General features: G+C 65.0%; 53 protein-coding genes. 24 read left to right on the top strand and 29 right to left on the bottom strand.

Features of this window, described 5'->3' with window-relative positions; translation table 11 throughout:
- Positions 1-237: 237 nt before the first annotated feature.
- Positions 238-780: a recombinase family protein gene (locus tag GVL61_RS21025; protein ID WP_159982611.1), complete on the top strand. Its 543-nt coding sequence runs from the start codon at positions 238-240 to the stop codon at positions 778-780.
- Between the two features lie 32 nt (positions 781-812).
- Positions 813-1,082, top strand: coding sequence for a hypothetical protein (locus tag GVL61_RS21030; protein ID WP_159982612.1), 270 nt, complete (start codon positions 813-815; stop codon positions 1,080-1,082).
- Positions 1,083-1,085: 3 nt separating this feature from the next.
- On the opposite strand, the gene GVL61_RS21035 is transcribed toward GVL61_RS21030, so the two are convergent.
- Positions 1,086-1,349, bottom strand: coding sequence for a hypothetical protein (locus tag GVL61_RS21035; RefSeq protein WP_159982613.1), 264 nt, complete (start codon positions 1,347-1,349; stop codon positions 1,086-1,088).
- Positions 1,350-1,912: 563 nt separating this feature from the next.
- Here GVL61_RS21035 and GVL61_RS21040 point away from each other — a divergent pair.
- The 6 genes from GVL61_RS21040 to msrB all read left to right on the top strand — a co-directional run bounded on the left by GVL61_RS21040 (position 1,913) and on the right by msrB (position 5,324).
- Positions 1,913-2,203 (top strand): hypothetical protein, encoded by a 291-nt coding sequence (locus GVL61_RS21040; RefSeq protein ID WP_159982614.1) that lies wholly within the window; start codon positions 1,913-1,915, stop codon positions 2,201-2,203.
- Between the two features lie 5 nt (positions 2,204-2,208).
- Positions 2,209-2,661, top strand: coding sequence for a tRNA (cytidine(34)-2'-O)-methyltransferase (locus GVL61_RS21045; RefSeq protein ID WP_159982615.1), 453 nt, complete (start codon positions 2,209-2,211; stop codon positions 2,659-2,661).
- A 157-nt stretch (positions 2,662-2,818) separates the two neighbouring features.
- Complete coding sequence (locus tag GVL61_RS21050) at positions 2,819-3,394, top strand: sigma-70 family RNA polymerase sigma factor (RefSeq protein WP_159982616.1); 576 nt, start codon at positions 2,819-2,821, stop codon at positions 3,392-3,394.
- Positions 3,387-4,097, top strand: a complete 711-nt coding sequence (locus GVL61_RS21055) for an anti-sigma factor (protein ID WP_159982617.1) — start codon at positions 3,387-3,389, stop codon at positions 4,095-4,097. The genes GVL61_RS21050 and GVL61_RS21055 overlap by 8 nt, the downstream gene beginning before the upstream one ends.
- An 85-nt stretch (positions 4,098-4,182) precedes the next feature.
- Positions 4,183-4,746, top strand: a complete 564-nt coding sequence (locus GVL61_RS21060) for a fasciclin domain-containing protein (protein ID WP_159982618.1) — start codon at positions 4,183-4,185, stop codon at positions 4,744-4,746.
- Between the two features lie 77 nt (positions 4,747-4,823).
- A complete protein-coding gene (gene msrB / locus GVL61_RS21065) occupies positions 4,824-5,324 on the top strand; it encodes a peptide-methionine (R)-S-oxide reductase MsrB (RefSeq protein WP_159982619.1) in 501 nt (166 codons plus the stop codon).
- Positions 5,325-5,339: 15 nt separating this feature from the next.
- Here the strand turns inward: msrB and GVL61_RS21070 are convergent, their stop codons facing one another.
- The 5 genes from GVL61_RS21070 to GVL61_RS21090 form a co-directional block, all read right to left on the bottom strand.
- Positions 5,340-6,092 (bottom strand): DNA-binding domain-containing protein, encoded by a 753-nt coding sequence (locus GVL61_RS21070; protein WP_159982620.1) that lies wholly within the window; start codon positions 6,090-6,092, stop codon positions 5,340-5,342.
- Positions 6,089-6,931, bottom strand: a complete 843-nt coding sequence (locus GVL61_RS21075; RefSeq protein WP_159982621.1) for a DUF692 domain-containing protein — start codon at positions 6,929-6,931, stop codon at positions 6,089-6,091. Before GVL61_RS21075 ends, GVL61_RS21070 begins: the two co-directional genes overlap by 4 nt.
- 63 nt (positions 6,932-6,994) lie before the next feature.
- Complete coding sequence (locus tag GVL61_RS21080) at positions 6,995-7,264, bottom strand: hypothetical protein (protein ID WP_159982622.1); 270 nt, start codon at positions 7,262-7,264, stop codon at positions 6,995-6,997.
- An 86-nt stretch (positions 7,265-7,350) separates the two neighbouring features.
- Positions 7,351-8,001 (bottom strand): DUF1109 domain-containing protein, encoded by a 651-nt coding sequence (locus tag GVL61_RS21085; protein WP_159982623.1) that lies wholly within the window; start codon positions 7,999-8,001, stop codon positions 7,351-7,353.
- Positions 7,998-8,537 carry a sigma-70 family RNA polymerase sigma factor gene (locus tag GVL61_RS21090; RefSeq protein ID WP_159982624.1) on the bottom strand — a complete coding sequence of 180 codons (540 nt, stop codon included), beginning with the start codon at positions 8,535-8,537 and terminating at the stop codon, positions 7,998-8,000. Before GVL61_RS21090 ends, GVL61_RS21085 begins: the two co-directional genes overlap by 4 nt.
- A 157-nt stretch (positions 8,538-8,694) precedes the next feature.
- Here GVL61_RS21090 and GVL61_RS21095 point away from each other — a divergent pair, with 157 nt between their 5' ends.
- Together GVL61_RS21095 and GVL61_RS21100 are read left to right on the top strand one after the other, a co-directional pair.
- Positions 8,695-8,961: a DUF2282 domain-containing protein gene (locus GVL61_RS21095; RefSeq protein ID WP_159982625.1), complete on the top strand. Its 267-nt coding sequence runs from the start codon at positions 8,695-8,697 to the stop codon at positions 8,959-8,961.
- An 88-nt stretch (positions 8,962-9,049) separates the two neighbouring features.
- Positions 9,050-9,556 (top strand): DoxX family protein, encoded by a 507-nt coding sequence (locus tag GVL61_RS21100; protein WP_159982626.1) that lies wholly within the window; start codon positions 9,050-9,052, stop codon positions 9,554-9,556.
- Positions 9,557-9,636: 80 nt separating this feature from the next.
- On the opposite strand, the gene GVL61_RS21105 is transcribed toward GVL61_RS21100, so the two are convergent.
- From GVL61_RS21105 to GVL61_RS21115, 3 genes are all read right to left on the bottom strand, one after another.
- Positions 9,637-9,897: a hypothetical protein gene (locus GVL61_RS21105; RefSeq protein ID WP_159982627.1), complete on the bottom strand. Its 261-nt coding sequence runs from the start codon at positions 9,895-9,897 to the stop codon at positions 9,637-9,639.
- Between the two features lie 129 nt (positions 9,898-10,026).
- Positions 10,027-11,463, bottom strand: coding sequence for an SRPBCC family protein (locus GVL61_RS21110; protein WP_159982628.1), 1,437 nt, complete (start codon positions 11,461-11,463; stop codon positions 10,027-10,029).
- Between the two features lie 228 nt (positions 11,464-11,691).
- Positions 11,692-13,944, bottom strand: coding sequence for an ATP-dependent helicase (locus tag GVL61_RS21115; protein ID WP_159982629.1), 2,253 nt, complete (start codon positions 13,942-13,944; stop codon positions 11,692-11,694).
- 163 nt (positions 13,945-14,107) lie between these two features.
- Between GVL61_RS21115 and GVL61_RS21120 the strand changes: the two genes are divergently transcribed.
- Positions 14,108-14,737, top strand: a complete 630-nt coding sequence (locus GVL61_RS21120) for a hypothetical protein (RefSeq protein WP_159982630.1) — start codon at positions 14,108-14,110, stop codon at positions 14,735-14,737.
- 50 nt (positions 14,738-14,787) lie between these two features.
- Here the strand turns inward: GVL61_RS21120 and rsmD are convergent, their stop codons facing one another.
- Together rsmD and GVL61_RS21130 are read right to left on the bottom strand one after the other, a co-directional pair.
- Positions 14,788-15,345: a 16S rRNA (guanine(966)-N(2))-methyltransferase RsmD gene (rsmD, locus tag GVL61_RS21125; RefSeq protein ID WP_159982631.1), complete on the bottom strand. Its 558-nt coding sequence runs from the start codon at positions 15,343-15,345 to the stop codon at positions 14,788-14,790.
- Complete coding sequence (locus tag GVL61_RS21130; RefSeq protein WP_159982632.1) at positions 15,342-17,117, bottom strand: pseudouridine synthase; 1,776 nt, start codon at positions 17,115-17,117, stop codon at positions 15,342-15,344. The genes rsmD and GVL61_RS21130 overlap by 4 nt, the downstream gene beginning before the upstream one ends.
- A gap of 116 nt (positions 17,118-17,233) precedes the next feature.
- Between GVL61_RS21130 and GVL61_RS21135 the strand changes: the two genes are divergently transcribed.
- A complete protein-coding gene (locus GVL61_RS21135; RefSeq protein ID WP_159982633.1) occupies positions 17,234-18,565 on the top strand; it encodes an MFS transporter in 1,332 nt (443 codons plus the stop codon).
- Positions 18,566-18,621: 56 nt separating this feature from the next.
- On the opposite strand, the gene GVL61_RS21140 is transcribed toward GVL61_RS21135, so the two are convergent.
- The 4 genes from GVL61_RS21140 to trpB are packed head-to-tail and all read right to left on the bottom strand — an operon-like array spanning position 18,622 to position 22,206.
- The gene (locus tag GVL61_RS21140; protein WP_159982634.1) at positions 18,622-19,938 is read right to left on the bottom strand and encodes a folylpolyglutamate synthase/dihydrofolate synthase family protein; all 1,317 of its coding nucleotides are present in this window, start codon (positions 19,936-19,938) and stop codon (positions 18,622-18,624) included.
- Positions 19,939-19,940: 2 nt separating this feature from the next.
- The gene (gene trpA, locus GVL61_RS21145) at positions 19,941-20,717 is read right to left on the bottom strand and encodes a tryptophan synthase subunit alpha (RefSeq protein WP_159982636.1); all 777 of its coding nucleotides are present in this window, start codon (positions 20,715-20,717) and stop codon (positions 19,941-19,943) included.
- The gene (locus GVL61_RS21150; RefSeq protein WP_159982638.1) at positions 20,717-20,968 is read right to left on the bottom strand and encodes a hypothetical protein; all 252 of its coding nucleotides are present in this window, start codon (positions 20,966-20,968) and stop codon (positions 20,717-20,719) included. Before GVL61_RS21150 ends, trpA begins: the two co-directional genes overlap by 1 nt.
- On the bottom strand, positions 20,965-22,206 hold the full coding sequence (gene trpB / locus GVL61_RS21155; protein ID WP_159982640.1) for a tryptophan synthase subunit beta: 1,242 nt from the start codon (positions 22,204-22,206) through the stop codon (positions 20,965-20,967). Before trpB ends, GVL61_RS21150 begins: the two co-directional genes overlap by 4 nt.
- A gap of 293 nt (positions 22,207-22,499) precedes the next feature.
- Here trpB and GVL61_RS21160 point away from each other — a divergent pair, with 293 nt between their 5' ends.
- Positions 22,500-22,967 (top strand): outer membrane protein, encoded by a 468-nt coding sequence (locus tag GVL61_RS21160; protein ID WP_159982642.1) that lies wholly within the window; start codon positions 22,500-22,502, stop codon positions 22,965-22,967.
- A gap of 146 nt (positions 22,968-23,113) precedes the next feature.
- Here the strand turns inward: GVL61_RS21160 and GVL61_RS21165 are convergent, their stop codons facing one another.
- Entirely contained in the window at positions 23,114-23,758 is a 645-nt protein-coding gene (locus tag GVL61_RS21165) for a phosphoribosylanthranilate isomerase (protein ID WP_159982644.1), read from the bottom strand.
- A 136-nt stretch (positions 23,759-23,894) separates the two neighbouring features.
- Here GVL61_RS21165 and GVL61_RS21170 point away from each other — a divergent pair, with 136 nt between their 5' ends.
- Entirely contained in the window at positions 23,895-24,317 is a 423-nt protein-coding gene (locus tag GVL61_RS21170; protein ID WP_159982646.1) for a DUF4019 domain-containing protein, read from the top strand.
- Between the two features lie 142 nt (positions 24,318-24,459).
- On the opposite strand, the gene GVL61_RS21175 is transcribed toward GVL61_RS21170, so the two are convergent.
- The 4 genes from GVL61_RS21175 to purB form a co-directional block, all read right to left on the bottom strand.
- Positions 24,460-25,209 carry an SIMPL domain-containing protein gene (locus GVL61_RS21175; RefSeq protein WP_159982648.1) on the bottom strand — a complete coding sequence of 250 codons (750 nt, stop codon included), beginning with the start codon at positions 25,207-25,209 and terminating at the stop codon, positions 24,460-24,462.
- Between the two features lie 237 nt (positions 25,210-25,446).
- Positions 25,447-26,124 carry an orotidine-5'-phosphate decarboxylase gene (pyrF, locus tag GVL61_RS21180; RefSeq protein WP_159982650.1) on the bottom strand — a complete coding sequence of 226 codons (678 nt, stop codon included), beginning with the start codon at positions 26,122-26,124 and terminating at the stop codon, positions 25,447-25,449.
- Positions 26,121-26,453 carry a LapA family protein gene (locus GVL61_RS21185; RefSeq protein ID WP_159982652.1) on the bottom strand — a complete coding sequence of 111 codons (333 nt, stop codon included), beginning with the start codon at positions 26,451-26,453 and terminating at the stop codon, positions 26,121-26,123. The genes pyrF and GVL61_RS21185 overlap by 4 nt, the downstream gene beginning before the upstream one ends.
- Before the next feature lie 188 nt (positions 26,454-26,641).
- The gene (purB, locus tag GVL61_RS21190; RefSeq protein ID WP_159982654.1) at positions 26,642-27,952 is read right to left on the bottom strand and encodes an adenylosuccinate lyase; all 1,311 of its coding nucleotides are present in this window, start codon (positions 27,950-27,952) and stop codon (positions 26,642-26,644) included.
- Between the two features lie 223 nt (positions 27,953-28,175).
- Here purB and GVL61_RS21195 point away from each other — a divergent pair, with 223 nt between their 5' ends.
- Positions 28,176-29,924, top strand: a complete 1,749-nt coding sequence (locus GVL61_RS21195) for a sensor domain-containing diguanylate cyclase (RefSeq protein ID WP_255456519.1) — start codon at positions 28,176-28,178, stop codon at positions 29,922-29,924.
- 1 nt (position 29,925) lies between these two features.
- On the opposite strand, the gene GVL61_RS21200 is transcribed toward GVL61_RS21195, so the two are convergent.
- Both GVL61_RS21200 and radC read right to left on the bottom strand, forming a co-directional pair.
- Complete coding sequence (locus GVL61_RS21200) at positions 29,926-30,687, bottom strand: NRDE family protein (RefSeq protein ID WP_159982666.1); 762 nt, start codon at positions 30,685-30,687, stop codon at positions 29,926-29,928.
- A 1-nt stretch (position 30,688) separates the two neighbouring features.
- Entirely contained in the window at positions 30,689-31,438 is a 750-nt protein-coding gene (gene radC / locus GVL61_RS21205; protein ID WP_159982694.1) for a DNA repair protein RadC, read from the bottom strand.
- 53 nt (positions 31,439-31,491) lie between these two features.
- Between radC and GVL61_RS21210 the strand changes: the two genes are divergently transcribed.
- From GVL61_RS21210 to GVL61_RS21250, 9 genes are all read left to right on the top strand, one after another.
- Positions 31,492-34,785: a YdbH domain-containing protein gene (locus GVL61_RS21210; protein WP_159982668.1), complete on the top strand. Its 3,294-nt coding sequence runs from the start codon at positions 31,492-31,494 to the stop codon at positions 34,783-34,785.
- A gap of 47 nt (positions 34,786-34,832) precedes the next feature.
- Positions 34,833-35,084, top strand: coding sequence for a YnbE family lipoprotein (locus GVL61_RS21215; protein ID WP_235037823.1), 252 nt, complete (start codon positions 34,833-34,835; stop codon positions 35,082-35,084).
- Positions 35,084-35,467: a YdbL family protein gene (locus GVL61_RS21220; protein WP_159982672.1), complete on the top strand. Its 384-nt coding sequence runs from the start codon at positions 35,084-35,086 to the stop codon at positions 35,465-35,467. Before GVL61_RS21215 ends, GVL61_RS21220 begins: the two co-directional genes overlap by 1 nt.
- Positions 35,468-35,803: 336 nt before the next feature.
- Entirely contained in the window at positions 35,804-36,124 is a 321-nt protein-coding gene (locus tag GVL61_RS21225) for an AtpZ/AtpI family protein (RefSeq protein WP_059150633.1), read from the top strand.
- Positions 36,125-36,180: 56 nt separating this feature from the next.
- Positions 36,181-36,963, top strand: coding sequence for a F0F1 ATP synthase subunit A (locus GVL61_RS21230; RefSeq protein ID WP_159982674.1), 783 nt, complete (start codon positions 36,181-36,183; stop codon positions 36,961-36,963).
- A 42-nt stretch (positions 36,964-37,005) separates the two neighbouring features.
- Positions 37,006-37,230 carry a F0F1 ATP synthase subunit C gene (locus GVL61_RS21235; protein ID WP_007678253.1) on the top strand — a complete coding sequence of 75 codons (225 nt, stop codon included), beginning with the start codon at positions 37,006-37,008 and terminating at the stop codon, positions 37,228-37,230.
- A 110-nt stretch (positions 37,231-37,340) separates the two neighbouring features.
- A complete protein-coding gene (locus GVL61_RS21240; protein WP_159982676.1) occupies positions 37,341-37,835 on the top strand; it encodes an ATPase in 495 nt (164 codons plus the stop codon).
- Positions 37,828-38,430: a hypothetical protein gene (locus GVL61_RS21245; RefSeq protein ID WP_159982678.1), complete on the top strand. Its 603-nt coding sequence runs from the start codon at positions 37,828-37,830 to the stop codon at positions 38,428-38,430. Before GVL61_RS21240 ends, GVL61_RS21245 begins: the two co-directional genes overlap by 8 nt.
- A 161-nt stretch (positions 38,431-38,591) precedes the next feature.
- Positions 38,592-38,780 carry a hypothetical protein gene (locus GVL61_RS21250; protein ID WP_159982680.1) on the top strand — a complete coding sequence of 63 codons (189 nt, stop codon included), beginning with the start codon at positions 38,592-38,594 and terminating at the stop codon, positions 38,778-38,780.
- A gap of 118 nt (positions 38,781-38,898) precedes the next feature.
- Here GVL61_RS21250 and gloB read toward each other — a convergent pair whose 3' ends face one another.
- The 7 genes from gloB to aroA all read right to left on the bottom strand — a co-directional run bounded on the left by gloB (position 38,899) and on the right by aroA (position 45,139).
- The gene (gene gloB, locus GVL61_RS21255; RefSeq protein WP_159982682.1) at positions 38,899-39,657 is read right to left on the bottom strand and encodes a hydroxyacylglutathione hydrolase; all 759 of its coding nucleotides are present in this window, start codon (positions 39,655-39,657) and stop codon (positions 38,899-38,901) included.
- A 35-nt stretch (positions 39,658-39,692) separates the two neighbouring features.
- Entirely contained in the window at positions 39,693-40,094 is a 402-nt protein-coding gene (locus GVL61_RS21260) for a VOC family protein (RefSeq protein ID WP_159982684.1), read from the bottom strand.
- Between the two features lie 161 nt (positions 40,095-40,255).
- Positions 40,256-41,968, bottom strand: a complete 1,713-nt coding sequence (gene rpsA, locus GVL61_RS21265) for a 30S ribosomal protein S1 (protein ID WP_159982686.1) — start codon at positions 41,966-41,968, stop codon at positions 40,256-40,258.
- A gap of 271 nt (positions 41,969-42,239) precedes the next feature.
- Positions 42,240-42,671 (bottom strand): diacylglycerol kinase family protein, encoded by a 432-nt coding sequence (locus tag GVL61_RS21270; protein ID WP_159982688.1) that lies wholly within the window; start codon positions 42,669-42,671, stop codon positions 42,240-42,242.
- Positions 42,672-42,700: 29 nt separating this feature from the next.
- Positions 42,701-43,039: a hypothetical protein gene (locus tag GVL61_RS21275; protein WP_159982690.1), complete on the bottom strand. Its 339-nt coding sequence runs from the start codon at positions 43,037-43,039 to the stop codon at positions 42,701-42,703.
- Positions 43,040-43,178: 139 nt separating this feature from the next.
- Positions 43,179-43,826 carry a d(CMP) kinase gene (locus tag GVL61_RS21280; RefSeq protein WP_159982692.1) on the bottom strand — a complete coding sequence of 216 codons (648 nt, stop codon included), beginning with the start codon at positions 43,824-43,826 and terminating at the stop codon, positions 43,179-43,181.
- The gene (gene aroA / locus GVL61_RS21285) at positions 43,823-45,139 is read right to left on the bottom strand and encodes a 3-phosphoshikimate 1-carboxyvinyltransferase (protein ID WP_159982696.1); all 1,317 of its coding nucleotides are present in this window, start codon (positions 45,137-45,139) and stop codon (positions 43,823-43,825) included. The genes GVL61_RS21280 and aroA overlap by 4 nt, the downstream gene beginning before the upstream one ends.
- Between the last annotated feature and the right edge of the window lie 37 nt (positions 45,140-45,176).

The raw sequence follows: 45,176 nt of genomic DNA on the forward strand, positions 1-45,176 counted from the left end.
GATCAGATGCCAGTCCGAGTGGCGGTGAAGGCGTAGCCGAGCCGCCCTCGATACTTAGTAATTGGAAACAAACTCAATGACTTGTTTCCTATCGAGCTTCGTGAGAATCCTGTCTCATCAGGGTAAAATCAGACGGGATATCCCAACCCCCGACGATCCGCGTCCCAATAGACCTGAATTTGAAATACGAGACGCCCTTCAAGGCGAACTCTAGGACCAAATGAGACAGGAGCCGCCATGATCATCGGATACGCCCGCGTGAGTTCGACCTCCCAGTCGCTCGATATCCAGAACGAAGCTCTCACTGCTGCCGGATGCGAGAAGGTGTTCGCCGAGAAGGTGTCGGGACGCTCGGCCACCGACCGCGAGCAGTTGGCGCTGGCGCTTTCCTTCGCAAGGGAATCTGATGTCTTGGTCGTAACCCGGCTCGACCGTCTGGCCCGCAGCGTAGCTGACCTCCACCACATCATTGAAATGTTGAGCGCGAAGGCTGTCGGCTTCCGCTGCCTTAACCAGCCCGGTGTCGATACTGATACGAGTACGGGTCGCTTGAATCTGGCCATTCTTGGGGCTGTGGCTGCCTTCGAGTCGGATATCCGACGCGAAAGACAAATGGAGGGCGTGCGAAAAGCGCAAGCCGCAGGGAAATACCGGGGCCGTCCCGCCAGCATCGACCCGGTGAAGGTCAAAGAACTCAAGGCGACTGGTATGGGCGCTGCGGCTATCGCCAAGACCCTGAACATCGGTCGCGCCAGCGTCTACCGTGCGCTCGCGGCCTGACATATAACGTCGTCGTCATCCCGGAGATCACCATGACCGAAACCGATCCCACGATCATCCCATCCCCGCTGTCGAAAACCGTCAGCCGTGACGGCATCGCTGTGGAGGTCCGCATCTTCAAACTCGAAGAGGACGACGGCTGGACGCTGGAAGTGTTAAACCAGACCGGCACCTCGACCGTGTGGGAGGACCCGTTCGACACCGACGCGGCTGCCTTCGCGGCATTCCAGCGTACGGTCGAGGCCGAAGGGATGGAAACCTTCCTCGACGACGACGCCGAGGGCTGGACTACGATCCACTAACGATCATCTCGCCAGAAGGCCGCACAGCGCCCGGTACTGCGACGCGGCGTCTGCATCTTCAAACCCAAACCGGACGATATCTTGACGAGACCTCGCCATCCGCCATGCTCGAAGCCCCTTACGGCGGCACCACAGGGCCAGTTCATCGCCGATGAACTCGGGGCAATCGCCCTCTTCCATGTGGATCGTAACCTCATCGACGATCACGATGGCAGGGCTGTGGCTCGAAAGGCGCTCGTTCAATGTTCGTAGGGACGGTGTCATCATCACCTATTTATCGACGAGGGTTCCCTGAACCTGTTGTCCCGAAAGCTGCTCACGGCCTAACGTTGGCGGGCTCCGGCCCCTCTCTGTCGACGCCGTGAAGCCATGTGCGGAACTCTTCAAGGGTCATAGCCTCGCACTGCGACGCCGCAGATTGCATGATCCGCTCCACGATCTCTGCAGGAACCTCGCCGCCGTCGCAGAATGGGCATCCGCAAGCGCCTTCTTCAACCACTGCCATCAATGAAGCGTCCTTCCACCCCCGGAGGTCCCGAGGCACGAATGGCAGATGATCGCGAGAACTTCATCGCCCCGGATCGTCACCTGCCCGCCCAAGAACGGGCCGTGGCAGCGATCACAACCTCGGGCCACCGCAGCCTCTACCAGCGATACGTCAGAGTCGTTGAAGTCCATCAGCCCTCCAGATCGTCCCGGCCATCATCGCCTCCGGGCCTGTCCAGTGCAACGATCAACCTCGACCGAGGCTCCATCATTGCCCGACAGACTGCCAGCCACGATTACCTCCACGATGCCTTCAACCCTCACCCAGAACATGGAGTCCCAGCATGACTACACCCTCGAAACCGCCGCAGACAGGGTACGAAATCGATGCTTCCAATGCCGATGTTCCTGCGGCCCAAAATGGTACTCAGCGGAACCCAGCAGGGCTCACCATTTTCCACAGTGTGTTGGAACTGGTGAACGAGGCGCGGGAAACGCGCCTTACCGCATTTCCTTTTTTGCCGGACATGCCGCTGCCGGGTCAGGTGGATCGCGGTGCTTACGTGTGGATGCGTGAGCATACGGGCCGAGATCGTAGCGCGGGCTTGCATGGGGACTTCGCCCGCGCCAATTAGCCTGAATGCGCATTGCTCTTTTTGAACCTGAAATCGCCGGGAATGTCGGCGCCATTCTGCGCCTCGGTGCCTGTTTTGGGGCGGCTGTCGATCTTATCGAGCCCATGGGTTTCGAATGGGACGATCGGAGAGTTCGCCGGACCGCGATGGACTATATCGATCATGTCACCATCGCACGTCATGCCGACTTCGATGCGTTCCGGGCTGCCATTGGCCCGCGAAGACTGGTGCTGTTCACTACGAAGAGCCATGAATCGGCCTATGATTTCCGTTTTAAGGCGGACGATGTCCTGCTCTTTGGAAAGGAAAGCGCGGGTGTGCCTGTCGCTATAGCCGACAGTTGCCATGCGCAGGTGCGCATTCCGATGCGGCCGCAGGTGCGTTCGATGAACCTTGCTACATCGGCGGCGCTGGCACTTGGCGAAGCGCTGCGACAAACGGACACTTTGCCGGGTTGACTGGCCCACGCCGTCAGCATTCGAACTCGGCAAATTTCACCTGCATGGAAGCCGAAATTTGCGGCTTGCGCTTTCGGGAATTCGATTCACGTTCGGAACAGTACTTCGATTGCCGGTTTGAGCTAGGCATTCAGGGTAAGGTCGTCTGGGGCATCGAATGGGCAAGGTCGGCGAAGAGAATGCGGGCGACGCGAGGACCAGACTGGTCGTCGCCTTGCGCGAGGCAGGAGCCGGCGACGTTTCGGCATTGCGCCGGGTCTATGGTCTGACCTCGGCGAAACTATTTGGCATTTGCCTTCGTATCTCTGGTGACAGGGAAGCTGCGGAGGATATTTTGCAGGATGTTTACGTCAAGATCTGGCGCCGGGCCGCCACTTTCGATGCTGCCCGCGCGAGCCCGGTAAGTTGGCTGGCGACGATCGCGCACAATGCTGCCATCGACTGGAGGCGTGCGCAGCCGCGCCGGGATACCGCGCCGGAAGGGGCGTTGGGAACCGTCGCCGATGATGCGCCGCAAGCCGATGAGGTGATGGTGCAGGACGAAGAGCGTCTGCGCCTGCTCGCATGTCTGAATGGGCTTGAGCGGCAACAGGCCGAAGCCATCCGCAGTACGTTCCTGGGGGGGCTGACCTACCAGCAACTGGCCGACCACCTGCAGACGCCGCTGGGGACAATCAAGAGCTGGATCAGGCGCGGTATGCTCAAGCTCAAGGTGTGCCTCGGCGATGGCTGATCCGCATCTGTCTCCCGAACATGAATCCCTTGCCGCCGAGCTGGCGCTGGGGGTCCTCGAAGGTCCGGACCGCGCCGAGGCGCTGCGTCTGACGCTGTCGGACCCGGCTTTCGCGGCCGAGGTGGAGGCATGGCGGCGTCGTCTGTCGCCGCTGCTGGGGACGGTGGTCGCGGCAGTGCCGTCGCCGCGTGTCTGGAATGCGGTCGAAGCGCGTATTGGGGAGGGGGGAGAAATGCTACCGTCGGCCCGCCTGCGCAGCTTGAGGTTGTGGCGCGGCGCAGCGTTTGTTTCCGGCGCTATCGCGGCGGGCCTGGCCCTGATCCTCGTCAGCGGCCCGCCTGCGCCTTCGGTCGTCGTGGTGCCTCCGGCTACATCCATTGCCGTCTCGCAGCTTTCGGGGGCCGATAGCAGCGCTACCATGGCGGTGGCCTACGATCCGCAGAAGGGTTTGCTGCGCCTGGGTGCCGCTGCGCTGGAGGGTTCTGCGAAGAGCCCCGAGCTATGGATCATTCCAGAGGACGGGGTGCCGCGTTCACTGGGTATCGTGCGCGCCGATGGTGACGAGATTACGGTCGATGCAGGCCTTCGCCGCTTCATGAGCGATGGGGCGACTCTGGCGATTACCATGGAGGACGCGTCAAGCGCTCCTCACAAGGCGCCCAGTGCGGCGCCGGTGCTGGCCGGAAAGTTTTCGATTATCTGAGCGGCAGGTGCATCCGGCCCATGCTGGCCTTCGTACCTTCGTTCGCATCCCACGAAACGGGGTGCGAGATGGAAGGATGCTTAACATGAAGGCACAATCCCGGACATTCACCGTAGCCCTGGCAGGTGCGCTCGTACTCGGCGGCGCCACGTCGGTATATGCGGGCTCCAACCCGATGGTTGGCGGCGCTGCGATGTATTCGACGAAGAATATCGTCGAGAACGCCGTCAACTCCAAGGACCACACCACGCTCGTGGCGGCGGTAAAGGCCGCCGGTCTGGTGGAAACGCTGTCTGGCCCCGGGCCCTTCACCGTTTTCGCGCCGACCAATGCCGCGTTCGCCAAGTTGCCCGCAGGCACTGTCGAATCGCTGGTAAAGCCTGAGAACAAGGCGATGCTCACCAAGATCCTCACCTATCATGTGGTCGCCGGCCGGATGACCGCCACGGATATCGCCGCCAACGCCAAGATGCACGGCGGCAAGGCCACGCTGACAACCGTAGAAGGTGAGAAGCTGACCGCGTGGAAGGACAAGGCCGGCGCCTGGTGGCTCAGCGATGCCAAGGGCGGCAAGTCCAAGATAACGATCCCCAACGTCATGCAGTCCAACGGCGTGATCCACGTCGTCGATACGGTGTTGATGCCCTGACGGGGCGCAGGCGGGGTCGATGGCCAAAGGTCACGGCCCCGTCGTTCCCTTTTCCGGCCTGACTACAGGAGCCGATCATGCCTTCGATCCCGCACCGCCGCGATGTCCTGCGCCTTTGTGGTTCGGCCGCAGTCGCCGCGATCTGCTGCCGGGCATTCGGAGCTGAGGCTCTGGCGGCGTCTCCCGTGTCGGGAACGCTCAGGTTAACCGACGCCGAGTGGAGGCAGCGTCTTTCCCCGCAGGCTTACGATATCCTGCGAAGGGGCGGGACGGAGCGGGCCTTCACGAGTCCGCTGAACAAGGAACATCGCAAGGGGCGGTTCCTCTGCGCGGGCTGCGCCTTGCCGCTATTCGCATCGACGACCAAGTTCGATAGCGGCACCGGCTGGCCCAGCTTCTACGATCACTATCCCCGTGCGATCTCCACCAGGATCGACCGCAAGTTCGGCATGAATCGTACCGAGGTCTCGTGCGCCCGCTGCATGGGCCATTTGGGGCACGTCTTCGACGACGGACCGAAGCCGACCGGGCTGCGGTATTGCATGAACGGCGCGGCGATGAAGTTCGAACCCGCCTGACGGTTATGATAAGCCTCAGTCCGGCCCCGCGCCGACGATGAGGCCGTCTCCGATCCACTGACCTAGCAAGGCGGCGGCGCGGTCTATGCCTGCCGATTCGCCCAGCGTCTCGATCAGCGACCCGCATAGCGCGGTGAAATCCTGCCTTGCGGCGCAGCGGATTATCGCCTGCTCCTCCACCGCGTCGATAGTGCGAAAGGAAGGCGCGAAGTCCTGCCTCCATACCACCAGCGCGGCCGGTTCCGGCAGGCGCTCTGCCGTGGACGGGGTTTCGCCGGCGGCAAGGGCCGACCAGATCGCGGCGGCATTGGTCGCGGCGGGGATTATGTCGAGGCTTGGCGTGAAGCGGATAATCGCGGTGTCCCAGTCGACCGCGGCCAGATCGCCGGGTGTCATCGGCGCGGCATCGGGCGCTGTGAAGGCGCGGGACAGTGCCCATTCCAGTGCCGCCAGTTCGGCGACTTCGCCGTCATCCGGATAAAGGCCGGCCAAGGTAACGGCAAAGCCTTCGGGATAGGCGTCGAGCGTCCATGCATGGGGTGGCGAGGCGTCGATATGCGTAATAGCGGCTGCCAAAAACGCATCGTCGCCCAGCCAGGCGTGCGTGTGTCCGTAGGTTTCGGCGAGGCAGGCGACGAGCTGCGTGCGATAGTTGTTCTGGTAGACGGCAAGGCCGGGTCGGGCCGCCGCGCCGATGCGGCTGGCGGCATCGTCCGATCCTTCGACTAGCCATCCGCGAAAATCGCGCTGGAGCGCAGCGAGGTTCATGCCGCCACCTGTCGCTGCGAAACCGCGCCGAGTACGCGGGCCGTCGCCAGTTCGTCCAGCAGGTCTGCCAGCGGGGGGATGGCATCGTCGCGCTCGATCATCGTCGCCACCGGGCCGAGGCGCGCCATGGCATGTTCGTAAAGCGTCCATACCGGCGGCGGAACCGGGCGGTCGTGGGTGTCGATCAGCATGTCCACGCCCTCGCTGTGCCCGGCAAGGTGGATCTGGCGCACCCGATCGGCAGGCACGCCGTCAAGGTAGGCGATCGGATCGAAGCCGTGGTTTGCGGCGCTGACGTGGATGTTGTTGACGTCGAGCAGGAGGTGGCAGCCGGTGCGCTGGCACATCGCGTCGATGAAGGCCCATTCGCTCATCGTCGATCCGTCGAAGGTGACGTAGCTGGACGGATTCTCGACCAGCATCGCGCGGCCCAGCACGTCCTGCGCCAGGTCGATGTTGGCGCAGACGACATCCAGTGCCTCGGGCGTGTAGGGCAGGGGCAGCAGGTCGTGGGAATTGAAGCCCTCGAAGCGCGACCAGCTCAGGTGGTCGGACACGAAGAGCGGCTCGATTTCGTCGACCAGCACTCGCAGTCTGGCTAAATAGGCGCGGTCGAGACTGTCTGCGGAACCGATCGACATCGATACCCCGTGCAGGGCGACCGGATGACGTTCCCGCACGCGGCGCAGGATATCGCGCGGGCGGCCGCCGTCGACCATGAAGTTTTCGGAGATCACCTCCACGAAATCGACGGCGACATCGGTTTCGAGAAAGTCGCGGTAATGCTCCTTGCGAAGGCCGAGGCCGTAGCCGGAGAAGGTCGGGACGGATGCGGTCATGGCGGGCACTCGGCAGGAAGGGGAACCCGGGCGGCATGGCAAACCGCCCGGGCATCCTTGGCGTTACTTGGCTTCGGTGGTGCGGCCGCCGGCTTCGCTGCAGGCCTTTGCGGTCATTTCCTTGAAGCCGTGGCCCTTGCACACATTCATGCCCTTGCAGTCGTTCTGCGCGGTCTTGCAGTCCGACGTGCCTTTGCAGCTGTTGACGCCGAAGCACTGGACGTTTTCGGTTTTCGCGGCCTTGGCGATTGCGGGGGTCGACGTGGCGGCGGCGCTGATCGCCAGCAGGGCGGCGGTCGCGGCGAAAGTGATGCTGGTGGACTTGGCGTTCATGGGTAGATCTCCCAAATTGTCGTGCCGGTTTGGCCTCTCCAGTTCGTGCGGGTGGGAGGGATGGTTACACGCCCCCTCATTCTTTTTTACCAGCGCAGCAGCCGCGGTCCCACCAGCGCCCCGGCGCCTGCGGCCAGCGCGATGCCCAGCGTGTACCAGGTGAGCACGAAGATCGCCGAAACCTCCGGGCAGTGCAGGCAATAGAGCATCGCCGCGCACGAACCGGCGGCCAGCCCTGCCGCCGCGCCGGCTGCCCGCAGTCGGGTCGGCGCGAGGCGGCGAAACGACCAGAGCAGGCCGATGAAGATCGGCGCCGAGAGCATCAGCACCAGCCAGGGGCACTTCTTCCAGCTTTGCCCCAGCCACATCGCCAGCCATTCGCCGGAGGGGACACGGGCCATCTCCATCGCGCCGATCGCGGCCAGCAGGCAGACCGGCACCAGCAACAGCCACAGCCAGCGCAGCCGCCGCAGCCTGGGCGCATCGGGCCGGGCCAGCCGGGCGACCGTGAAAAGCGCGCAAACGGCCAGCGACAGCGTGTAGGTCCACTTCATCCAGAAAGAATAGCCGTGCATCGCCACGTCAAGGTCGGGCCGTATGCCGAGGCCGATGGCGATCAGGATCGCTGTCACCACGCCGCCCGCCAGGATGCCCAGCGCGATCCGGCGGCCGACGGCATGGCGGCGCACCGGCTTCACCTCCGCAGAGAGGTTCTTGATGAGGGTGTCGGTGTTCATCGCCGCTCCCCCGTGATGCGGGCGGCCAACGCTTTCAGGCCGCGATGGATAGAAACTTTCACGTCGGATTCGCCAATGCCTGCGCGGTCTGCCGTTTCTGTGATGCTGAGGCCGTCGATCCGGGTCGCGCGGATAGCCTGCGCCTGCTTGGCGGGCAGATCGGCGAGCAGGCGGTCCATGTCCATGCGCGCATTGCTGGCATCTTCGAAGCCTTCGGCGAGGAGAATATCTTCCAGCCCTTCGATCGGGCAGGTGCGGCGGCGGGCGCGAAAGTGGTCGATCATCTTGTAGCGTGCGACTGCGAACAGCCATGCGGTGAACACGCGGTCGCGGTCGTAAGTGGCACGCCGGGTATGCACGGCGATCAGCGTTTCCTGCACGAGGTCCTCGATATCGTCTTCGCCGCCCGGCATCCGGCGGCGATAGAAGGCACGGAGTAGCGGGACAAGCGCACGAAGCAGCGCGGCATGGGACACGGCATCGCCGTCAAGCCCGCCGATCATCATCGCCCTGAGGTGGTCTTCGCTTGCCCGCATCGATGCTCCTCACCCTCATTCGGGAAGGGGAACGCAAAGGTTACAGGGCAGCATAGAATAAATTCCGCCCCGGCGCACTGTAACCTTCTCGGGGATGGCGCCGAACTGACTTTCGTGAAGCGGCCGAATGACCGGCCTGCACGAGAGGAGACCTCACATGAACAAGACCCCCGCTGCGCTCGCCGCCGCTATTGCGCTGTCCATCGCCGGCAATGCTGCCGCTGCGCCCGCCGCCGCACCCATGGAGAAGTGTTACGGCGTCTCGCTCGCCGGCAAGAACGACTGCAAGGCCGGTGCTGGCACCACCTGCGCAGGCACCTCGAAGACCAACTATCAGGGCAATGCCTGGAAGCTGGTGAAAGCCGGGACTTGCGAGACCATGAAGACACCCAAGGGCCATGGCTCGCTGACCCCAAGGGCCTGAGGCCTTCAGCCAGCCCGGCCTTCCCGCATCCGGCCATCAGCCCCCGTCAGCCGGATGCGGGCGCTTTTTTTTACAGGAGCATTTCGCCATGCCCACTCTCATCGTCCTTCATGACCGTGCCGCTGCGCTGATCGCGCGCCTGTTACCCCCAGCGCTGCTCCTGCTGATTGCGCGGTTGGGCATAGCGGCGGTATTTTTCCAGTCCGGCCGCACCAAGGTGGAAGGACTTCTGACCATAACCCCCGGCACCTATGAGCTTTTCCGCAGCGAATATGTGCTGCCAGTCGTAGCGCCGGAGTTTGCGGCGAGGGCGGCGACGTTAAGCGAACATGCCTTCCCGATCCTGCTGGTGCTGGGTTTGTGCACCCGCCCGGCCGCCGCCGCGCTACTGGGCATGACCGCCATCATCGAGATATTCGTCTACCCAGATGCCTGGCCGACCCATCTGAGCTGGGCGGCCATCCTCCTCCCGCTCATCGCGCGCGGCGGCGGAGCCTGGTCGATCGACGCGATAATAAAGGGGCGCAGTCGGCAGCAGCGGCCACGCTCCAATCACCCGGCTGTTGCCGGGTGTGGAGCGCATGACCGGGGCTGACGGGAGCCCGGAATCATTCGGCCGCGGCAGAGTAAACTCTACCGCGGCCGGGCTGGCTCAATCGAGCGCAGCGTATTCTATCAGCTGCCGTTCGACTTGTCGTCGTCGACGGCACGCACGACGCCGTAGGTCGCTGCGCCGGCGCCAAGCACGGCGAGGACGAGCACGCCGGCCTCTGCCTTGTTCTTTGCCTTGACGGGCGCCGAATGGCGCTCACCGAGGCCGGAAAGGTTGGCGATCTTGCCGGTCGATGCCGATGCAACGGTGCCGGCCTGGGCGGCGACGGGTGCAACGAGCATCGCCGCCGTGCCAACGGCGAAGAGTGCATTCTTGAACTTCATATATCTTCCTATCTTCCGGTTGCTTGAGCCTATGGAATATCACGTAATAATCCATTGGGAACGCCCGAAAATCCGGAAAGCCGTTCAGGTTGCCTTGTTTGCGAGAAAGAAAGATGGCGCTGCCGGTGCTCAGAGGCCCAGATCCTCGATCTTTCCGTCGAAATTGCCGCCCAACTTGTTCGTCGCCGCCGCCAGCTTTTCCGCCGGAGCACCGGCGAGGTAACCGTCGATGATGCGCTGGTAGTTGCTGATCATGCCTTCGACCTGGCTGGAAAGCCGCATGAACTCGAACCCGCTGGCATGAAGGCCCTTCTGCTGGATCGGGATGTTCGCGTAGTCCTGCCGGGGGATCGGGGGAAAGTCCGGGCTGTCGTAGGGCAGCACGGTGGGCTCCATGACTGGTTCAGGCTCCTGGCCTTCGGGGAAGAAGGTCAACGACCAGATTTCGAAGAAGCAGCTTTCCGGGCCGAGCGGGCGGATGCGGTAGGCCGACATCGAGCTGAAGTAAGGCAGCAGGAAGTAATGCGGGAAGAGGAATTCCACTGCATTGATCGGGTGCGACTGCGTTACCGCGCACAAGTCCGGGATCGGTTCGCCGGCCGCTTTCAGGCGCTCGGAGATCTGGTGCATGACCATGCCCAGCCACATGAATATGGCTTGGTTCTTGTCCTCGGGCATGCCTTCTTCGACGCCGATCATGCTGCGCGCGATGTCGACTTCCTTGGCGTGGATCATGCCTGCCATGCCTTCGCCGAGGAGCGCCATCGACTTAACCTGAAGTTCCTGATTCTCGGTGTGCGAAAGCTCAGGCATCGCCATCTGCGGGAAGGCGCCGCGCGGGACGGCGTACATGCTGTCGTACATCATCGGCGCGGCGTGTTGCAGCTGAGGATGCGTCTGCATGACGTGGTAGCCTTCCATGAAGGCCTCCATCGCGATCTTCCAGTTGGCGGGCAGGACCGCGCCGTAGCACCATTCGGCGCGCAGCTTGTCGATGTTGTGGGCATCGAGGCGGTCGGCGAGGGGGCCGATCGAATCACGCACGGGCAGGGCGTCGTTGTCATGGTTGATCCACACGCAGCCGATGAAAGTTTCAGCGCGGCAAGGGATCAGGTTGAGTTCGGCGGCGTCCTGCATCTGGTGTTCGGAGAACAGGTGCTTGCCGTAGATTTTACTGCTTTCGCCGTCCATGTTCCAGCGCCAGCCGTGGAACGGGCAGACGAATCCGCTTTTCGCGCAGTTGCCATGGGCGGTCGGGTGAGAGGCGCCCAGCGGGGTGCCGCCGGCGAAGGGCACGCCGCGATGGCGGCAGGCGTTGTGGAAAGCCTTCACGCCGCTGGCCGTGCGTACGACGATCACCGACTTGCCGACGTTCTCGTACTCGATCCAGTCGCCCACTTCGGGGATCTGTTCCTCGCGGCAGGCCATCTGCCAGACGTTGGGCCACAGGTGGTCCAGCTCCGCCTGATAGAAGTCCGCATCGAAGTAGCGCTTCACGGGGATGCGTTCGGGATCTTCGATCGGGAACGGCACCGGCCGCAGGCCGCCGTCTGCTGATTTGAGCACTCCCAATACCTCTCGCTTTAATCTTGTCCTGTTGAACTAATGTACAGTGCAGGGTGCGGGAGGCAATCGAAGAGGCGCGTGGGCTCATCGCGGCGACGGTAAATGCGGTAGCAGCTTGCCGTCAGGAGCAAGCGGAAGGGGTGTGAAGAAGAAGAGGAAAGGGTGCATGGCGACAGCCTGCGGCGCAGCCCCCGTTTCGCCTTCGCGTGCCGCTTTTTCCTTAGCCCCTCAGGCCGGCTTTACGAAGCTGTCGATCACGCGCTTGCGGCCGGAATGCTCGAAGTCGATCTCCAGCTTGTTGCCTTCCTGCGCCGCGACGCTGCCGTAGCCGAACTTCTCGTGGAAGACGCGGTCGCCAACGGAAATGTCGGAGCGCGGCTTGGCGGCGAAACTGGCGGCGCTGCGAGTGCTTTCGGCGACGCGCTTGGGCTTGGGATCGTATTCCTTCGCGGCGGCACGCTGCCAACCGGGGCCGCGCGTCATCGTGCGGGAAGGCTGGGCACGGGCGACGTCGGCGAAGGGATCGGCATGTTCGGACCATTGCGCCCGCCACAGTGAGGCGCCGCCCGATAGCGTGGTTTCGCTATCGACGTGATCCTCGGGCAGTTCGGCGATGAAGCGTGAGGGTATCGAACTGGTCCACTGACCGTAGATACGCCGGTTGGCGGCATGGACGATCGTGCACTTGCGCCGTGCGCGGGTGATCGCGACGTAAGCGAGGCGGCGCTCTTCCTCAAGGCTGGCAAGGCCGCCTTCGTCGAGCGCCCGCTGTGAGGGGAACACGCCTTCCTCCCAGCCCGGCAGGAAGACGTTGTCGAATTCCAGACCCTTGGCCGCGTGCATGGTCATGATCGTGACCTTTTCCTCGTCCGCGGATTTCTCGTTGTCCATGACGAGGCTGACGTGTTCGAGGAATTCGCCAAGACTGTCGTATTCCTCCATGGCGCGGGCGAGTTCGGCAAGGTTTTCCAGGCGCCCGGTTGCTTCGGCGCTTTTCTCCGCCTGAAGCGCATCGGTGTAGCCGCATTCGTCCATCACGGTGCGCAGCAGGTCCGAGGGCTTTTCGGTGGCGGACAGGTCGCGCCAGCGGGCGAAGTCGCGCATCAGGGCAAGGAAGGTATTGCGCGGACGGGCCGGCAGTTCGTCGCTGTCGGCGATCTCGATCGCGGCGCGGGTCAGCGGGATGTTCTGGCGCCGGGCCAGAGTGTGCAACGCCTCCAGCGCCTTGGCGCCGAGGCCGCGCTTGGGCGCGTTGTAGATACGCTCGAACGCAAGGTCGTCCTGCGGCTGGGCGATTACGCGCAAGTACGCCAGCGCATCGCGGATTTCAGCGCGTTCGTAGAAGCGGAAGCCACCGACGATGCGGTACTTCAGGCCGATCGAGATGAAGCGGTCCTCGAACTCGCGCGTCTGGTACTGGGCGCGCACGAGGATGGCGATCTGGTCCAGCGGGGCGCCTTCGCGCTCCAGCCGCTCGATGTCCTCGCCGATGCGGCGCGCTTCCTCGGGGCCGTCCCAGACGCCGATGACGCGCACTTTGTCGCCGGCGTGCCGCTCGGTCCACAGGGTTTTGCCGAGGCGCTGGGTGTTCTCGTCGATAAGGCCCGATGCGGCGGCCAGGATCTGCGGGGTGGAGCGGTAGTTCTGTTCCAGCTTGATGACCTTGGCGCCCGGAAAATCCTTCTCGAAGCGCAGGATGTTGGCCACTTCGGCGCCGCGCCATGAATAGATCGACTGGTCGTCGTCACCCACCACGCAGATGTTCTGGCGGCCTTGCGCGATCAGGCGCAGCCACAGGTACTGGACCTGGTTGGTGTCCTGATATTCGTCCACCATGACGTATTTGAAGCGCTGCTGATACTGGTCCAGCACATCGCGGTGGGTGCGCAGGATGTTCAGCATGTGCAGCAGCAGATCGCCAAAGTCGCAGGCGTTTACGGCTTTGAGCCGGTCCTGATAGAGCTGGTAGAACTTCCTGCCCTTGCCGTTGGCGTAAGCCTCGTTCTCGCCCGCGTCGAGGTCGGCGGGGTTCAGTCCGCGGTTCTTCCAGCGGTCGATGCAGCCGGCCAGTTGCTTTGCCGGGAAGCGCTTTTCGTCGACGTTCTCGGCGACGATCAACTGCTTGAGGAGGCGCAGCTGATCGTCGGTGTCGATGATCGTGTAGTTGGACTGCAGGCCGACCAGTTCGGCATGGCGGCGCAGCATCTTTGCCGCGACCGAATGGAATGTGCCCAGCCACGGCATCCCCTCCACCGCCGGGCCGATCATGTGTCCTACGCGTTCACGCATTTCGCGCGCGGCGCGGTTGGTGAAGGTGACGCAGAGGATTTCGCTCGGCCAGGCAAGGCGCTCGCGCACAAGATGGGCCAGCCGGGTGGTCAGCGCGGCGGTCTTGCCGGTGCCGGCGCCGGCAAGCATCAGCACCGGGCCTTCGGTGGTCAGCACGGCCTCGCGCTGCGGCTCGTTCAGGCCGCCGATCATGGCTTCGGACGCGCCAGGCGAGGGGGGAGGTGCTTGCAGGTTGTTCACCGTGAACAGTTAGGGAACGGAGCGTCGCGGTGCAAGCCCGCTTCGTCGCAGCTACGGAACATTCCCCGGCGGCGTGCGTCGTTTCGTCAGCAATAATAATAAACGGAGAGTGATAATGCGTAAGTTGTTACTTTCAGGATGCGCCGTGCTCGCCATGCTGGCGGTTCCCGCTGCCATTCAGGCCCAAAGTGCCCCCACGGATCCCGCAATGCCATCGGAAATGTCTGCCGATCCGTCGGGCGCTCCGACCCCCGCAATGCCGCCGTCGCAAGGCGCTCCCCTCACGGCCGAGCAGCAGGCCATGCACGACGGTTGGACGTCGCAGCAGAAGGCCGACTATGCCTCGTGGCCGAACGACTACAAGGTCTATTACTGGACGCTCGATCCTGAGCAGCAGAAGGGCTACTGGGCGCTGACGGGCGAGCAGCGCGGCCAGATCTACAAGATGACGCCCGAACAGCGTCAGATGGCGTGGAACTCTATCGTCCAGCAGATGAAGGGTGAAACGCCGGCCACTCCGATGGGACAGGCTAATCCTCCGGGTGAGGGGATGCCGACCGCCGGAGTGCCGGACCCACAGAATGCCTCGCAGGCCGCGCGTCCGGCAATGCCCGCCGACGAGAACTATCAGGGCGGCCCCTACAAGGGCGCGCTGACCCCGCCGCCGGCGACCGCGATGGACAAGAAATACCCCAAGTGCAGCAAGACGGTGACCGACAGCTGCGTCAATCGCGGCGGTAAGTGAGAACGTGACGGGTTCGTCGTCCCGGACCTGATCCGGGACGACGGAATTATTCAGCCGATCCGGCGCAGCAGGTGTAGGCGGGCTTTGCCTACATCGCGCTCGGTTTCGGTCTCGAAGCCTTTGATCGAAAACGCTTCACCCTTGCCGGTCTCGAGGGCGACCAGAGTGGCCTCGCCGATCCAGCCGAGCCGGGCGAGCTTGTCGATCGCCACCGCGCCCGCGCCGGTATCGTAAGGCGGGTCGAGCAGCACGAGATCGAGCGGCTCCTTCGCCGGACCCAGCGAGAGCACTGAACTGGCGCGTACGTCGCAACGCGGCTGGGCGCGCAAAGCTGTGATGTTGGCGCGAATCGCGCGGATCGCAGCGGCGTCCTGATCCACGAAAAGGCAATGCGCTGCCCCGCGCGACAGGGCCTCAAGCCCCAGCGCGCCCGATCCGGCGAACAGGTCGGCGACCTTGAGGTCCTCGAACGCGCCCAGCCGGCTCACCAGCATCGAGAACAGCGTCTCGCGGGTGCGGTCGGCGGTGGGGCGGGTCGTGTCGCCGGCAGGCGCGGCCAGTTTGCGGCCGCGCCATTCACCCGCGATGATGCGAAGGTTGGCGCTCAATCCTCGCCCTCCTCGGCCTCGATTGCGGAGATATCCTCGATTGCGGGGATATCCTCGTCCACGCCGGTATCTTCGCTGGTGCCAGTGTCTTCGTCCCCGGCCTCGGCGGCTTTCCTGGCGTCGACGGCGCGGGCGTTCGCTTCCCTAGCCTCGTTTTCCTTTAGGGTGCGGCGGAAGGTTTCCAGATCCTTCTGCGACACTTCGCCGGCCGCGCCCTTGGGCAGGTCGCCCAGGCGGAACGGGCCGTAGGAGACGCGCAGCAGGCGGCTGACCTGCAGGTCCAGCGCTTCCAGAACGCGGCGGACTTCGCGGTTCTTGCCTTCAGTCAGGGTCATTTCGATCCACTGGTTGCGCCCCGTCCGGCGCTCCATGTTGGCGTCGATCCGGCCATAGATCACGCCGTCGACCTCGATGCCTTCCATCAGCTCTTCGAGGCGGCTCTGCGTGATATCGCCGAAAGTACGCGCGCGGTAGGTGCGCGGCACGCCGGTGGCGGGCAGTTCGAGCTGGCGCTTGAACTCACCGTCGTTGGTCAGCAGCAGCAGGCCTTCGGTGTTGAGATCGAGTCGGCCGATCGGCATGACACGGCCTGCGCCGTCCGGCAGGGCGTTGCGAAGCGCGCTGTAGATCGTCGGGCGACCGGCCATGTCGCGCTCGGCAGTGATGAGGCCGGCGGGCTTGTGGAACAGAAACAGGCGCGTGCCTTCCGGCGCGGCGACCCGGTTGCCGTCGACGGTGACGCCGGCAAGGCTGGTCAGCACGGTAGAGGGCGTCTCGATCAGATCGTCGCCGAGCCGCACACGGCCCTCGATGATCATGCGCTCCACTTCGCGGCGGCTGGCAACGCCGGCACGGGCGAGCAGCTTGGCGATACGCTCGCCTTCGCGGACGGGGAGCGTGGGGTCCTTGGCCGTCGGCGCCTTGGCGCGCGGGGCCGGGCCGGGGCGGGCGATCGGGCGGCCGCCGGTGCGCGGGCCGTCGCTGCGTCCGCCGCCTCCGCCGTAGCGGTTTTCACGCTTGTCGCCGTAGCGGTCGTCACGCGGGGCGCCGCGCGAATAGGTAGCGCGCGGACCATCGCTACGGCCGCCGCCACGGGGAGCGCCGTCACGGGGCGCCGAATCGCGCGAATATGTGCCGCGCGGCGAGTAATCGCGCGGGCCGCTGCTGCGGGGCGCGTCGTCGCGGGGCGCCCGGTCGCGAGGAGCTGCATCACGCGGCGCACCGCGCGAACCGCCGTCACGGGGGAAGCTGTCACGCGGGCCGCCGCGAGGGGCATCGCTGCGAGGGCCGCCGTCGCGCGAGTAGGTGCCGCGCTGGCCGCCGCTGCGCGGGGCTTCCTCGCGTGCGCCGCTACGTCCGCCGCCATCGCGCGGGGTGTAGCCGCCGCGCGAACCGCTGCCGCGTGCGGCTTCATCGCGTCCGACGCTGCGGTAGCTGCTGTCGCGCCCACCTTCACGGGGGCCGCCATCACGCGAGTACGCGCCGCGTCCGCCGCCCCGAGGTGCGTCACCGCGCGGAGAATCGCCGCGCGATCCGCCGTTGTAGCGCGAGCCACCACCCTGGGAACCGCCGCCACCGCCGCCGCCACGCGGGCCATCGCCGCGCGAAACGCCGTTATAGCGCGATCCGCCGCCGTCGGAGCCGCCGCTGCGGGGCGATCTTCCGCGATCTCCCCCGGACGAGGAGCCTCCGAAAGAGGAACCATCGCGGGATGAGCCGCCGGAATTGCGGCCGCGGCCTGGGCCGCCGGACTTGCTGGGAGGTTTGGACATTCGAGCGCCCATACCTGTTGATCGCCGCTTCATCCAGCCTTCCCTTCGCGGCCAGCGCCGCTAAGTTGACCGTAACTACGCCTTAACGGCACCTAAGTGACATCAAGGAGACAGGCGTGGGCGCCGATAGCAGTGTTGAGCGTCGCAGCGTCTGGGGCTCGGTGAAGCCGTATTTCGAACGGGAATCGCTTGCTGCGTTCATGCTCGGGCTGTCCTCCGGCTTCCCTTACGCGATGATCGGCGCCACGCTGACCACGCGTTTGGCGCAGGACGGCATCGATAAGAAAGTCGTCACTGCCTTCACGCTGGCCTTCCTCGTCTACAACCTGAAGGTGTTCTGGGCCTGGATCATCGACGGGGTTCGCCTGCCGGTGATCGGCCGGCTGGGGCAGCGCGTTTCGTGGATGCTGGTCTGCGGGGTGGCGGTGATGGCCGCCGTCATCAACCTTGCGCTGGTCGATCCGCGCGATGCCTTGCAGGCCACCGTAGTCGCCGCCGTACTGGTGGGCGTGGCGGGTGCCAGCTTCGACATCGTCATCGACGCTTACCGTATCGAGACGCTCAAGCCGTATCAGCTCGGCACCGGATCGGGCATGAGCCAGTATGGCTGGCGCATCGGCTCGGCGGGCGCGGGCGCATTGGCGCTGGTGCTTTCGGCGCGGTACGGGTGGAGCGTGGGCTACATGGCCTGCGCCATGTTCGCGCTTCCCGCAATGCTGGCTGCGCTGTTCCTCGGTGAGCCGGAACGCCGCAAGGTGGTGGTCGAGAAAAAGGGCGTCGGCGAAGTCTGGGCCTCCATTGTCGGGCCGTTCGGGGAGTTCTTCCGGCGCAACGGCGCGTTTCTCGTGCTGCTGTTCATCCTCGTCCACAAGATCGGCGATACGCTGGCGAACCTGACGTTCCGCCTGCTGTTCGACGACCTCGGCTTCAGCAACGACGAGATCGCCATCTACGATATCGGGCTGGGTTTCTGGGCCTACATGATCGGCGTGTTCATCGGCGGAGTCGCTTATGCGCGGCTGGGCCTGAAGCGTTCGGTGATGATCTCGCTGGTCTTGATGGGCGTGTCGAACCTCAGCTTCGCGGCGCTTGCGGCGGCGGGGCACAGCAACTGGGGCATGGCCGGGGCGATCGGGTTCGAGAACATCGCCAGCGGCTATGGCGGCGTGGTGGTGATCGCCTATTTCTCGGCGCTGTGCGACTTGCGCTACACGGCTTCGCAATATGCGCTGATCTCGGCGGCGGCGAGCGTGGTGGGGCGGCTGCTGACCGGCACCACGGCGGGCGCGCTGATCGAGGCGCTGGGGTATGTGAACTTCTACCTGCTGACGACGGTAGCCTCGCTGCCGGGCATGGTGCTGTTCTGGTGGATGAGCCGGACCGGGCTGGTCGATCAGGCCATGGGCTCTGCTGGTGAGATTGAGCCGGAGGAAGAAGCCATCGCTTGAAGATGCCGTCGTCCCGGACTTGATCCGGGGCGACGCGCTTTTCCAGCCCGGTGTCTTCAGTCCGGCATTTCGCCGTTGCCGCGCAGCACTGCGCCGGCAAGGTAGAGCGAACCCGCGATCAGCACCGCGCGCGGATTACGCTGTTCCAGTTCCCGCAGCGCCGTCGCCACATCGGGCGCACTCGCCGCTTCAGGCGCCCACTGGGCGAAAGCCTCGGGCGGCAGGCACTCGTGGCCGGGCACCGGCACCAGCGTCACGCTTTCGACCAGCCGGTGCAGCGGATCGAGCAGGGCGCCGGGATCCTTGCCCGCGATCATGCCGAGGACGAGGTGTGCCGCGATTTCCTGTTCTTCGAGGAACTTCCCCAGTGCAAGGCCCGCATCGCGGTTGTGGCCGCCGTCGAGCCATACCGCCGTACCGGGCACAAGCCGGGTAAGCGGGCCATCGCCCAGAAGCTGCATCCGTGCAGGCCAGCGCGCGGCGCGGATGCCGGCGGCCATGCTTGCAGGGTCGATGGTGAGCACCTGCTGGCGCCGCAGCATGGCGACGGCAAGGGCGGCGTTGTCGGCCTGATGCGCGCCGGGGATGCGGGGCAAGGGCAGGGTCAGCGATCCGGCGCCGTCCTCGAACCATAGGGCATCGCTGGTGGCCTGCGCATTCCAGGCCTCGCCGCGCAAGTAGAGGGGCACGTCCTCGGAGGCGGCCAGGGATTGCAGCACGGCCACCACGTCTGCCGGATAGGCTTGCGTCACCAGCGGCACGTGAGGGCGGCGGATGCCGGCCTTCTCGAAGGCGATTCGTGCCAGCGGCTCGGTGGGTACGCCGTGGTCGGGGGCGAGGAGGAAACGTTCGTGGTCGATGCCCAGCGTCGCGATCCCGCAGGCGAGCGGGGCGGGCAGGACATTGGTGGCATCGAACCGGCCGCCAAGGCCCACCTCGATCACGCAGACATCCGCCGGATGCCGCGCGAAGGCGAGGAAGCTGGCGGCGATGGTGGTTTCGAAGAAGCTGACGTCCAGGCCGTCTGCCGCGTCGAGGACTTCGCCCAGCAATGCAGCCAGTTCGTCGTCGCTGACCAGTTCGCCGGCGATGCGGATGCGTTCGTTGTAGCGGACCAGATGCGGGCTGGTGATCGCATGGACGCGGTAACCCTGCGCTTCGAGGATCGCGCGCAGGTAAGCGCAGGTCGAGCCTTTGCCGTTGGTGCCCGCGACATGAAACGCCGGAGGAATGGCAAGGTGAGGGTCGCCCAGCCGCGCCAGCAGGGTGCGGACCGTGTCCAGCCCAAGCCGCCCCTGCGGCAGGGACAACGCGGCGAGGCGGTCGAGCTGGGCCTGTACGGCGGGCGCGTCCGACACCGCGAAGTCCTTCACGTTCAGCGCGCCGAGTGTACCGCCTGCGCCAGCGCCGAGGTCAGCGCCTGGAGCGGGCCGGGCGCGTCTTTGCCGTGCTGCTTGACGAGATCGACCAGCGCGGAGCCAACGACCACGCCGTCCGCAACCCTGGCGATGGCGGCGGCCTGTTCGGGCGTGCGCACGCCGAAGCCGACCGCGACGGGGATCGTGGCAGCGGCCTTGAGGCGGGCCACGGCTTCCTCGATCGAACTTTGCGCAGCCTGCTGCTGGCCGGTGATGCCCGCGACCGAGACGTAGTAGAGGAAGCCCGAAGACCCCTCCAGCACGGCGGGAAGGCGCGCGGTGTCGGTGGTGGGGGTGGCAAGGCGGATCAGCGAAACGCCTTTCGCGCGCAGGGCCGGGCCGATTTCGGCGTCTTCCTCGGGCGGAATGTCGACGCAGATTACGCCGTCCACACCGGCCTTGGCGCATTCGTCCGCAAACCATTCCGAACCGCGAATCGTCATCGGGTTGGCATAGCCCATCAGTACCAGCGGCACGTTCGGGTGGCGCGCGCGAAAGCCGGTGGCGATCGCGAAGATATCGGCGGTCTTCGTGCCGGCCGCGAAGGAGCGCAGGTTCGCTTCCTGGATCGCCATGCCATCGGCCATGGGATCGGTGAAGGGCATCCCCAGTTCGATCACGTCGGCTCCGCCCGCGACCAGCGCGTCGAGGTTGGCGGCGGTGTCACCGTCGCCCCCGGTGATGAAGCAGACGAGGGCCGGACCCTTGGCGAAAGCGGTTTCGAAGCGTGTCATCAGGAAAACAGCGTCTTTCCAGAATAGCGAAGCAGGGCGGCCGTTACGGCGACGAAGAATGCGAGATAGGCGAGGCTGACGGCGATGTGGCTCCAGTCACCCCGGAAGGCGAAGGCCCAGAAATACCCGGCGCCGGAAAGATCGAACGAGCGCGCCTTCACAAGGTCGGCAAGCACGCGGATCGCCGGGAACACCGCCATCCAGAGCAGGGCGGCGTCGATCAGTGACCGCTGCCACCCGCCCTTCTTCAAAGCTCGAACCCCAGCGCCTCGGCGACGGTGAAGATGTCCTTGTCGCCGCGGCCCGAGACGTTGACGACGAGGATCTTGTCTTCGTCCATCTCGGCGGTGAGCTGGGGCAGGGCGGCAAGCGCGTGGGCGCTTTCGAGGGCGGGAATGATGCCTTCGAGGGCACAGCACAGCTGGAAGGCTTCCAGCGCCTGATCGTCGGTGATCGGCACGTAGCGCACGCGGCCGCTTTCGTGCAGCCAGGAATGCTCCGGGCCAAGGCCGGGATAGTCCAGGCCGGCGCTGATCGAGTGCGCTTCGGTGATCTGGCCGTCCTCGTCCTGCAGCAGGTAGGTTTTGTTGCCGTGCAGGATGCCGGGCTTGCCGCCGGCGAGGCTGGCGGCGTGCTCGCCGGTCTCGATGCCGTGGCCGGCCGCCTCGATGCCGACCATGGCGACATCGGGATCGTCGAGGAAGGGGTGGAACATGCCGATCGCGTTCGATCCGCCGCCCACTGCTGCGACTAGCATGTCGGGCAGGCGGCCCTCTGCCTCCAGGATCTGCGCCTTGGTCTCGTTGCCGATCACGCTCTGAAAGTCGCGGACCAGTTCTGGATACGGGTGCGGGCCGGCTGCGGTGCCGATGATGTAGAACGTGTCGTGGACGTTGGCGACCCAGTCGCGCAGCGCCTCGTTCATGGCGTCCTTCAGGGTTTCCGCGCCGCTGGTGACGGCGTGCACCTCGGCGCCGAGCAGCTTCATGCGAAAGACGTTGGGCTTCTGGCGCTCAACATCCTTGGCGCCCATGAAGATCACGCAGGGCAGGCCGAAGCGCGCTGCGACCGTGGCGGTGGCGACGCCGTGCTGGCCCGCGCCGGTCTCGGCAATGATGCGGGTCTTGCCCATGCGCATGGCCAGCAGAATCTGGCCGACGCAGTTGTTGATCTTGTGCGCGCCGGTGTGGTTCAGGTCTTCGCGCTTGAAGTAGATTTTCGGGCCTTTGCCCTCAGGTGCAAGCGCGCGGAAATGCTCGGTGATGCGCGGCGCGGGGTAGAGCGGGCTGGGCCGTCCCACGAAATTCTTGAGCAGGTCGTCGAATTCGGCCTGGAATGCCGGGTCGCCTTGCGCCCTGCGGTATTCCTTCTCGAGGTCGAGGATGAGCGGCATCAGCGTTTCGGCGACATACCGTCCCCCGAACTGGCCGAAGTGGCCGGTCTCGTCGGGAAGGGAGCGCAAGCTGTTCACGGGCGGTTGGGCTGTCATGGTACTGGCGCTTGGCAGAGGCCCCGGCGCTTGTCCAGACGACTTTGTGCCAAAGGCTGTGCGATGGCTTCCCGGTGCCTGCGCTGTACTGGCGATGGGGGCGAACGGGCGATGTTTCAATTGCAAACAATGCAACTGAAATGCGTCAAAAGCATCATAGTGTCTCTAAGCGGCAGTTTTGTGACGTTTTGACCGTTATGAGGAAATTTTCGTTCATTTACACGCAAGGTTCCGGCGGGCAGGGGGCCGTCTCCCGCTGAGGGGCGGGACCAAAAAATACTGGAGTTTAGAATATGCGTATTGCACTTGTTTCGCTCGCTGCGGTTGCATCGATTGCTGCCGCCACTCCCGCTCTGGCCAACGAAGCACGCGTCGAAGCGCGTGGCGGCGTGATCTGGAACGGCAGCGACAGCGACGCAACCGCAGGTATCGCCGCCGGTTACGATTACGATCTCGGCGACACGCTTTTTGTGGGTGTCCAGGGTTCGGCCGACAAGGTGCTGACCGATAACACCCGCGTTTCGTGGGGCGCTGGCGGCCGTGTTGGCGTCAAGGTCCGTCCGGGCACCAAGGCTTATGCCCTTGCTGACTGGCAGTCCAAGAACACCCGCTACGGCAACAGCGCAGTTGGCGTTGGCGGCGGCATCCAGCAGGACGTTGGCTCGCGCTACTACCTGAAGGCCGAGTACCAGCACCTGCTGATCGGCGACAACACCCCCGACGCCGACCGCGGCCTCGTGGGCGTGGGCGTCAAGTTCTGATCGCTGCGTAAGCAGTGTAAGCCAGGAAGGGCGGTCCGGAAACGGGCCGCCCTTTCTTGTTCGTGGCGGGGGAGGGGCTGCAACGCACGGGCGTTCGCTTTGCACGTCATCGTCATCCAGCCTTCACCGGGATGACGGCGATTGTTTTAGATAGCCTCGCGCACAGCCCGGCAGAACGCTGCGATACGGTTATCATCCTTGGCGCCGGGGGCGCTCTCCACGCCTGAGGAGGTATCGACCAGCGGCGTGCCGGTCAGGCGGATCGCTTCCGCCACGTTCGCAGGGTCCAGGCCGCCGGCGAGTCCCCAGGCGATGGGCCCCTTCCAGTGCGTGATGAGGCTCCAGTCGAAGCTGAGGCCCATGCCGCCCGGCAGCGCGCCCTTGGGCGTCTTGGCGTCGAACAGGATGAGGTCCACCGCATCGGTGTAGGCCGCTGCGCGCTCCACGTCGCGGGCGCTGGCGACGGGCAGGGCCTTCCACACCGGCACGTTGAAACGGGCGCGAAGCTGGGCGGCGCGCTCGGGCGTTTCCTCGCCGTGGAGTTGGATTGCGTCGAGGCGTGCGGCGCCCATCGCATCGCCGATCGCGGCGTCGTCGGCATCGACGAATAGGCCGACGCGGCCGATTCGGCTTTCGGCCCGCGCGGAAAGCTGCGCTGCCTCGGCCGGGGTCACCGCGCGCGGGCTGCGAGGAAAGAACACCAGTCCGATATGCGAGGCGCGGCCCTTGATGGCTGCCTCCAGCGCATCGGGAGTGCTGATACCGCAGATCTTGATCGCCGCAGTGGGCATGAAAGCTCGCCTCGTATGGCGCCAAGGAGCGGCGCGCGAAGGTGCTATCTAGCGCTCCATGACAAGGCTGCAATGCCTGTTGGCTTGTGCGCCCGGGCCTTTAGATTGAGGCATCGCGGATCGAGGAGGGACATGAGTGAACAGACTGGGGCGCTATCTTATGCCGCTGACGGCGGCGGCCATGCTGGCCGGTTGCAACGTGCAGGCTTCGATCAAGGAAGCGGAGGTCGAAGTAGGACGCTTCCACCAGTCGCTGGATGCGGGCAACTGGCAGGCGCTCTGGGCCGGGGCGGACCCGGAACTGCGCAAGGCCACCAGCCGCGACCAGTTCGGCAAGCTGCTCGATGCCGTCCATCGAAAATTGGGCAAGGTGAAGTCGAGCCAGCAGGTTGGCTGGAATGCGAATGCGACCACCGGAGGCAGCTTCGTCACGGTTACGACGCAGGCCACGTTCGAGCATGGCACCGGTACGGAGCAGTTCGTCTTCCGCAAAGGCGATGCGGATAAGCTGACGCTGGTCGGCTACAATATCCAGTCGCAGGACATGATGATGAATTGAAGCCGGGCATCTGTGATGCCCGATCCCCCGCCGCCCCCTCTTGCGGGGGCTGCGCTGACCTGACGGTGGCGCCGTTTTGAAGGTCTGCGCAATCCCCGCTTGCGCAGGGACGGCGGGGTAGGGCTTTGAACCGTCGCCGTTGTTACGGCGCCAGTTCGAACTGAACCGTGACGTTGACGTTCATCTCAAGCTCGCCCGCCGCGACCGGCGCGGCGGCGGCAACGTCCATGGCCTGCTTGCGCATGTACATGGCTGGCTGCGGCGAGAATCCGCCGCTTTCGCTGATGGACACGATCCGCGCGACCCGCAGTCCCGATGCCTTGGCATAGAGGTCAGCGCGCGCACGGGCGGTCTTCATCGCCTCGACGCGCGCTTCATCCTGCGCCGCGTCGGACTGGTCGAGAGCGAAGTTCGGGCCGTTGACCTGGTTCGCGCCCGCCGCCACGAGCGCGTCGATCACCTTGCCCATGTCGGCGAGCTTGCGCTGGCGAACCGAGACGTTGTTGCTGGCCTGATAGCCGACGATCTTCTGAGGGCCATCTTCGAAATTGCCGTCGGGCAGGCGCTTGGGCTGTGCGTAGACGGGGTTTACGCTGAGATTGCTGGTCTGGACATCGCGGTCGGCGATCCCCGCACGCTTCAGCGCGGCGATCACCTGCGTCATCTGCGCCGAATTGGCCGAGAGCGCAGCGCTGGCAGTTGCGCCCTGGGTGGTCACGCCTGCGGTATAGCTGGCAAGGTCAGGGGCGCGCGTGGAGGAGCCCTGAGCGTTTACCGTCAGCAAGGTGTGTCCGGTCTCGATCGCAGGCACGGCCTGCTGGGCGAGCGCGGGGGCAGAAGGGATAATCGCAGCACCAAGGGTAGTTGCCGCAAGCAGGCTGAGGGATTTCATTATGGGTCGCACTCCATAGTTTGGTATCTCGGAGCAACGATCTGGAGGCGCGCAGGTTGCGGCGTGCTGAACGGCAGGGCGAGGCTTGGTTAAGGTAAGTGGAGTGAGGGAGTAACGGCAAAGGAACATGGGTGCCGCCTGCACGCCCAGCTTACCTTGAGTGCGAAATCGATGGGCCGCGCATGATTTCGACCCTGAAGGGGCCTGGGGCAACGGCCCCAGGTTTTCCCCTGAACCTTAGAGAGTACCCTCAATCGCCCTGGCCGCAGCCAACGGATCCTCGGCGCGGGTAATCGGCCGCCCAATTACCAAAACGCTGGCACCGGCGTCGCGGGCTTCGCGCGGAGTGACGGTGCGCTTCTGGTCGCCGATCTTGCCGTCTGAAGGGCGCAGGCCGGGAACGACGAAGTAGCCGTCCTTCCACTGCTTGTGTACGGCGCCGACTTCGTGGCCCGAGCAGACAATGCCGTCGAGCCCTGCCGAGTGGGCGAGGTCCGCCAGGCGCAGTGCCTGTGCATGGGGTTCGTCGTTGACGCCGATGGCGGCGAGATCGTCCCCATCGAGGCTGGTTAGAACGGTGACGGCGACGACCTTGCAGTTTTCCCCTGCGGCGGCCTTGGCGTCTTCCATCATGGCGCGGCCACCGGCGGCGTGGATGGTGACGATCGAGGGCTGCAACACGTGGATCGCCTGCATCGCCCCGGCAACCGTATTGGGAATGTCGTGCAGTTTGAGGTCGAGGAAGATCGGCAGCCCAAGCTTGTGCAATTCATGCACGCCGTGGTGGCCGTGGGCGCAGAAGAATTCCAGTCCCAGCTTGATCCCGCCGATATGGCCCGCAACCTTGCGCGCCAGCGCCTCTGCAGCGTCGAGGCGGGGGAGGTCGAGAGCGAGGTAGACGGGATTGTGGTTCATGACTTCGTGAGATCCGTCGGAGTTTCGAGTGAAATGGCGGGTGCGGCTTCCGGTGCCATTGATGGCACGGAGGTGGCGCGAAGCGAGTTTTCGAGGCTGGCGATACGGCGGTTCAGGCGCCAGCGTACGGCGCGCAGGTATGCCCATACCGGCAGCATGCCCAGGCCGAAGAACAGCAGGGCCACAAAGCCGACCGGCCAGTCGAAATGGATGTAGTTGCCGTTGTCGAGCGGCCAGAAGTTCACCGGCGCCCGGTTCCAGTTCATGGCGACGAACGCGACCAGGACTGCGGTGACGACGATCCACGTTATAGTGCGGATGATCTGCATTTTTCCTCCTGCTCTCCCCCGCGGAAACGCCCGATGCTAGGCGGGAAAATTCCGCAAGGGAAGGGGGCGGCGTTTTCTGCATTTAGTCCGAGGGGGCTTCGACAGGGCCGGCTTGGGCGGTGCTGCAAACGCCGCTTTAGTTTCCGCTTAGCCTGAGCCTGTCGACGCCCCCTCGGGCAAATCCGGTTTTAGCCGAACACGCGTGCGAAGATCGTGTCGACGTGCTTGAAGTGGTAGTCGAGGTTGAACTTGTCCTCGATCACTTCGATCGGCAGCGCGGCGGTCACGTCGGCGTCGGCCTTGAGCAGTTCGAGCAGGCTGAGTTCGCCGTCCGATTCCCACACCTTCATCGCGTTGCGCTGGACGAGGCGGTAGCTGTCGTCGCGGCTCAGGCCGGCCTGCGTCAGTGCCAGCAGCACGCGCTGCGAGTGGACGAGGCCGCCCATGCGGTCGAGGTTCTTCTGCATGCGCTGAGGGTAAATAAGCAGCTTGTCGATCACGCCGGTCAGGCGCCCCAGCGCGAAGTCGAGGGTGATCGTCGCATCAGGGCCGATGAAACGCTCTACCGAGGAGTGCGAAATGTCGCGCTCGTGCCAGAGTGCCACGTTCTCCATCGCCGGCACCACGGCCGAACGGACGAGGCGGGCAAGGCCGGTGAGGTTCTCGGTGAGGATCGGATTGCGCTTGTGCGGCATCGCCGACGAGCCCTTCTGGCCGGGCGAGAAATACTCTTCCGCTTCCAGGACTTCGGTACGCTGGAGGTGGCGCACTTCGATGGCAAGGCGCTCGATCGAGCTGGCGATCACGCCCAAGACGGCGAAGAACATCGCATGGCGGTCACGCGGGATGACCTGCGTGGAAACTGGCTCGATGCCCAGACCCATCTTTTCGGCGACGTATTCTTCCACGACCGGATCGACGTTGGCGAAAGTGCCGACCGCGCCCGAGATGGCGCAAGTAGCGACGTCTTCACGGGCGAGAACAAGGCGCGCGCGGTTGCGGCTGAATTCGGCATGGGCCTGCGCCAGCTTGAGGCCGAAGGTCACCGGCTCGGCGTGGATGCCGTGGCTGCGGCCGATGGTCGGGGTGTACTTGTGCTCCTGCGCGCGGCGTTCGATCGCTGCGAGCAGCGCGTCGAGGTCGGCAATGAGGATGTCGGCAGCCTTCACCAGCTGCACGTTGAGCGTGGTGTCGAGCACGTCGGAGCTGGTCATGCCCTGGTGCATGAAACGTGCTTCCGGCCCGACCTGCTGGGCGACCCAGTCGAGGAAGGCGATGACGTCGTGCTTGGTCACGGCTTCGATCGCGTCGATCGCGGCGACGTCGATCTTGGGGTTCGTTGCCCACCAGTCCCACAGCGCCTTGCCGGCGCTCGGCGGCACGGTGCCCATTTCGCCCATCTTCACGGCGGCGTGCGCTTCGATCTCGAACCAGATGCGGTAGCGCGCTTCGGGCTCCCAGATCGCGGTCATCGCGGGGCGGGAATAGCGGGGGACCATGTTCGACTCCTGTGGCTGACGCCGCTGCCGCTAGGGCGCACAGGCGCGAAAGGCAAGAGAGGAGGGCAAGCGCGGCGACAGCTGCGCAGACATGCGGATCTGAGCGTTAAGGATAAAATGCGGCGGCACGGCTGAAAGGACGGAATTTTAACGCATCCCATGCAAAGCTTTGCATAATGAGCCGTCACGAACCCGTGCAGGCCGCCCAAGGCAAACGCGATCCATGCCCAGCATCAGGCCTGTCCTAGCCCCCTTGCCAAGTGCGGTACTGTGTTTCGTTCTGTCGGCGGCGATGATCAAATATCTGAGCTTTCAGGGCAATCTTGCGTCCGCCTGGCCCGGCAATGCGGTGATCCTGGCGCAGCTGCTGGCGCGTCCACGCCGCGAATGGGGACGCTATCTGTTCGCTGCGTTCATTGCCATCGCCGCCGCCGGAGCCTTCACGCGCGGTACGCTGTCGGCGCCGGTTGGTCTTGCAGTGGCCAACGTCCTCGAGATCGCGCTCGCCGCATGGTTGCTGCGCGGCACGGTCGATGCGGACGGGCGCCTGCTGCACCACCACGCCTCGGTAGGACGCTTCGCGGTCTGTACCGGGATCGTGGCGCCGGGGTTCGGGGCGCTGCTGGGGTCGGTGATGGCATCCTTCGCATTCGACCTGCCGGTCGGCATCTCGCTGGCGACCAAATTCAGCGCCGACGCGCTGGGGCTGATGATCTTCACGCCTTTTTTCTTCGGCCTTTTCCATGGCGACTACCGCGCCATCATTCGCGCCGCCGCGCGGGCAGAGCGGTTGCAGATGCTGCTGCTCCTCGGCGCCGTGCTGGCGGTGAGCCTCGCCGTATTCGGGCAGAATCGCTATCCGCTGCTGTTCCTGCCGATGGTGCCGCTGATGCTGGTCGCGTTCCGGCTTGGCTGGGAGGGCACCAGTCTTGGTGTGATGCTGGTGGCGGTAACGGGCGGCGTCGCGACGTTCTACGGGCATGGTCCGGTCAGCCTTTCGGCCGGCGACATGGCGTTGAAGCTGGCCTTCCTGCAATTTTACCTTGCCACCGTGTTGTTGCTTATGATGCCAGTTGCCGCCGCGCTTGCTGCGCGTCGCGACCTGATTGAGCGGCTCAGCGAAAGCGAACGCTCGCTCGGGCTGCTGGCTGACCGCTCCGCCATCGTCCTGCTGCGTTTTTCGGCCGAGGGCGCCTGCACCCGCGTGGTGGGCGACGTGAAGACGCTCGTCGGCGAACAGGCCGACCGGCTGCTCGGTGCCCATGTCGGTGAACTTGATCCGCCGCTGGGCGAGGCCCTTTTCGGCGCCCACTTGCGCGCCGACACCAGCGAACGCCCGGTCATGATAGAGGTAGAGCGCCCCGGCGGCGTCTGGATCGAGGCGACCTTCCGCGCCGAGCGTGACGAGCACGGCATCATGACCGGCTCGGTGGCGACACTCGTCGACGTGACCGCGCGCAAGGCCCGCGAAGGCGAGCTTTCCCGCCGGGCCGAGACGGACGAACTGACCGGCCTTTCCAACCGAGCAGGCTTCCTGCGCCGGTTCGAGGCGGCCCTTGCCGATCCTCCGGCCGATGGGCTGAGCATCGCGCTGATCGACGTCGACCGCTTCAAATCTCTGAACGATGAACTCGGCCATGTCGCCGGTGACGCCGCGCTGGCCGAAATCGGTCGCCGGATTGCCGTGAACCTGAGGGCTACCGATCTTGTCGCGCGACTGGGCGGGGATGAATTCGTAGTGATGCTGGGCACTGCCGACGCCGAAGTCGCGCAGGAAATCTGCCGGCGGATGGTGGAGAGCGTTTCGGCCGCGCCGGTCGCTCTGCCGCTGGGCGGAGAGGCTGCGGCGCGGATCAGCTGCGGTCTGGTCCACCGCACGCCGGGGCAGGGTGGCATCGACCTGCTCAACCGCGCCGACATGGCACTCTACGCCGCCAAACGCGGCGGCCGCAACCAGCTGATCGCCGCTTAGCTTAGGTCAGGGGCCACACGAATTCGATTCCCACTTCGCCGCTATTCCCGCCGAGCGTGTCGAAGCTGCGTTCGATGATCGTGCCCCGTCCCTGCCGATCTACCGCGATCACCGTGCTGCACCGCGTGCCGTACGTTTCGTTTCGGATGAAGACTGGGGCGAAGCGCGGTTCGGGGCCGAATTCAGGGAGCGCGGGGTTTGGCGCCGGCTTCTCGTCGCGCAGTGCGGCCAGCAGCGGCTCGAAATCCGTCTCGCCGCGCGCGCACCAGTCGGTGATTGCCTGCCCCACCTGCAGCGTCTTAGGCCATGGCACATCAAAGCCGCCGTTCGACAGCCCGTGAATGCCGGGGGAAAGCGTGCGCGTTTCCACCTCCGGGTAGTTGGTAAGGAACGAGGCGCGGCCGCCATCTGCAAGAATGAGGTTGAACGGGTTCATCCGCGCCATCTCGCCGCCCAGTTCACCGGGCGACGTTCCGACGAGAAGGTCGGTGACCAGTTTGCCGCGTGACGGGCGGCCGGGCTGCGCGCCCTCGGGAACGCGGTAGTTGGTGACGAGCGCGAACCGTGAACCTTCGCCGCCTTGGGCCTCGGTCACGCCTAGCCACGTCCCGCCGCCGGTGAGGTCTGTGCCGGCGATGATCCCGGATCCATCCTCCCAACGCGCCAGCGGTGCAGAGGGACGGGCGTGAAATTCGTCGCGGTTGCCGATGGCGACGAGCAGCCAGTCGGGATGGGTATCCCAGGCGATGGCGGCGACGCACATCTCAGATCAGCCCCTTGGCCTTGAGGCTGACGTGGCCTTCACGCCCGATTACGACATGGTCGTGCACGCTTACGCCGAGCAGGCGTCCGGCTTCGGCGATGCGGTTGGTGATCTCGATGTCTGCGCGGCTGGGCTGGGGAGAGCCGGATGGGTGGTTGTGAACCAGGATCAGCGCCGCCGCGCCCAGATCCAGTGCGCGGCGGATAACCTCGCGCGGGTGGATCGCCGCTTCGTCGATGGAGCCTTCGCCGACAAGATCGTCGAGGATCAGCATATTGCGGGTATTGAGATAGAGCACACGCACCCGCTCCACCGTGAGGTGGGCCATATCGATCGTCAGATAGTCGATCAGGGCCTGCCATGATCCGATCACCGGGGCCTCGCGCACTTTCTGGCGGGCCATGCGGGTGGCCGCCACGGTGACGATGCGCAGCGCCGCAGCGGTCGCCTCGCCCATGCCGGGATGGGCGGCCAGCGTGCGCGAGTCGGTCTGCAGAACGCCGGCGAGCGAGCCGAAGCGCTGCAGCAGGGTGCGCGCCAGCGGCTTCATGTCGCGGCGGGGAACGGCCTGCATCAACAGGAGTTCAATGACCTCGTGATCGCCCAATGCCTCCGCCCCGCCTTCGAGCAGCCGCTTGCGCAGCCGCCCGCGATGACCGCTCGGATCGTTTCCGGCCCCGGAAGGTGCAGCGGGGCCTGCGTGGGCCAAAGCGCCGGCGGCGTCATCGAAGAGTGGGGGTTGATCGGGCATAGTGCGTACAAACAATTGCCTTTCCTGCGTGTCCAGCGCAAGTGATGGAGCGGATGTCGCAAGAGCAGGACCATTCCCCCGAAAACCATGACGCCGTGACTGGGGAAGGCCCCGGCGGCGCGAGCGGTGGTGTACGCCTGGACCCGAGGCTGATGGGTCCGTTGCGCTGGCTGCGTAAATGGCGAGGGCCGATTCTCGTCTTCGAGGGCCTGTTGCTGCTGTCGCTGGGCGGCGCGTGGCTCGCGCGCAAGGAGATCGCGGACAATCTCATCGAAAGCCAGCTCGATTCGCTGGGCTTGTCCGCGCGCTACGAAATAGTCAGCATCGGTCCGGCCGAGCAGGTGATACGCAACCTTTCCATCGGCGATCCAACGCGGCCCGATCTTACGGTTCAGGAATTGCGCATCGCCACGCGGTTGTCGTGGGGGCTGCCGGGGATCGGGCGGATCACCGCGATCAAGCCGCGGCTTTACGGTTCGTACCGGGGCGGCCGGCTCAGTTTCGGCAGTCTCGATAAAGTCTTGTTCTCGGGCAAGGCCGGGCCATTCACGATGCCTGATCTCGATCTGGGGGTGGTCGACGGCCGCGCATTGCTGGACAGCGACCATGGCCGCGTCGGCGTGAAGCTGGCGGGCGAGGGCGCGCTAAGGGGCGGTTTCGCGGGTGAGATCGCCGCGCTGTCCCCCGGCATCGAGGTGAACGGATGTAAGGCCGGGCGCACCACGCTTTACGGCAAGCTCACTACTTCAGCCGCGAAACCACGATTCGTCGGGCCGGTGCGGATGGACGGACTGGCCTGTCCCGGCCAGGCGCTGCAACTGGCGAAAGCGGGCCTGCAACTCGACCTGACGCTGGACGAGGCGCTTGAAGGGGGCGAGGGCAGCCTCGGCATCGCCACTGGCCGGGGTCGCTACGGTGCGCAAAAGATCGCCGGACTTTCGGGCAAGGGCCGAGTGACCTATCGCAAGAACGCTCTCAACGCGACCTACCGGATAACCGCGCGCGGGCTCGAAACGCCGCAGGCCCGCCTTGCCAGCGTCGTATTCGACGGGCGGGCCCGCTCCACCGGCGGTATTGCGCGGTTCGATGTCGAGGGTGACCTGACCGGCCGGGGCGTCGCGTTGGGCGATACCGTCGAGCGCGCGCTGCTCTCCGCGCAGAAATCCGCCGCCGGTACGCTGGGTGAGCCGATCGCGGCGCAAGTGCGCAGTGCGCTGGCCCGCGAGATGCGCGGCAGCACGCTCGATGCCAACCTCATCGTGCGCAATTCGCAGGACGGCCTCAGCCTCGTCGTCACGCGCGGTTCGCTGAGCGGTGGCAGCGGAGCTTCGCTGCTCGCCTTGTCGCGCCTGCAGGCGATGTTCGGCAAAGGCGCTCCGCACGTCACGGGCAATTTCGCGACCGGGGGGCAGGGGCTGCCGCAGGTCTGGGGCCGTATGGAGACGGCGGACAATGGCCGCCTGACGATGCAGGTGGCGATGCCAGATTACCGTGCCGGTTCGGCCAAGGTCGGCGTGCCGCGCCTCTCGCTGGTGCAGGACCGCGATGGTGCGCTCGGTTTCAGCGGACAGGTCCTGCTGAGCGGTGCCTTGCCGGGGGGCAGTACCCGCAACATGCTGCTGCCGCTCGACGGGCACTGGGGTGCCGACGGTAAACTGGCCGTATGGCGGGGCTGTAGCGACGTTTCCTTCGATGCCCTCAGCTTCTCTAGCCTGACCATCGACAAGCGGCGTCTGACGTTGTGCCCCTCGCGCGGTGGAGCGATCGTACAGGGCCCTCCCGAAAATCTGACGATTGCCGCAGGCGTAACCTCGCTCAACCTTTCCGGGCGGCTGGGCGAAACGCCGATCCGCATCGCCAGCGGTCCGATCGGTTTCGCGATGGGCGGCGCGGGCAATCTCACGAACGGTGGCGTAATCAAGGCCGGTGCGATCAAGATCGCCCTCGGGCCCGAGCAGACTGCCTCGCACTTCGCGATCAGCCGTCTCGACGCGCGGCTGGGCAACGACGTTGCCGGCACCTTCGATGAGGCCGACATCGGCCTTGCCGCCGTCCCGCTCGACATGAGGCAGGCGGCGGGCACCTGGCGCTACGGGGACGGCGTTCTCCAGATCGAAGGAGGGCGCTTCACGCTGGTCGACCGCCAGCCGGTAGCCCGGTTCCAGCCGCTGGTGGCGCGCGATGCGACGCTGCGCCTCGTGGACAACCGCATTACCGCACAGGCCCTGCTGCGCGAGCCGACCACCGACCGTGAGGTCGTGCGCGCAGCCATCGCCCACGACCTGTCGAACGCTGCCGGCCACGCCGACCTTGCGGTGAACGGTATCACTTTCGACGAGCGGCTTCAGGTCGACATGCTCTCGGGCATGTTGCTGGGCGTCGTGTCGGGACTGAAGGGGCAGGTCCACGGCACCGGGCGGATCGACTGGACTGCCAAGGGGGTGACCAGCCACGGCCGCTTCGCCACCGATGGCGTCGATTTCGCCGCGGCCCTGGGGCCGGTGCAGGGATTGTCGGGCGAGGTGGTCTTCACTGACCTCCTCGGCATGGTCACCGCGCCCGGCCAAACGGTCCACATCGCCTCGGCCAATCCCGGCGTCGAGGTGACCGACGGCACGCTCTCCTATGAAGTGAAGCCGGGTTACTATCTGCAGATCAATGGTGCGCAGTGGCCCTTCATGGAAGGCACGCTCAACCTCGATCCCGCGCACATGCAGATCGGTGCGGCCGAGACGCGCTACTATACTTTGCGCGTCATCGGCCTGAACGCCGCTACGTTCGTGCAGCATCTCGAGATGGAAAACATCAGCGCCACCGGCACCTTCGATGGCGAGATGCCGCTGATCTTCGATGAGAATGGCGGGCGGATCGAGAACGGCTTCCTGCGCTCGCGCATGCCGGGCGGCAATGTCTCGTATAATGGCGCTCTGACCTACAAGGATCTCTCGGCGATGGGCAACTTTGCCTTCGCGGCGCTGAGGTCGGTCAACTACAAGGACATGGAGATCGGGCTGGCCGGTTCGCTCTCGGGCGAAATCCTGACGCGGATCAGTTTCGATGGGCTCAGCCAGGGGCAGAATGCCAGCAGGAACTTTATAACCAAGCAGATCGCAAAGCTGCCGATCCGTTTCGTGGTGAACCTCAAGGCGCCGTTCTTCAGCCTGTTCGGCTCTATGCGCTCGCTGTACGATCCCGCTTTCGTGACCGATCCGCGAATGTTGGGCCTGCTCGATGCTGAAGGCAAGCGCCGCGAATCGGCGCCGGATGCAACCGTCATCCCGCCTGTCATCCCCCCGGCACCTCCGCCCACCGCCATTCAGCCTCCAGTCAGCGAGAAAAAGCCATGACGTCGTGTGAATTGACCGGAAGCGTTCCGGCTGCAAGAAACCCGGCGATGAATGACGGGCATGAGATTATCGAGCAGTTGGCAGGCACAGGGTTCGGAAGGCGCGCCGTTCGCGCTGCAAGGGTGGCCGCGATGACGGTGGCGGTTTCGGGAGCGTTCGGGCTCGGCGGGTGCATACAGGTTGCAGCGCCCGACAAGCCGATCGTCATCGAACTGAACATCAACATCAGGCAGGAAGTGGTCTACCGGCTTGCCGCCGATGCGGCCAAGACCGTGGATGAGAACAAGGGTATATTCTGATGAAGAGGATCCGTTTTTCCGGCGCTGTTGTCGCCGCGGTTCTCATGGTTTCCGGTGTTTCCGCAGCCCATGCCGATGGCCGCAGCCCGGCCTACACCGCCGCGCGCGCAGCCGGGCAGGTGGGCGAGCAGAACGATGGCTATCTGGGCGTGGTGGGCAGTCAGGGCGCCGATATCGCCGCGATGGTGCGTGACCTCAACAACCAGCGCCGTGCGGTCTACACCGGCGCTGCGGCGGGTAAGAGTACGATCCAGGAATTTGCCTTCACCACTGGCTGTAAACTGATCCGCGACACCAAGGCGGGCGAGAAATACCAGGGCCTCGACGGTTCGTGGAAGACACGCGGCAGCGGCGCACCCGAACTCGATCCGCGGTGCCCCTGAGCCGGTCCCGCAGCGGCGATGAATAAAAGTACTGCGCCGGGCAGCGAAAGCGTTTTTCGCGGCTGGTGATCAAACAAGAAAAGGTCGGAGGCGTTCGCGCTTTTCCGGCCTTTTTCGCAGGCTTTCGCCGTGTATCGTGGATGCGGTATTGGCACGGCCGGACCGCTCTGTTCTTGGTCTCGCGCGTTTCTAGGGCGTGGGCGCTGTCAACAACGCGCGATGCGGTGGGCCGCCCCCGGTTGACTCGGGAAAAGCCCCACCCTAAGGGGGCGGCGCTCTTGGCGGGCAGCCGTCGTTTGCGTCTTGCGTTCCTGTTGTCATAATGAGGAGCCTGACATGACCGACGAGCCACCTGTCCGAGACCCTGTGGGGGAGGATGCGCGCATCGATTCGCTTGACGAAAGGCTGAAGGCCCTTCGTGAGCGGGAAGAGGAACGCAACCGACCGAAGGCCGGTGCGGAAACCGATGCGAGCTATCGCCTTGGAAATCGCGTCCTTTCGGAACTGCTGGGGGGTCTTGCGGGCGGGCTGTTCCTGGGGTGGTTGATTGACCACTTCGCTGGTACGTCCCCCTGGGGTCTGATGGTGATGCTGTTCGTTGGAATTGGTATCGCCTTCAGGAACATAATCCGGATTACGAACCGGCGCCCGGACTGACCCGATTCAGGGGGAAGGAAGGGGCGCTGTCGTTCATTGGCGACAGGGAAACTCGCGTGGCAGCCGAAGCGAAGCTCGACCCGATGCACCAGTTCCAGCTCGAAAAGCTGGCGGGCGCGGACTGGAACATTGCCGGTTACAACGTCGCTTTCACCAATAGCGCGCTGTGGATGGCCATCGCGACGCTTGCGTTGATCGTCTTCGTTGCTGGCGGCATGAAGCGCGCGGTCGTGCCTGGCCGCTGGCAGATGGCGGTGGAAACCTTCACTGGCTTCATCGACGGCATGCTGGCCGCTAACGTCGGCAAGAACGGCAAGAAGTACGTTCCGTACATCTTCTCGCTGTTCATGTTCATCCTGTTTGCGAACTTCCTCGGCCTGATGCCGCTGGGCGTCGTGGGCGTGCACGCTTTCACCTTCACCAGCCACTTCTCGGCGACCGGTGTTCTGGCAGTGCTGTCCTTCGCGATCGTGCTCATCGTCGGCTTCTCGAAGCACGGCTTCCACTTCTTCTCGCTGTTCGTGCCGCACGGCACACCGGTTGGCATGATCCCGATCATCTTCGTGGTCGAGCTGATCTCGTTCCTGGTGCGCCCGTTCAGCCTTGGCCTGCGACTGTTCGTCGCGATGATGGCCGGCCACGTCCTGCTTGAGGTGCTTTCGAGCTTCGTCATCAGCGGCGGCAACAACGGCCCGATCATGTTCGTGATCGCCGGTGTTCCCAGCTTCGTCCTGATGGTCGGCATCTGCGCTCTCGAGCTGCTGGTCGCCGGTATCCAGGCCTACGTTTTCGCTCTTCTCACTTGCGTCTATCTGAACGACGCAGAGAACCTTCACTGATTTTTTCTACCACACTCGGGTTTACCAAAGGGAGTTTTTGAAATGGACGCAGAAGCTGCAAAGATGCTCGGCGCTGGCTTCGCCGCTATCGGTGCCGGCCTTGCTTCTATCGGCGTGGGCAACGTCTTCGCGAAGTTCCTCGAAGGCGCGCTGCGCAATCCGGGCGCCGCTGACGCCCAGCAGGGTCGCCTGTTCATCGGCTTCGCCGGTGCAGAGCTTCTTGGCCTGCTTTCGTTCGTCATTGCCGCGCTGCTGATCTTCGCCTGATCTCAGCGCCTGACCGGATTGGCTCCGGCCCTCTTTCACCCTTTGGTGAGAGGGCCGGGACTTTCCTGGTCCAAGATTTTTTCACGGCAACCTCGAGACAGGGCTGACTCATGCCTCAGATCGCACAGCTAGGCGAGTTCTACTCCAGCCAGATTTTCTGGCTGCTGATCTTCTTCGGTATCACCTTCTTCGTCGTCGGACGGGGTATGGTTCCGAAGGTGATGGACACCGTCGCGAGCCGCGACAAGCAGATCGCCGACGACCTCAAGGCTGCCGAAAGCGCACGTGCTCAGGCAGACGCGGAAGAAGCCGCATGGCGCACCCGTGAAAACGCCAACCGCGCTCAGGCGCAGGGGCTTATCGCGGACGCACGTGGACAGGCCGCCGCCGCCGCCGCGCAGCGTCTCGCTGTCGCCCAGGCAGGTATCGACGCCACGATCGTCGGGGCTGAAACCCGTATCGCCGATGCGCGCCGCTTGGCCGCCGACGAGATCGAGACCGTCGCTGCCGATGCCACCCGCGAGATCGTTAGCCGCATTGCCGGCCTCTCGCTTGACGATGCTGCCGTGCGCGGCGCGGTGAAGGAGAACCTGGTCCATGGCTGAAACCTCCGCGCCTGACGCCAACGCCGCCGTCGAACATGGCCTCGCTCACGAGGGTGCCGAGCTGACGGGTGCGCAGACCGCGCATACCGCCACGGCCGAGCATCATGCCGAACCGCTGTTCCTGGGCTTCGCGCCTCCGGTCGCGGTCGTCAGCGCCTCGATGATCGTCCTGCTTGCCATCCTGGTCTGGAAGGGCGCGCCCAAGATGATCACCGGCGGGCTGGACTCCAAGATCGCCGAGATCAAGGCCCAGCTTGCAGAAGCAAAGACCCTGCGCGCCGAGGCGGAAGCCTTGCGCAAGGAATACGCGGACAAGATCGCCGGCGCCGAAAAGGACGCCGCGGCCATGCTCGACCATGCCCGTCACGAAGCCGAGGCGATTATCGCCAAGGCTGAGAAGGACACTGTCGAAGTGGTCGCCCGCCGCGAGAAGATGGCACAGGACAAGATCGGCGCTGCCGAACTCGCCGCTGTCACCGGCTTGCGCAACCAGGCTGCCGCTGCCGCTGCTGCGGCCGCCAAGGCCCTGATTGCCGCCAACCACTCGGCGGACGCGGACAAGGTACTGGTCGATCAGGCCATCGCCGGAATTTGATCCTGGCCCACAGGGGCAAGTAAAATAGGCCTCCGTCCTTTCAGGACGGGGGCTTTTTTGCGTCCGGGCAGGGGCGACGAAGGGCGGGACGAAAACTCGGAGTTTGACGCCGCGCAGACAGGCTATAGGCTTCACTTCCAGAAAAGAAGGAGAGGCTCATCATGTTCGTGAAGTTCACCGGCACCGACCGTACCCCTACCGCGATCAATGCAGCACAGGTCACTTTCGTTTCGCAAGTCGATGCCGGCACCCGCGTTCGTTTCGGCGAAGGCCGTGCGGTTACCGTCATCGAGCCGCTGGAAGACGTGATGGAGCGCCTCAACCGGACATTGTCGTTCCCGGATACCTGAGGCGCAGTTCGCTCCTCCCCTCGCTTGGCGATGGGGAGGGGGTTTCCCCCCTCCGTGACCAGCTTCGTCGGCGCCGCTTGCCCATTTTTGCTTTGTGACACTGAGGACGAGTAAGTGTTTAGAAGCTGTCCTTCGCGTTTCTGAGGGCGGCAAAGGTCTCCACCGCGTTGCCGCCGCCCCAGCGTGCCTGCATCATCGGATCGTCGGCCCGGAGGAATGGGTTGGTCGCCAGTTCACGTTTCAGCTTGGCCGGGACGGTAGGCAGGCTCTTGTCGCGGCGGCGGGTTATTTCCTCGGCATAGGTCCGCAACTCGGCATTGTCCGGGTCGGCGTGGAGCGCGAAGCGGGCGTTCGAGGCGGTGTATTCGTGCGCGCAGTAGATCATCGTTGCGCCAGGCAGGGCTTTGAGCCGCTCGAGGGAGGCCCAGAACTGCTCCGGGGTGCCTTCGAACATGCGTCCGCAGCCCAGCGCGAATAGCGAATCGCCCACGAACGCGGTGGACGCGCCGGGCAGATGGTATGCGATATGGCCGTTGGTATGGCCGCCCACGTCGATCACGAAAGCCTGCCGATCACCGATGGAAGCGACGTCGCCTTGGCCTACCGTGCGGTCGACGGCCTCGATCTTCGCGGCATCACCTACCGGGGCAGTCACGCGGCAACCCGTCGCCGCCTTGATGGCGGCATTACCGCCCGCATGGTCCGGGTGCCAGTGGGTGTTCCAGATCTGCGTGATCTGCCAGCCCTTGTGAGCCGCCTGGCGCAGGTATTCGTCGGCATCCGGCGTGTCGATACACACGGTCTCGCCGCTCTCGCTGTCGTGGAGCAGGTAGCCGTAGTTATCGGACAGGCAGGGGAACTGGTGGATTTCAAGCATTGTGACCTCTCCTTGCGCGGCGGAGATGTAAGCATTCATGCGTCGTCGGGGAAGGGCAGGTTGAGTTGCCAGCTCACACCGTGGACGTCGCTCAGCCATGTGAACATCGCGCTGAATTCGTAGGCCTCGAGGGGCATCATCACCTTGCCGTCGGCGCCCAGCACCTTTGCTGCGTGGCGAAGCTGATCTTCGTCGTCGCAGTCGATGAAGATCGAGGTTGAGGGGGTGAAGGTGAAACCGTGGGGGATGTCGCTGTCCAGCACATGCCACTGCGTGCCGCCGAGGGTGAAGTGGGCGCGGGCGATCTTGCCTTCGAATTCGCCGGCCCCGTGGTGGTCGAGCGCTGTCACCTCGAGGTGATCGGGAAAGGCGCGCTTCCATAGCATGAGCGCATCCTGTGCGTCGCCCTGGAACATCAGGAAGGGGGTGGCGTGCATGGGGGTGGCTCCGTCGTCGCTGTGCCTGGATCAGACAAAGCGGCGGGGGCAGGGATGTTCCATTTCTGCCCGGAGCAGACAGAATAGCAAAAGCCCGCCCGGATCGCTCCGGACGGGCCTTGCTTTTGTTCAACCTGCGGCCTTGGCCGAGGTCGAAGCTATCAGCGGTTCTTGAGCGCTTCGCCCAGGATGTCGCCGAGCGATGCGCCCGAGTCGGACGAACCGTACTGCTCCACTGCTTCCTTCTCTTCGGCCAGCTGGCGGGCCTTGACCGAGAAGTTCGGCTTCTTGGAACGGTCGAAACCGGTAACCATTGCGTCGAGCTTCTGGCCGACCTGGAAACGGTCGGGGCGCTGCTCGTCGCGGTCGCGGCCGAGGTCCGAACGCTTGATGAAGCCAGTCGCGCCATCGTCGCCAGCCTGGACTTCCAGGCCGCCGTCGCGGACTTCGAGGATGGTCACGGTGGTGACCTGGCCACGGCGCAGGCCGCCTTCGGCGCCCGATGCAGCAACGCCGCCAGCTGCCGGAGCACCGCGCTCGAGCTGCTTCATGCCGAGGCTGATGCGCTCCTTCTCGACGTCGACGTCGAGAACCACGGCCGAAACCTCTTCACCCTTGCGGTGCAGAGCCAGCGCGTCTTCACCCGAGATGCCCCAGGCGATGTCCGACATGTGGACCATGCCGTCGACGTCGCCGTCGAGGCCGATGAACAGGCCGAATTCAGTGGCGTTCTTGACTTCGCCCTCAACCTGCGAACCAACGGGGTGCTTCTCGGCGAAGGCTTCCCAGGGGTTCTGCTGAGCCTGCTTGAGGCCGAGGCTGATGCGACGCTTGTCGCTGTCGACCTCGAGAACCATGACTTCGACTTCCTGCGAGGTCGAAACGATCTTGCCCGGGTGGACGTTCTTCTTGGTCCAGGACATTTCCGAAACGTGGACCAGGCCCTCGATCCCGGCTTCCAGCTCCACGAAGGCGCCGTATTCGGTGATGTTGGTGACAGTGCCCGACAGCTTGGCGCCGACCGGGTACTTGACGGCTGCGCCTTCCCAGGGATCGCTTTCCAGCTGCTTCATGCCGAGGCTGATGCGCTGGGTTTCCGAGTTGATGCGGATGATCTGCACCTTCACGGTATCGCCGATGGCGATGACTTCGCTCGGGTGGTTGACGCGCTTGTAGCTCATGTCGGTGACATGGAGCAGGCCGTCGATGCCGCCGAGGTCAACGAACGCACCGTAGTCGGTGATGTTCTTGACGACGCCGTCGATGACCTGGCCTTCGCTCAGCTTGTCGATCAGCTCGCTGCGCTGCTCGGCGCGGGTCTCTTCGAGGACGGCGCGGCGCGATACGACGATGTTGCCACGGCGACGGTCCATCTTGAGGATCTGGAAGGGCTGCGGCACATCCATGAGCGGGGTGACGTCGCGCACGGGGCGGATGTCGACCTGCGAACCGGGAAGGAACGCAACGGCGCCGTCGAGGTCGACGGTGAAGCCGCCCTTGACGCGGCCGAAGATCACGCCTTCGACGCGCTTGCCTTCACCGAATTCGTTCTCGAGCTTGTCCCAGGCGGCTTCGCGGCGTGCGCGGTCGCGCGACAGCATCGCTTCGCCGTCGGCGTTCTCGACGCGGTCGACGTAAACTTCGACTTCGTCACCGACCTTCAGGCCGTGGTCGTCTTCACCACGTGCGAATTCGCGCAGCGAAACGCGGCCTTCGCTCTTGAGGCCCACGTCGATGACGGCCTTGTCGTTCTCGATGGCAGTGATGGTGCCCTTGACGACACGTCCTTCGAAACCGTCGTCGGCAGCGCCGCCGAACTGGTCATCGAGCATTTTCGCGAAATCGTCGCGAGTCGGATTGGCAACAGAGGCCATGTAACCCATTTCCTTCGTTCGATTTTCCGGCCTGGCGGTTGGATCCGCCGGTCTTTTCTCCATGGTCCGCACCATGCGGGCCAGGGGCCAAAGGGGCCGTACTGCCGCGGCGGCCGGATGCCGGTCGCGGCGTCCCGGCGATTCTCGCGAACTTTTGGGACCGGCGGCGCTTAGGCCCGGGGGTGCGGAAATGCAAGGGAAATGGCGGGCGCGGGGGCGGCGAGGGACATCCGGCCCCTACTATACAGCGCGGCCTCATCGTGCCCCACCATCAAGGGCTCGTGGACGGAACCTGCGCTGAGAGAAACTGTTCGAGAAGGGGTGGCGCCAGCGTGATTAGCCCGATCAATGCAGCAGCGGTCGACGCGACCAGAACGGCGCTGGCTGCGAGGTCCTTTATGCGCCCGATGGCAGGGTCGAAATCGGGCGTGATGTGGTCGCAGATGTCTTCGATCGCGGTATTAAACGCTTCGGCCAGCCAGACCATGGCGATGGCCAGTGTCAGCCACCGCCAGTCGGCCGCGGAAACGCGCAGCATCAATCCGGCGGCTACGACGACCAGCGACGCTGCAAGATGCAGCCGGGCATTGTGTTCACCCTGCACCAAGGAGCGCAGCCCACGGCCAGCAAAGACGAAGCTCTTCAGCCGCGCCGTCACACTGAAGCGAGGCTTGGACGCAGACACTTCAAGGGGAGCTGGCATAGGAGATCACCTTCAAAGATTCGTCGGGTTCAGCGCTGCTTCTTCGTCAGTGTCGCGGTGAAATCGGGGTCCTTCTTCGCCACCCAGTCGACGAACTTGCGCACGTTGGGATTGTCGAGCAGCCCCTCCACATTCATTCCGTGGCGCTGCAGTTCGGAATTGGTGAAGTTGGCGATCAGCGTCTGCTGGCAGATGGGGTGCATGGGGACGGTATCGCGGCCGCCCCGGCTTTTGGGTACGGGATGGTGCCAGACGATGATCTTGCCGGTGGGGCGGCTACAGAGCCAGCAGGGCACTACCTCTGCAGGCGCCTCTTCCTCGCTCTGCACGTCGTCATAGGGGCCATGTTTCGGATGCTTGCGGGCCATGTTTGTACCTGGGTTGGCTGGAGTTGGGCTGCTCACCTATAGCGATGAGGCGGGCATTACCACTCCGGGCCGGGCAAAGGACGTGCGCGGCGAATGGCGCACGCCGCTAAGATCAGGTCCGCCTGACGGCTTACCATTCTCAGCCTTGCGCCGGCGCGCGCTGTTCTTCGACGATCCGAATCGCCTCGGCCACGGCCTGATCCCGGTCGAGGTCGGAGGTGTCCAGCACCACGGCACCTTGGGCCACTACCAGAGGGGCGTCCTTGCGGGAGCGGTCGCGCTCGTCGCGGGCAGCGAGGTCGGCGGCGATGGCTTCCAGCGTGATGTCGCGGCCGTGGCTTTGCATCTCGGCGAAGCGGCGGTGCGCGCGCGCCTGTGTGCTGGCGGTGACGAATAGCTTTGCGGTGGCATCAGGGGCGATGACGGTGGCGATGTCGCGCCCGTCGAGCACGGCGCCGCCGGCCCGCGTCGCGAAGGCGCGCTGGCGGTCGTAGAGTGCGCGGCGCACCGCCGGGTGGACCGAGACGCGGCTCGCCAGCCCGCCGGTTTCCTCGGAGCGCAGTTCGGGGTCGAGCAGCAGGCTTTCCGGGAACGCGCAGGCGGCGAGTGCCGCCGCCGGGTCTTCTAGGTTGCCGCCGTCCAGCACGCACTGGCGGCCCACCGCGCGGTACAGCAGGCCGGTGTCGAGGTGGGGTACGCCAAAATGTGCGGCAAGGGCGCGGGCGATGGTGCCCTTGCCCGAGGCGGTAGGCCCGTCGACGGCAATGATGAGCGAAGTCGGGGTCATGCGCTCAGTTTTTCCAGCATCGCCTCGAAGACGGGGAAGCTTGTGGCAATCGGGCGGGTGTCGTCGACCTCCACCCCGGCGCGGCTCGCAATCCCGGCGATCGCCATGGACATGGCGATGCGGTGGTCGAGGTGCGTAGCGATTGCGCCTTCGCTGCCGGGCAGGGGCTTGCCTCCGGTGCCCGTGATGACGAGGCCGTCCGCGTGTTCCTCGACCTTCGCGCCGGCCGCGGTGAGGGCGGCGGCCATCACCGAGATACGGTCCGATTCCTTGACGCGCAGTTCGTCGAGGCCGGTGGTGGTGGTGACACCCTCGGCCAGCGCAGCGGCTACAAAGAGGGCGGGGAACTCGTCGACCATGCTCGGCACTACGGCGGGGTCGACATCGATGCCCTTGAGTGCGGAGTGGCGCACCAGCAGGTCCGCAACCGGCTCGCCGCCGACTTCGCGCGGGTTAACTTCCTCGATGACGCCGCCCATCAGGCGCAGCACTTCGATGATCCCGGCGCGGGTGGGGTTGAGGCCGACGTTCTCGATCAGCACTTCGCTGCCGGGCACGACGAGCGCGGCGACGATGAAGAAGGCCGCCGAGGACGGGTCACCGGGAACCACGATAGTCTGCGGCTTCAGTTCGGCCTCGCCCTTGATCGAGATGACGCGGGCGCCTTCGGCATCGGTTTCGACCGTCAGCTCGGCGCCGAAGCCGCGCAGCATGCGTTCGGAGTGGTCGCGGGTGGGCACCGGCTCGATGACAGTGGTGATGCCCGGCGTATTGAGACCGGCCAGCAGGATAGCGCTCTTTACTTGGGCCGAGGCGACCGGCAGCCGGTAGGTAATCGGCACGGCGGGCGAGGCGCCCTTCAGGATGAGGGGAAGACGCCCGCCTTCACTGGTCTCGAAGCTCGCGCCCATGCTGGAGAGCGGATCTGTCACCCGGCCCATTGGGCGCTTCGACAGCGAGGCGTCGCCGGTGAAGGTGGCGGTGATCGGATGGCTCGCGACGAGGCCCATCAGCAGGCGGGTCGATGTGCCCGAATTGCCCATGTCGAGCGGGGTCTCGGGCTGGAGCAGGGCGCCCACGCCGACGCCGTTGATGACCCATTCGCCGGTTTCGAGCCGTTCCACCGACGCGCCCATTGCCCGCATCGCAGCGGCAGTGGCCAGCACGTCCTCGCCTTCGAGCAGGCCGGTTACTCGCGTCTCGCCTACGGCCAGCGCGCCGAGCATGATCGAGCGGTGGCTGATGGACTTGTCGCCCGGCACCCGGATACGTCCCTTGAGAGGCCCGACGGGCAGGAAACGGCGGGGGCGCATCGAGGCGGTATCATGGCTCACAGTATCGGGCCTTTCC

It is taken from the genome of Novosphingobium sp. 18050 (genome assembly GCF_902706195.1).
Taxonomy (GTDB): Bacteria; Pseudomonadota; Alphaproteobacteria; order Sphingomonadales; family Sphingomonadaceae; genus Novosphingobium.

Excerpts from the sequence above, each read along its gene's own strand:
- GVL61_RS21130 (WP_159982632.1), bottom strand. The coding sequence starts at position 17,117 with ATGTCCAAACCTCCCAGCAAGTCCGGCGGCCCAGGCCGCGGCCGCAAT.
- GVL61_RS21050 (WP_159982616.1), top strand. The coding sequence starts at position 2,819 with ATGGGCAAGGTCGGCGAAGAGAATGCGGGCGACGCGAGGACCAGACTG.
- msrB (WP_159982619.1), top strand. The coding sequence starts at position 4,824 with ATGCCTTCGATCCCGCACCGCCGCGATGTCCTGCGCCTTTGTGGTTCG.
- GVL61_RS21245 (WP_159982678.1), top strand. The coding sequence starts at position 37,828 with ATGGCTGAAACCTCCGCGCCTGACGCCAACGCCGCCGTCGAACATGGC.
- GVL61_RS21195 (WP_255456519.1), top strand. The coding sequence starts at position 28,176 with ATGCCCAGCATCAGGCCTGTCCTAGCCCCCTTGCCAAGTGCGGTACTG.
- GVL61_RS21160 (WP_159982642.1), top strand. The coding sequence starts at position 22,500 with ATGCGTATTGCACTTGTTTCGCTCGCTGCGGTTGCATCGATTGCTGCC.
- GVL61_RS21250 (WP_159982680.1), top strand. The coding sequence starts at position 38,592 with ATGTTCGTGAAGTTCACCGGCACCGACCGTACCCCTACCGCGATCAAT.
- pyrF (WP_159982650.1), bottom strand. The coding sequence starts at position 26,124 with ATGAACCACAATCCCGTCTACCTCGCTCTCGACCTCCCCCGCCTCGAC.
- GVL61_RS21225 (WP_059150633.1), top strand. The coding sequence starts at position 35,804 with ATGACCGACGAGCCACCTGTCCGAGACCCTGTGGGGGAGGATGCGCGC.
- gloB (WP_159982682.1), bottom strand. The coding sequence starts at position 39,657 with ATGCTTGAAATCCACCAGTTCCCCTGCCTGTCCGATAACTACGGCTAC.
- GVL61_RS21175 (WP_159982648.1), bottom strand. The coding sequence starts at position 25,209 with ATGAAATCCCTCAGCCTGCTTGCGGCAACTACCCTTGGTGCTGCGATT.
- GVL61_RS21215 (WP_235037823.1), top strand. The coding sequence starts at position 34,833 with ATGAATGACGGGCATGAGATTATCGAGCAGTTGGCAGGCACAGGGTTC.
- GVL61_RS21045 (WP_159982615.1), top strand. The coding sequence starts at position 2,209 with ATGCGCATTGCTCTTTTTGAACCTGAAATCGCCGGGAATGTCGGCGCC.
- GVL61_RS21220 (WP_159982672.1), top strand. The coding sequence starts at position 35,084 with ATGAAGAGGATCCGTTTTTCCGGCGCTGTTGTCGCCGCGGTTCTCATG.
- GVL61_RS21185 (WP_159982652.1), bottom strand. The coding sequence starts at position 26,453 with ATGCAGATCATCCGCACTATAACGTGGATCGTCGTCACCGCAGTCCTG.
- GVL61_RS21060 (WP_159982618.1), top strand. The coding sequence starts at position 4,183 with ATGAAGGCACAATCCCGGACATTCACCGTAGCCCTGGCAGGTGCGCTC.
- GVL61_RS21030 (WP_159982612.1), top strand. The coding sequence starts at position 813 with ATGACCGAAACCGATCCCACGATCATCCCATCCCCGCTGTCGAAAACC.
- GVL61_RS21040 (WP_159982614.1), top strand. The coding sequence starts at position 1,913 with ATGACTACACCCTCGAAACCGCCGCAGACAGGGTACGAAATCGATGCT.
- GVL61_RS21095 (WP_159982625.1), top strand. The coding sequence starts at position 8,695 with ATGAACAAGACCCCCGCTGCGCTCGCCGCCGCTATTGCGCTGTCCATC.
- GVL61_RS21200 (WP_159982666.1), bottom strand. The coding sequence starts at position 30,687 with ATGTGCGTCGCCGCCATCGCCTGGGATACCCATCCCGACTGGCTGCTC.
- GVL61_RS21090 (WP_159982624.1), bottom strand. The coding sequence starts at position 8,537 with ATGCGGGCAAGCGAAGACCACCTCAGGGCGATGATGATCGGCGGGCTT.
- GVL61_RS21075 (WP_159982621.1), bottom strand. The coding sequence starts at position 6,931 with ATGACCGCATCCGTCCCGACCTTCTCCGGCTACGGCCTCGGCCTTCGC.
- GVL61_RS21080 (WP_159982622.1), bottom strand. The coding sequence starts at position 7,264 with ATGAACGCCAAGTCCACCAGCATCACTTTCGCCGCGACCGCCGCCCTG.
- GVL61_RS21275 (WP_159982690.1), bottom strand. The coding sequence starts at position 43,039 with ATGGCCCGCAAGCATCCGAAACATGGCCCCTATGACGACGTGCAGAGC.
- GVL61_RS21035 (WP_159982613.1), bottom strand. The coding sequence starts at position 1,349 with ATGATGACACCGTCCCTACGAACATTGAACGAGCGCCTTTCGAGCCAC.
- GVL61_RS21115 (WP_159982629.1), bottom strand. The coding sequence starts at position 13,944 with ATGATCGGCGGCCTGAACGAGCCGCAGCGCGAGGCCGTGCTGACCACC.
- aroA (WP_159982696.1), bottom strand. The coding sequence starts at position 45,139 with ATGCGCCCCCGCCGTTTCCTGCCCGTCGGGCCTCTCAAGGGACGTATC.
- GVL61_RS21105 (WP_159982627.1), bottom strand. The coding sequence starts at position 9,897 with ATGAAGTTCAAGAATGCACTCTTCGCCGTTGGCACGGCGGCGATGCTC.
- GVL61_RS21025 (WP_159982611.1), top strand. The coding sequence starts at position 238 with ATGATCATCGGATACGCCCGCGTGAGTTCGACCTCCCAGTCGCTCGAT.
- radC (WP_159982694.1), bottom strand. The coding sequence starts at position 31,438 with ATGCCCGATCAACCCCCACTCTTCGATGACGCCGCCGGCGCTTTGGCC.
- GVL61_RS21235 (WP_007678253.1), top strand. The coding sequence starts at position 37,006 with ATGGACGCAGAAGCTGCAAAGATGCTCGGCGCTGGCTTCGCCGCTATC.
- GVL61_RS21085 (WP_159982623.1), bottom strand. The coding sequence starts at position 8,001 with ATGAACACCGACACCCTCATCAAGAACCTCTCTGCGGAGGTGAAGCCG.
- GVL61_RS21210 (WP_159982668.1), top strand. The coding sequence starts at position 31,492 with ATGTCGCAAGAGCAGGACCATTCCCCCGAAAACCATGACGCCGTGACT.
- GVL61_RS21260 (WP_159982684.1), bottom strand. The coding sequence starts at position 40,094 with ATGCACGCCACCCCCTTCCTGATGTTCCAGGGCGACGCACAGGATGCG.
- GVL61_RS21270 (WP_159982688.1), bottom strand. The coding sequence starts at position 42,671 with ATGCCAGCTCCCCTTGAAGTGTCTGCGTCCAAGCCTCGCTTCAGTGTG.
- GVL61_RS21070 (WP_159982620.1), bottom strand. The coding sequence starts at position 6,092 with ATGAACCTCGCTGCGCTCCAGCGCGATTTTCGCGGATGGCTAGTCGAA.
- GVL61_RS21240 (WP_159982676.1), top strand. The coding sequence starts at position 37,341 with ATGCCTCAGATCGCACAGCTAGGCGAGTTCTACTCCAGCCAGATTTTC.
- trpB (WP_159982640.1), bottom strand. The coding sequence starts at position 22,206 with ATGACAGCCCAACCGCCCGTGAACAGCTTGCGCTCCCTTCCCGACGAG.
- GVL61_RS21165 (WP_159982644.1), bottom strand. The coding sequence starts at position 23,758 with ATGCCCACTGCGGCGATCAAGATCTGCGGTATCAGCACTCCCGATGCG.
- GVL61_RS21100 (WP_159982626.1), top strand. The coding sequence starts at position 9,050 with ATGCCCACTCTCATCGTCCTTCATGACCGTGCCGCTGCGCTGATCGCG.
- purB (WP_159982654.1), bottom strand. The coding sequence starts at position 27,952 with ATGGTCCCCCGCTATTCCCGCCCCGCGATGACCGCGATCTGGGAGCCC.
- GVL61_RS21280 (WP_159982692.1), bottom strand. The coding sequence starts at position 43,826 with ATGACCCCGACTTCGCTCATCATTGCCGTCGACGGGCCTACCGCCTCG.
- rpsA (WP_159982686.1), bottom strand. The coding sequence starts at position 41,968 with ATGGCCTCTGTTGCCAATCCGACTCGCGACGATTTCGCGAAAATGCTC.
- GVL61_RS21120 (WP_159982630.1), top strand. The coding sequence starts at position 14,108 with ATGCGTAAGTTGTTACTTTCAGGATGCGCCGTGCTCGCCATGCTGGCG.
- GVL61_RS21055 (WP_159982617.1), top strand. The coding sequence starts at position 3,387 with ATGGCTGATCCGCATCTGTCTCCCGAACATGAATCCCTTGCCGCCGAG.
- trpA (WP_159982636.1), bottom strand. The coding sequence starts at position 20,717 with ATGACACGCTTCGAAACCGCTTTCGCCAAGGGTCCGGCCCTCGTCTGC.